Annotated in this window: 45 protein-coding genes and 1 pseudogene (1 of these 46 running past the window's edge); 27 read left to right on the top strand and 19 right to left on the bottom strand. The window is 65.9% G+C overall.

Translation table 11 applies throughout. The annotated features are described in order from the left end of the window. Both BDO18943_RS20285 and BDO18943_RS20290 read right to left on the bottom strand, forming a co-directional pair. Window positions 1-201, bottom strand: the 5' portion of a protein-coding gene (locus BDO18943_RS20285) for a GNAT family N-acetyltransferase (RefSeq protein WP_175023759.1). Its footprint begins 309 nt before the window's first position; only the first 201 of its 510 coding nucleotides appear in the window; its start codon is at window positions 199-201; its stop codon lies beyond the left edge, outside the window. A gap of 157 nt (window positions 202-358) precedes the next feature. After that, window positions 359-994 carry a helix-turn-helix domain-containing protein gene (locus tag BDO18943_RS20290; protein ID WP_175023760.1) on the bottom strand — a complete coding sequence of 212 codons (636 nt, stop codon included), beginning with the start codon at window positions 992-994 and terminating at the stop codon, window positions 359-361. Window positions 995-1,281: 287 nt separating this feature from the next. On the opposite strand from BDO18943_RS20290, the gene BDO18943_RS20295 reads away from it, so the two are divergent. From BDO18943_RS20295 to BDO18943_RS20305, 3 genes are all read left to right on the top strand, one after another. After that, window positions 1,282-1,635, top strand: coding sequence for a RidA family protein (locus tag BDO18943_RS20295; RefSeq protein ID WP_089451827.1), 354 nt, complete (start codon window positions 1,282-1,284; stop codon window positions 1,633-1,635). Between the two features lie 31 nt (window positions 1,636-1,666). Continuing rightward, the gene (locus BDO18943_RS20300; RefSeq protein WP_175023761.1) at window positions 1,667-2,917 is read left to right on the top strand and encodes an NAD(P)/FAD-dependent oxidoreductase; all 1,251 of its coding nucleotides are present in this window, start codon (window positions 1,667-1,669) and stop codon (window positions 2,915-2,917) included. Window positions 2,918-3,023: 106 nt separating this feature from the next. Continuing rightward, on the top strand, window positions 3,024-4,415 hold the full coding sequence (locus BDO18943_RS20305; RefSeq protein ID WP_011353680.1) for an amino acid permease: 1,392 nt from the start codon (window positions 3,024-3,026) through the stop codon (window positions 4,413-4,415). Between the two features lie 216 nt (window positions 4,416-4,631). Here BDO18943_RS20305 and BDO18943_RS20310 read toward each other — a convergent pair whose 3' ends face one another. Continuing rightward, window positions 4,632-5,261: an outer membrane lipoprotein gene (locus tag BDO18943_RS20310; RefSeq protein WP_175023762.1), complete on the bottom strand. Its 630-nt coding sequence runs from the start codon at window positions 5,259-5,261 to the stop codon at window positions 4,632-4,634. 464 nt (window positions 5,262-5,725) lie between these two features. On the opposite strand from BDO18943_RS20310, the gene BDO18943_RS20315 reads away from it, so the two are divergent. The 3 genes from BDO18943_RS20315 (at window position 5,726) to BDO18943_RS20325 (ending at window position 8,736) form a co-directional block, all read left to right on the top strand. Further along, window positions 5,726-6,925 (top strand): amidohydrolase family protein, encoded by a 1,200-nt coding sequence (locus BDO18943_RS20315; RefSeq protein ID WP_175023763.1) that lies wholly within the window; start codon window positions 5,726-5,728, stop codon window positions 6,923-6,925. An 85-nt stretch (window positions 6,926-7,010) separates the two neighbouring features. Next, window positions 7,011-8,195, top strand: a complete 1,185-nt coding sequence (locus BDO18943_RS20320; RefSeq protein ID WP_175023764.1) for an amidohydrolase family protein — start codon at window positions 7,011-7,013, stop codon at window positions 8,193-8,195. 67 nt (window positions 8,196-8,262) lie between these two features. Then, window positions 8,263-8,736 (top strand): nuclear transport factor 2 family protein, encoded by a 474-nt coding sequence (locus BDO18943_RS20325; RefSeq protein ID WP_175023765.1) that lies wholly within the window; start codon window positions 8,263-8,265, stop codon window positions 8,734-8,736. Window positions 8,737-8,835: 99 nt separating this feature from the next. On the opposite strand, the gene BDO18943_RS20330 is transcribed toward BDO18943_RS20325, so the two are convergent. Beyond that, entirely contained in the window at window positions 8,836-9,696 is an 861-nt protein-coding gene (locus BDO18943_RS20330) for a LysR family transcriptional regulator (protein ID WP_043186408.1), read from the bottom strand. Window positions 9,697-9,881: 185 nt separating this feature from the next. On the opposite strand from BDO18943_RS20330, the gene BDO18943_RS20335 reads away from it, so the two are divergent. Further along, on the top strand, window positions 9,882-10,556 hold the full coding sequence (locus BDO18943_RS20335; RefSeq protein ID WP_175023766.1) for an ankyrin repeat domain-containing protein: 675 nt from the start codon (window positions 9,882-9,884) through the stop codon (window positions 10,554-10,556). Window positions 10,557-10,559: 3 nt separating this feature from the next. Here BDO18943_RS20335 and BDO18943_RS20340 read toward each other — a convergent pair whose 3' ends face one another. Beyond that, on the bottom strand, window positions 10,560-11,249 hold the full coding sequence (locus BDO18943_RS20340; RefSeq protein WP_175023767.1) for a nucleotidyl transferase AbiEii/AbiGii toxin family protein: 690 nt from the start codon (window positions 11,247-11,249) through the stop codon (window positions 10,560-10,562). Then, the gene (locus tag BDO18943_RS20345; RefSeq protein WP_039340418.1) at window positions 11,246-11,725 is read right to left on the bottom strand and encodes a helix-turn-helix domain-containing protein; all 480 of its coding nucleotides are present in this window, start codon (window positions 11,723-11,725) and stop codon (window positions 11,246-11,248) included. The genes BDO18943_RS20340 and BDO18943_RS20345 overlap by 4 nt, the downstream gene beginning before the upstream one ends. A gap of 474 nt (window positions 11,726-12,199) precedes the next feature. Here BDO18943_RS20345 and BDO18943_RS20350 point away from each other — a divergent pair, with 474 nt between their 5' ends. Then, window positions 12,200-13,003 carry an ABC transporter substrate-binding protein gene (locus BDO18943_RS20350; protein WP_175023768.1) on the top strand — a complete coding sequence of 268 codons (804 nt, stop codon included), beginning with the start codon at window positions 12,200-12,202 and terminating at the stop codon, window positions 13,001-13,003. 31 nt (window positions 13,004-13,034) lie between these two features. Beyond that, entirely contained in the window at window positions 13,035-13,883 is an 849-nt protein-coding gene (locus tag BDO18943_RS20355; protein WP_011353689.1) for a phytanoyl-CoA dioxygenase family protein, read from the top strand. A gap of 79 nt (window positions 13,884-13,962) precedes the next feature. On the opposite strand, the gene hutC is transcribed toward BDO18943_RS20355, so the two are convergent. Both hutC and BDO18943_RS20365 read right to left on the bottom strand, forming a co-directional pair. Further along, window positions 13,963-14,700: a histidine utilization repressor gene (gene hutC, locus BDO18943_RS20360; RefSeq protein WP_122948313.1), complete on the bottom strand. Its 738-nt coding sequence runs from the start codon at window positions 14,698-14,700 to the stop codon at window positions 13,963-13,965. Between the two features lie 30 nt (window positions 14,701-14,730). Next, complete coding sequence (locus BDO18943_RS20365) at window positions 14,731-15,273, bottom strand: helix-turn-helix domain-containing protein (RefSeq protein WP_175023769.1); 543 nt, start codon at window positions 15,271-15,273, stop codon at window positions 14,731-14,733. A 134-nt stretch (window positions 15,274-15,407) separates the two neighbouring features. Here BDO18943_RS20365 and BDO18943_RS20370 point away from each other — a divergent pair, with 134 nt between their 5' ends. Genes BDO18943_RS20370 through BDO18943_RS20380 form a run of 3 tightly spaced genes read left to right on the top strand, consistent with a single transcriptional unit; the run spans window position 15,408 to window position 17,400 of the window. Continuing rightward, window positions 15,408-16,190, top strand: a complete 783-nt coding sequence (locus BDO18943_RS20370) for an aldolase (protein WP_175023770.1) — start codon at window positions 15,408-15,410, stop codon at window positions 16,188-16,190. A gap of 50 nt (window positions 16,191-16,240) precedes the next feature. Beyond that, the gene (locus BDO18943_RS20375; protein ID WP_175023771.1) at window positions 16,241-17,137 is read left to right on the top strand and encodes a dihydrodipicolinate synthase family protein; all 897 of its coding nucleotides are present in this window, start codon (window positions 16,241-16,243) and stop codon (window positions 17,135-17,137) included. Continuing rightward, on the top strand, window positions 17,134-17,400 hold the full coding sequence (locus BDO18943_RS20380) for a hypothetical protein (RefSeq protein WP_175023772.1): 267 nt from the start codon (window positions 17,134-17,136) through the stop codon (window positions 17,398-17,400). Before BDO18943_RS20375 ends, BDO18943_RS20380 begins: the two co-directional genes overlap by 4 nt. 21 nt (window positions 17,401-17,421) lie before the next feature. Here BDO18943_RS20380 and BDO18943_RS20385 read toward each other — a convergent pair whose 3' ends face one another. Next, window positions 17,422-18,186, bottom strand: a complete 765-nt coding sequence (locus tag BDO18943_RS20385; RefSeq protein ID WP_175023773.1) for an SDR family oxidoreductase — start codon at window positions 18,184-18,186, stop codon at window positions 17,422-17,424. Window positions 18,187-18,757: 571 nt separating this feature from the next. On the opposite strand from BDO18943_RS20385, the gene BDO18943_RS20390 reads away from it, so the two are divergent. The 3 genes from BDO18943_RS20390 (at window position 18,758) to BDO18943_RS20400 (ending at window position 21,063) form a co-directional block, all read left to right on the top strand. Then, a complete protein-coding gene (locus tag BDO18943_RS20390) occupies window positions 18,758-19,636 on the top strand; it encodes a formylglycine-generating enzyme family protein (RefSeq protein ID WP_175023774.1) in 879 nt (292 codons plus the stop codon). A 187-nt stretch (window positions 19,637-19,823) separates the two neighbouring features. Beyond that, window positions 19,824-20,420 (top strand): hypothetical protein, encoded by a 597-nt coding sequence (locus BDO18943_RS20395; protein ID WP_175023775.1) that lies wholly within the window; start codon window positions 19,824-19,826, stop codon window positions 20,418-20,420. 184 nt (window positions 20,421-20,604) lie between these two features. After that, window positions 20,605-21,063 (top strand): NTF2 fold immunity protein, encoded by a 459-nt coding sequence (locus BDO18943_RS20400; protein WP_175023776.1) that lies wholly within the window; start codon window positions 20,605-20,607, stop codon window positions 21,061-21,063. 37 nt (window positions 21,064-21,100) lie between these two features. Here the strand turns inward: BDO18943_RS20400 and BDO18943_RS20405 are convergent. Further along, a pseudogene (locus BDO18943_RS20405) lies at window positions 21,101-21,507 on the bottom strand (RNA-guided endonuclease InsQ/TnpB family protein); the annotation flags it as partial. Between the two features lie 92 nt (window positions 21,508-21,599). Between BDO18943_RS20405 and BDO18943_RS20410 the strand changes: the two are divergent. Continuing rightward, on the top strand, window positions 21,600-22,307 hold the full coding sequence (locus BDO18943_RS20410) for a YceH family protein (RefSeq protein ID WP_175023791.1): 708 nt from the start codon (window positions 21,600-21,602) through the stop codon (window positions 22,305-22,307). A 43-nt stretch (window positions 22,308-22,350) separates the two neighbouring features. On the opposite strand, the gene BDO18943_RS20415 is transcribed toward BDO18943_RS20410, so the two are convergent. Together BDO18943_RS20415 and BDO18943_RS20420 are read right to left on the bottom strand one after the other, a co-directional pair. Next, window positions 22,351-22,599, bottom strand: coding sequence for a hypothetical protein (locus tag BDO18943_RS20415; RefSeq protein ID WP_175023777.1), 249 nt, complete (start codon window positions 22,597-22,599; stop codon window positions 22,351-22,353). A gap of 28 nt (window positions 22,600-22,627) precedes the next feature. Continuing rightward, window positions 22,628-23,182, bottom strand: coding sequence for a hypothetical protein (locus BDO18943_RS20420; RefSeq protein WP_175023778.1), 555 nt, complete (start codon window positions 23,180-23,182; stop codon window positions 22,628-22,630). A 403-nt stretch (window positions 23,183-23,585) separates the two neighbouring features. Here BDO18943_RS20420 and BDO18943_RS20425 point away from each other — a divergent pair, with 403 nt between their 5' ends. The 4 genes from BDO18943_RS20425 (at window position 23,586) to BDO18943_RS20440 (ending at window position 27,823) form a co-directional block, all read left to right on the top strand. Further along, window positions 23,586-24,902: a lipase family protein gene (locus tag BDO18943_RS20425; RefSeq protein WP_175023779.1), complete on the top strand. Its 1,317-nt coding sequence runs from the start codon at window positions 23,586-23,588 to the stop codon at window positions 24,900-24,902. A 194-nt stretch (window positions 24,903-25,096) separates the two neighbouring features. Beyond that, a complete protein-coding gene (locus tag BDO18943_RS20430) occupies window positions 25,097-26,227 on the top strand; it encodes a 3-deoxy-7-phosphoheptulonate synthase (RefSeq protein ID WP_235996126.1) in 1,131 nt (376 codons plus the stop codon). 16 nt (window positions 26,228-26,243) lie between these two features. Then, window positions 26,244-27,206, top strand: a complete 963-nt coding sequence (locus BDO18943_RS20435; RefSeq protein ID WP_175023780.1) for a hypothetical protein — start codon at window positions 26,244-26,246, stop codon at window positions 27,204-27,206. 188 nt (window positions 27,207-27,394) lie between these two features. Then, window positions 27,395-27,823, top strand: a complete 429-nt coding sequence (locus tag BDO18943_RS20440) for a PRC-barrel domain-containing protein (protein WP_043186457.1) — start codon at window positions 27,395-27,397, stop codon at window positions 27,821-27,823. 91 nt (window positions 27,824-27,914) lie between these two features. Here BDO18943_RS20440 and dapF read toward each other — a convergent pair whose 3' ends face one another. Further along, window positions 27,915-28,739 (bottom strand): diaminopimelate epimerase, encoded by an 825-nt coding sequence (dapF, locus tag BDO18943_RS20445; RefSeq protein ID WP_175023793.1) that lies wholly within the window; start codon window positions 28,737-28,739, stop codon window positions 27,915-27,917. 318 nt (window positions 28,740-29,057) lie between these two features. Between dapF and BDO18943_RS20450 the strand changes: the two genes are divergently transcribed. Next, a complete protein-coding gene (locus BDO18943_RS20450; RefSeq protein WP_175023781.1) occupies window positions 29,058-30,548 on the top strand; it encodes an alanine/glycine:cation symporter family protein in 1,491 nt (496 codons plus the stop codon). Window positions 30,549-30,695: 147 nt separating this feature from the next. Here the strand turns inward: BDO18943_RS20450 and BDO18943_RS20455 are convergent, their stop codons facing one another. Beyond that, window positions 30,696-31,430, bottom strand: coding sequence for a lysozyme inhibitor LprI family protein (locus tag BDO18943_RS20455; RefSeq protein ID WP_175023782.1), 735 nt, complete (start codon window positions 31,428-31,430; stop codon window positions 30,696-30,698). A 441-nt stretch (window positions 31,431-31,871) separates the two neighbouring features. Between BDO18943_RS20455 and BDO18943_RS20460 the strand changes: the two genes are divergently transcribed. The 3 genes from BDO18943_RS20460 (at window position 31,872) to trhA (ending at window position 34,984) form a co-directional block, all read left to right on the top strand. Next, window positions 31,872-33,950, top strand: coding sequence for a carbon starvation CstA family protein (locus BDO18943_RS20460; protein WP_175023783.1), 2,079 nt, complete (start codon window positions 31,872-31,874; stop codon window positions 33,948-33,950). 12 nt (window positions 33,951-33,962) lie between these two features. Next, the gene (locus BDO18943_RS20465; protein WP_011353713.1) at window positions 33,963-34,169 is read left to right on the top strand and encodes a YbdD/YjiX family protein; all 207 of its coding nucleotides are present in this window, start codon (window positions 33,963-33,965) and stop codon (window positions 34,167-34,169) included. Window positions 34,170-34,363: 194 nt separating this feature from the next. Continuing rightward, entirely contained in the window at window positions 34,364-34,984 is a 621-nt protein-coding gene (gene trhA / locus BDO18943_RS20470) for a PAQR family membrane homeostasis protein TrhA (protein WP_043181237.1), read from the top strand. A 64-nt stretch (window positions 34,985-35,048) separates the two neighbouring features. On the opposite strand, the gene BDO18943_RS20475 is transcribed toward trhA, so the two are convergent. The 3 genes from BDO18943_RS20475 to BDO18943_RS20485 all read right to left on the bottom strand — a co-directional run bounded on the left by BDO18943_RS20475 (window position 35,049) and on the right by BDO18943_RS20485 (window position 37,358). Continuing rightward, a complete protein-coding gene (locus BDO18943_RS20475; protein WP_175023784.1) occupies window positions 35,049-36,458 on the bottom strand; it encodes an MFS transporter in 1,410 nt (469 codons plus the stop codon). Beyond that, window positions 36,455-36,886 carry a nuclear transport factor 2 family protein gene (locus tag BDO18943_RS20480; RefSeq protein ID WP_175023785.1) on the bottom strand — a complete coding sequence of 144 codons (432 nt, stop codon included), beginning with the start codon at window positions 36,884-36,886 and terminating at the stop codon, window positions 36,455-36,457. Before BDO18943_RS20480 ends, BDO18943_RS20475 begins: the two co-directional genes overlap by 4 nt. Before the next feature lie 118 nt (window positions 36,887-37,004). Continuing rightward, entirely contained in the window at window positions 37,005-37,358 is a 354-nt protein-coding gene (locus tag BDO18943_RS20485) for a DOPA 4,5-dioxygenase family protein (RefSeq protein WP_175023786.1), read from the bottom strand. 491 nt (window positions 37,359-37,849) lie between these two features. Between BDO18943_RS20485 and BDO18943_RS20490 the strand changes: the two genes are divergently transcribed. From BDO18943_RS20490 to BDO18943_RS20500, 3 genes are read left to right on the top strand one after another with little or no spacing between them, the layout of a single operon-like run. Further along, window positions 37,850-38,227, top strand: coding sequence for a hypothetical protein (locus tag BDO18943_RS20490; RefSeq protein ID WP_175023787.1), 378 nt, complete (start codon window positions 37,850-37,852; stop codon window positions 38,225-38,227). 14 nt (window positions 38,228-38,241) lie between these two features. Continuing rightward, window positions 38,242-38,454 (top strand): hypothetical protein, encoded by a 213-nt coding sequence (locus tag BDO18943_RS20495; protein WP_175023788.1) that lies wholly within the window; start codon window positions 38,242-38,244, stop codon window positions 38,452-38,454. After that, window positions 38,451-38,939 (top strand): hypothetical protein, encoded by a 489-nt coding sequence (locus tag BDO18943_RS20500; protein ID WP_175023789.1) that lies wholly within the window; start codon window positions 38,451-38,453, stop codon window positions 38,937-38,939. Before BDO18943_RS20495 ends, BDO18943_RS20500 begins: the two co-directional genes overlap by 4 nt. A gap of 228 nt (window positions 38,940-39,167) precedes the next feature. Here the strand turns inward: BDO18943_RS20500 and hpnH are convergent, their stop codons facing one another. Together hpnH and ispH are read right to left on the bottom strand one after the other, a co-directional pair. Then, window positions 39,168-40,328 (bottom strand): adenosyl-hopene transferase HpnH, encoded by a 1,161-nt coding sequence (hpnH, locus tag BDO18943_RS20505; RefSeq protein WP_175023790.1) that lies wholly within the window; start codon window positions 40,326-40,328, stop codon window positions 39,168-39,170. A gap of 12 nt (window positions 40,329-40,340) precedes the next feature. Then, the gene (gene ispH / locus BDO18943_RS20510; protein WP_039349543.1) at window positions 40,341-41,282 is read right to left on the bottom strand and encodes a 4-hydroxy-3-methylbut-2-enyl diphosphate reductase; all 942 of its coding nucleotides are present in this window, start codon (window positions 41,280-41,282) and stop codon (window positions 40,341-40,343) included. Window positions 41,283-41,791 lie beyond the last annotated feature (509 nt).

Raw genomic sequence — 41,791 nt, forward strand, 5'->3', positions numbered from 1 at the left:
GAGCATATCGCCGTCGAACGCGCCGAACACGGCGCGTTCATGGGTCGGGGTGATACGCGTCGCGAATTCGTCGACGGGCACCTGCGATTCTTCGTCGAGCGTCGGCAGGAAAGAGGTGGGCGCGGTGTCGACTGCACGCAGGCGAACGGTCTGGAAACGGGCGGCGTCGGCCGCGTCGAGCAGGCGGGTTGTGATCGTCATCGGGGCGTTCCGGTTGAGGGTCGTGCATGCCGGCGCGGGCCGCTGCGGCCGCGGGATGCATCGTCCTTATCGTAATGGGAATCCGGATGCCGCGTCGCGGCGTTCGACGCATGGGGCATCCCGATCGCATCGGGTGCCGGGCGCCGCGCGGCAGTCTTCAGATCGCGTCGCGCGGCCGCGTTGCATCGCCGTCCACGCAGCACGCGAGCACCTCGGCATCGGTGTCGCCGAGGCTCAGGTACACGTGCCCGACCGCGCTGTCGAAATACAGGCTGTCGCCGGCGCTCAGCCGGTACGCATGGCCGTTCTCGAAGCGCAGCTCCAGCTCGCCGCTCAGCACGAACACGAATTCCTCGCCGCTGTGCCGGATGTAGTCGGCGAAGTCCGACAGCTTGCGCGCATGGATCCGCCCGCGCACGGGCACCATTCGCTTGCCGGTCAGGTCGTTCGCGAGCATCCCGTACGCATAGTTCGGCGTGTCGTAGACCATCTGCTGGCCGGCCGGCGTGAACGACGGCGTCATCGCGCCGGCGGCCGCGGGGCGGCCGAACATCGTGTCGAAGTCGAGCGCGAGCGCATGCGTGAGCGCCGCGAACTTGTCGTAGGTGAGCGCGATGTCGCCGCGTTCGGCCTTCGAAATCGTCGACACCGCGATACCGGAGCGCTCGGACAGTTGAGCAAGCGTCAGGCCGCGCGACTTGCGCGCGTCGCGCAGCCGCGCGCCGACCGTCTGGTGGTCGAGCTGCGGCGCGGCGTCGGTGGGCGGCGGAACGGGAACGGTGGATTTGGGCATGCGGATACAGGGCGCGACGCGCGCGGCGTGAATACGGGTTTTGTCGTATACGAGAATAAATTTTCTCGTATATGATAATTTTCGTCGAAATCGCCGATGGTGGGCGTGACGGCCACTCTAGCATCGGACGACGCGAAACTCGCGGGGCCGGTGCGGCCGGCGTGAACGACACGTGTGCGAATCGGCGCAGCTCGTCCGTGCGGCGGCTGCCCGATCCGGCGCACGGCAGCGGTCTTTCCCAGTCATTTCTCCGGCCGCTCGCGGCCGGGCCCGCGAAGGTGCAATCCATGTCCACTGAAATCAAACGTTTGCAGACCGGCGCACGCATGAGCCAGGTCGTGATCGCGAACGGCTTCGTCCACCTGGCCGGCCAGGTGCCCGATACGGCCGGCGCGCCGATCGCCGTGCAGGCGACCGAAATCCTCACGCGCATCGACGCGCTGCTCGCATCGGCCGGCGTCGACAAGACGCGCGTGCTGACGGCCAACGTGTGGCTCAGCGACGCCGCGCACTTCGACGCGTTCAATGCGGTGTGGGACGCATGGGTGCCGGCCGGCCACGCGCCGACCCGCGCGTGCGTGCAGGCGTTGCTGATGAAGCCCGGTCTCGACGTCGAGATCGCCGTGACCGCGCTCGCCTGACGCCCGCGCCGCCCGCCCCGAGGAGTTCCCGATGACATTCGACACGCTCGTCCTGGGCGGCGGCATGATCGGCGTATCCGTCGCCGTTCATCTGCAACAGCGCGGCCTGTCGGTCGCGCTCGTCGACCGCAAGGCGCCCGGCAACGAGACGTCGCTCGGCAATGCCGGGCTGATCCAGCGCGAAGGCGTGTACCCGTATGCGTTTCCGCGCGGCTTCGGCACGCTGCTGAAATACGCGTGCAACCGCTCGCCCGACGTCCGCTATCACGTCGGCGCGCTGCCGAAGCTGATCCCGTTCCTGTACCGCTACTGGCGCAATTCGCATCCGGCGCGCCATGCCGAGATCGCGCGCGCCTATGCGCCGCTGATCGAACACTGCGTGACCGAGCATCGCGCGATGATCGACGCGGCCGGCGCCGGCGCGCTGCTGCGCGAAGGCGGCTGGCTGAAGGTGTTTCGCACGGCCGCGACGCGCGATGCCGAAACGCGCGACGCCGAGCGCTGGCGCGCCGAATACGGCGTGACCTTCGACGCGCTCGATGCGGCCGCGCTGCGCGACGCGGAGCCGAACCTGAGCCGTGCGCTGGTCGGCGCGCTGCGCTATACGGGCTCCGATTCGATCAGCGATCCGAATGCGCTCGTGACCGCCTATGCGCGTCACTTCGAGCAGCTCGGCGGCCGCATCCTGACCGGCGACGCACTGACGCTGTCGGCCGCGAACGGCTGGCGCGTCGACACCGCGCAAGGCCCGGTCGACGCGCGCGCGGCGGTCGTCGCGCTCGGGCCCTGGTCGGACCTGCTGTGCGAGCGGCTCGGCTACACGCTGCCGCTCGCGGTCAAGCGCGGCTATCACATGCACTACGCCGCGCAGCCGGGCGCGCGGCTGAACCGGCCCGTGCTCGATGCCGACAGCGGCTTCCTGATCACGCCGATGACGCGCGGCATCCGCCTGACGACCGGCGTCGAGCTCGGCTATCGCGATACGCCGCCGACGCCGACCCAGCTCGCCGCCGTCGAACCGGTCGCGCGCGAGCTGTTTCCGCTCGGCGCGCGCGTCGACGGCGCACCGTGGCTCGGCCGCCGGCCGTGCACGCCCGACATGCTGCCCGTGATCGGCGCGGCGCCGCGCCACCGCGATCTGTGGTTCGCGTTCGGGCATGCGCATCACGGCTTCACGCTCGGCCCCGTGACCGGCCGGCTGGTCGCCGACCTGATGACCGGCACGCAGCCGTTCGTCGACCCGGCGCCGTTTCGCGTCGAACGCTTTCTGCACGGCCGCTGAACCGGCGACCGTGCGCTGCAGCAGGGCGGCCGGCGCACGACGCCGATCGCTCCGTCCAGCGGCTGGCCGATCCGGCTTGCCGCGACGATCAACGACTGGAGACAACATGCAACAGCACACGATGCGGCGCGAACTCGGCGCGCGCCAGATTTCGTTCATGGCCCTCGGCATGGCCATCGGCGTCGGCCTGTTCCTCGGCTCGGCGTCTGCGATCAAGGCGGCCGGGCCCGGCGCGCTCGTCGCCTACCTGATCGGCGGCGCGATGATCTTCCTGATCATGCGCGCGCTCGGCGAGATGGCCGTACACCGGCCGGTGTCCGGCTCGTTCGGTGCGTATGCGTTCGAATACGTCGGGCCGTTCGCCGGCTACGTGGTCGGCTGGAGCTACTGGCTGCTGATGGTCGGCGTCGGCGTCGCGGAGACGACCGCCATCGGCATCTACATGGGCTTCTGGTTTCCGGACGTGCCGCAGTGGCTGTGGGTCGTGTCGGCGATCGCCGCGATCTCGGCATTCAACCTGCTCAACGTGAAGGTGTACGGCGAGCTGGAGTTCTGGTTCGCGATCGTGAAGGTCGTGACGATCGTGCTGATGATCGCGGGCGGCGCGCTGATCGTGTTCACGGGGATCGGCCACGGTGGCGTGCCCGTCGGCCTGTCGAATCTGTGGCGTCACGGCGGCGTGTTCCCGCACGGCGTGCTCGGGGTCGTGAGCGCGCTGCCGATCGTCGCGTATTCGTTCGCGGGCGTCGAGATGATCGGCCTCACGGCCGGCGAGGCGCGCGAGCCGCAGAAGATGATCCCGCGCGCGATCAACTCGGTGCTGTGGCGCATCCTGATCTTCTACGTCGGCGCGCTGTTCATCATCATGGCGCTGTATCCGTGGCACGAGCTCGGCGAGCATGGCAGCCCGTTCGTGACGACGTTCGAATCGCTCGGGCTGCGGCAGGCGGCCGGCATCGTCAACTTCGTGGTCGTGACGGCTGCGCTGTCGAGCTTCAACTGCATCGTGTTCAGCGGCGCGCGGATGCTGTCGAGCATGGCCGGCAACGGCCTCGCGCCCGCGTCGTTCGCGGCGCTGAGCGCGAGCGGGTCGCCGTCGCGCGCGGTGCGGGCGACCGTGCTGTTCATGTCGGTCGGCGTGGTGCTGAACTACGTGATTCCGGCGCGCGTGTTCGGCTGGCTGATGTCGTTCCTGTCGTTCGACGTGGCCGTGATCTGGGCGATGATCGTGCTGACGCACATGCGGTTCCGGCGCGCGCTGGCCGCACGCGGCGAGACGGTGGCGTTCCGCATGCCGTATGCGTCGGTCACGTCGTGGATCTGTCTCGTGTTCGTCGCGTTCGTGTTCGTGATGCTCGGCGTCGATCCGACCACACGTGGGTCGCTGTATGCCGGCGCGGCGGTGATGGCGCTGATGGCGATCATCTACCGGCGTTCACGGCACCTGCAGGCGGCTGCACGGTCGACGCGTGTCGGGCTTGGCGTCGAGCGCGTGTGACGGCCAGGTGTGTTGGTGTGGGGGGAGCGGTCGTGCGACGGGGGCGCGCTGAAGGCGGGGGCGAGGTGTCGTGGCCGTACCGGCGGCGCGTCATGCGCGCCGCGCCACCACGAACGATAAGGATGGCGTGAAGCAGGCGCGCGGTCGCGCCGGACCCGCGCCCGGCGTCAACCGCGCAACGATGCGCCCGATCAGGTCAGGCGCTCCGGATCGGAATCAATACCGGGCGAGCTGATTGCCGTTGATCTGCACGCGATCGCCCGGCCGCAGGTTGCCCGGCGACTGCACGTCGAACGAGCGCATCGTGCCGTCGCTGACCTGCACGTCGATCCGGTAGCTGCTCGGGCCTTGCGCGGCACCCATTTGCTGGCCGATCTGGTTGCCGGCCACCGCACCGCCGAGCGCACCGATCACGGTCGCCGCATCGCGGCCGTGGCCGCGGCCGAACTGGTTGCCCACCAGGCCGCCGACCAGCGCACCGACGACGGTGCCGGCAACGCCCGACGGGCCGACCGAACCGTTGACCGGCTGGATGTTCGAGACCGTGCCGTACTGCGTGCCGTAGCCGTTGCCGTACTGCTGCTGATTGCCGTACTGGTCATACGGCTGCGACCCGTATTGCTGCTGGTTGCCGTACTGATCGTACGGCTGCGGCGCCTGGTTCGGATACGGCTGTTGCTGCTGCACGTAGCCCGGCTGCGAATACGCGGGCGTCGCGTATTGCTGCTGCGGATACCCCGGCTGCGCGCCGTAGTAACCGGGCGCGACGCAGGCGGTCAGCGGAAGCGCCGCGACGGCGACGAGCGAGGCGAACAGAACGGTCTTCGTGGAAGGCATGCGCATCATGATGTTTCCTGCATCGGCAACGGGTTCGCCGACGAATTCCGGGACGGGTGGCGAACTCGGCGTGAGTATAAGGAATGGCCGGAGGCGCGTCCGGTGCGGCCGGGTAACAACGTGTAAAGTCTGTTGCCGCGTAAATCGCCGCCCGGGCGGCGCGCTGAAACGACGGCCGGCGAGGGTGCGAGACGGCCTCCGGACACCCGCTTTCCGGTGATGCCGACACTGCGCGGCCAGCGGTTTTTGGGTCGCTTTCACCGCGATCCCGCCCCATCGCCGTGCCGGGGCCGGCGGCCGCGCGCGCCGCGCATCGCGAAATCGAATGCGCGGCATCGCGACATTTAATTGGCCTCGGGCGGTGGCGTCCGATATCGTGGCCGGATTCCCTGCCAACGGTCGCGCCGTGCCGGCTGCGGTGCCTTCCCCTGTCCGCGCCGGCGTCGCGCCGCGACCGCCCCACATTCCGAGCCATGACCGAACGTCTCTTCATCAACGCCGTCGACACCGGCGGCCAGCCCATCAACCTCGTCGTCCGTGACGGCCGCTTTACCGCGATCGGCGCCGATTGCACCGCCGCGCCCGGCGCGGAAACGATCGACCTCGATGGCCGCGTCGTGCTGCCCGGCTTCGTCGACGGCCACATCCACCTCGACAAGAGCTTCGTCGGCGATCGCTGGGTGCCGCACGAATCCGTCGGCTCGCTGCGCGAGCGGCTCGCGGTCGAAAAGCGCCAGCTCGCGGCGGCGCCGCCGATCGTCGAGCGTGCGAATGCGCTGATCGCGCAGGCCGCCGCATTCGGCACGGTCGCGATGCGCAGCCACGTCGACGTCGATGCGACGACGGGCCTGTCGAACCTGCAGGCCGTGATGGCCGCGCGCGAGCAATGGCGCGGGATCGTCGATATCGAACTCGTCGCGTTTCCGCAGGCCGGCGTCGTCACGTGCCCGGGCACCGCCGAGATCCTCGACGCAGCCGTGCGCGAAGGCGCGGACGTGGTCGGCGGGATCGACCCGACGACGCTCGATGGCGATGCGGACGGCCAGCTCGACATCGTGTTCGGCATCGCGGAGAAGCGCGGCGCGAAGATCGACATCCACCTGCACGAGCCGGGCGAAACGGGTATCGCGCAGCTGCTGCGGATCGCGGCGCGCACGCGCGCGGCGGGGCTCCGCGGCCGCGTGAACGTGAGCCACGCGTATGCGCTTGGCCAGGTGAGCGATGACGACGTGCAGCGCACCGCGACGGCGCTGGCCGAAGCCGGCGTGTCGATCCTGACGAACGCGCCGGGCGATTGCGCGTTTCCGCCGGTGCAGGCGCTGCGCGATGCAGGCGTGCACGTGTTCGCAGGCAACGACAACATCCGTGACGCATGGTGGCCGTACGGCAACGGCGACATGCTGCAGCGCGCGATGATGGTCGGCTATCGGTCGGGCTTCTACACCGACGCAGCGCTCGGCATCGCGCTCGACATGGCGACGCACGCCGGCGCGCGCGTGATCGGCAAGGATAACTATGGAATCGCGGTCGGCTGCGATGCGACGTTCGTCGCGGTGCGTGCGCCGAACGCGGCGGCGGCCGTCGCGGGCGTGCCGGCCGAGCGCTGGGTGTTCCGCCGTGGCGAAAGCGACACGGGCGCACCGTTCGCCCCCGCGCTGCGCTTCACGCGCTGACCGACCTGAGCGGCGGCACGGCCCGCGCCGTGCCCCGTTCGCATTGACTGCACTGATTGCACTGACCGACCACACCGGAACCGACATGACGAACCTGCTGATCCGCAACGTCCGCCCGAGCGCCGACGCCGCGCTCGACATCCTGATCGAAGGCGACCGCATCGCGCGTATCGGCCCGTCGCTCGACGCGCCTGCCGGCTGCGCGATCGAGGACGGCGCGGGCGCGCTTGCGCTGCCGGGCCTCGTCGAAGGCCACACGCACCTCGACAAGACGCACTGGGGGATGCCGTGGTACCGCAACCAGGTCGGGCCGCGTCTCGTCGATCGGATCGAGAACGAACGCCACTATCGCGCGACGAGCGGCCATGACGCGGGCGTCGCGTCGCTCGCGCTGGCGCGCGCGTTTCTCGCGGCCGGCACGACGCGCATCCGTACCCACGTCGATATCGATACCGAAGCCGGGTTGCGGCATCTGCACGGTGTGCTTGCGACGCGCGAGACGCTGCGCGGGCAGGTCGAGATCCAGATCGTCGCGTTTCCGCAATCCGGCGTGCTCAAGCGGCCGGGCACCGATGCGCTGCTGTCCGAAGCCCTTGCCGCCGGTGCTGATCTGCTCGGCGGGCTCGACCCGTGCGCGATCGAGGGCGATCCGGTCGAGGCGGTGGACGTGCTGTTCGCGATCGCAGAACGCCACGGCCGCGGGCTCGACCTCCATCTGCATGAGCGCGGATCGATGGGCGCGTACTCGCTCGACCTGATCCTGCAGCGCACGGCCGCGCACGGCATGCAGGGCAAGGTGACGATCAGCCACGGGTTCTGTCTCGGCGATATCGCCGAACGCGAGCGCGATGCGCTGCTGGCGCGGATGGCCGAGCTCGGCGTCGGGCTCATCACGACCGCGCCCGCGGCGGTGCCCGTGCCGCCGGTGGCCGCGTGCCGCGCGGCGGGCGTGACGGTCATCGGCGGCAACGACGGCGTGCGCGATACGTGGACGCCGTACGGGTCGCCCGACATGCTCGAACGCGCGATGCTGATCGGCATGCGCAACGATTTCCGCCGCGACGATGCGCTCGAAGTCGCGCTCGACTGCGTGACGCACAGCGCGGCGCGCGGTTGCGGCTTCGACGGTTACGGGCTGCAGCCGGGCAGCCGCGCGGACGTCGTGCTGGTCAACGCGCTGACGTTCGCCGAGGCCGTCGTCGCGCGGCCGGTGCGTCGGCTCGTCGTGTCGTCAGGGAAGATCGTTGCGCGCAACGGCGCGCTGGTCTGAGTGACGCCTCGGCGCGGCGTCGCCCCGGTATGATCCGGTTTTTAGCCGGATCTCCCGGGAGACGACGATGAGACGCACGACAGCGGCACGGGCCGCACGATGGATGGCGGCGGCCCTGTTCGCCGTGACGGCCGCGCATGCGGCGGCGGCCGGCCCGACCGACGCGCAGCAGGAAGCCAACCGGCGGACGGTGCTCGCGTTCTACGAAAAAGGCCTGAACGAGAAAGATGCGGACGCCGCGCTCGCGTACGTCGGCGATCGGTACGTGCAGCACAACCCGAACGCGGCTGACGGCCGCGACGGTTTCCGCAAGTTCGTCGCATTCCTGCGCGACAAATATCCGCAGTCGCACAGCGAGATCAAGCGCTCGTTCGTCGATGGCGACTACGTGATCCTGCACGTGCACGCGGTGCGCGAACCGGGCACGCGCGGCAGCGCGATCATGGACATCTTCCGGCTCGAGAACGGCAAGATCGTCGAGCACTGGGACGTCAATCAACCCGTACCCGAGCAGGCCGCGAACGGGAACACGATGTTCTGACGGGCCCGGGCGTGTCGACGCGCCCCGGGATCTCATTGCATAGGCCGTGCCGGCGCGGCGGCGGCGTCCTTCACATTGCCGCCGCATCCGGCTTTCTTGCTACTCCTCGAGTTCCAGCATCGTCGCGAGCGACTTCGTCAGTTCGCTGACCATCGGGTCGGCCGTGGGCCGATGCAGGATCGCGATGTCCATGTGCTCGATCGGTGCGAAACCCTGCTTCGCGGTCAGCACGACGTGCTCGTCCGTCACCACGCGCGCCGGCAGCACGCTGATGCCGAGCCCGTCCGCGACGGCGGCCTGGATGCCGCTCAGGCTCGACGTCGTGAAGCTGATCCGCCAACGGCGGCCGCGCTCCTCGATCGCCTTGATCATGTCGTCGCGATAGAGCCCGCGCGGCGGGAACACGACGATCGGCACCGGGTCGAGATCGATCGACGGATGCTTCGCGCTGTCGATCCAGCGCAGCTTCTCGGGCCAGCGCACGACGGCCTCGCGGCTGTCGCGCCGCTGCTTGATCAGCACGAGGTCGAGTTCACCCCGGTCGTATGCCGCGCTGATGTCGCGGCTCAGCCCGCACATCACTTCGAGCTTGACCTGCGGATGCTCGCGGTTGAACGCGGCGAGCGCATGCGTCGTGCGGCCTGCCGCGAAATCGTCGGGCACGCCGAGCCGGATCGTCAGCGCGACCGTGGTGCCCGACAGCGCCTCCAGCATTTCGTCGTTCAGCGCGATCATGCGCCGCGCGTAGCTGAGCACCGTCACGCCCGCATCGGTCGGCCGCACGTCGCGCGTGCCGCGGTCGAGCAGGCGGTGCCCGGCGATTTCCTCGAGCCGGCGCACCTTCTGGCTGACCGTCGACTGCGTCGAATGCAGGCGCGCGGACGCCGTCGTGAAGCTGCCGCAGTCGGCGACCATCACGAGCGCGCGCAGCAGGTCGAGGTCGAACAGGGGTCTATTCATTTCTGCACTTCTGTGGATTCGAACATTTCATTTCCAAATGCGTGCGACGACTTTTAACATGGCTGGACGCCGCGGGCAATCGCGGTTTCGCCGGACTTGGTGCGGCGTCGCGCGGCGCCACCGGGGCGCCTGACGCATGGCATCGGCCGCGCATCGGCGTGCGCGGCACGCTAGGAGGAAACGGGATGTTTTTCAAACGGCTCGCGATCGTCGGCTCGTTCGCGTTGACCACGCTCACGTCGGCGGTGGCCGCCGCGGACGGCGGCGCGCTGGAGGGCCGGCTGCGCAGCGCGGCCGATCGCGGCGATGCGGGTGACGTGCGCACGCTGCTGGAGCGCGGCGCGCAGATCGATTCACGCGACGGGCAGGGCCGCACGGCGCTGCTGATCGCGACGCACGGCAATCACGTCGATGCGGCGCGCGTGCTGGTCGATGCGGGCGCGGACGTCAACGCGAAGGATGCGATCCAGGACAGCCCGTACCTGTATGCCGGTGCGCGCGGCCATCTCGACATCCTGAGAATGACGCTCGCGCATGGCGCCGATTTGCGCAGCACGAACCGCTATCGCGGCACCGCGCTGATTCCGGCGGCGGAGCGCGGCCATGTCGATACGGTGCGCACGCTGATCGATGCGGGCGTGAACGTCGACCATGTGAACCGGCTCGGCTGGAGCGCGCTGCTGGAGGCGATCATGCTCGGCGACGGCAGCGAGCGGTATGTGCGGATCGTGCAACTGCTCGTGGACGGGCGCGCGAACGTCGATCTGGCCGATTCCAACGGCGAGACGCCGCTGCAGCATGCGCGGCGGCGCGGGTATGGGGCGATCGAGCGGGTGTTGGTGACGGCGGGGGCGCGGTAGGGGTCACCTACGGCGCGATTTTGGTTCGGGCGTGCCACCGGGAAGTTTCCGCAGGAATGCTTCGGCCAGTTCGACGCAATAGTCGAACGACGGCGTGTAGCCGAGTGTCCGGATGTCGTCGAAGCGTGGCTGTACGAACGCACGATGCTCCTTGAGCAGGCGCAGAAACGTATCGCGATGCCGGACAAGGAATGCACCGGCTGCGATCAGGCTCTCCGGTTCACGCTCGATGACCAGGCACAGATCGAACAGGTCCCGCGCGGTTGGTCGATCGCCACGGTGCCACATTTTCTTGGCGACGATCTCCGCGGAAGTCTCGACCTTGACGACGTGATCCATCAGCATCCATTCGTCATAGCCGGGAGACGTCAGATTCCGGGAGACCACGAAGTCGATTTCGCCGTCGGGCAGCACGAGCTTCACGAACCCGGCGTGTTCCTCGTAGTTCGTCGCGATGTCGGCTGCAGCGTCGCTGATGCGTGGATTCACGTATCCGAGATACTGTGGATCGGGTACGAAGATGTCGACATCCTTGCTGACACGATGGCCGTGACGAAGCATCAGGACCGTGCCACCGCCAAACGTCCAGAACGGATTTGACGTGCCGTGCTTCCGTATCTCTTCGACCAGCGCCAGCGCGTGACGGAAAAGACCTTGCCATGGGCCGTCGGGCAAGGTGGATAGTGTCGTCATGCCCATACCTCCCGGTACAGATGAAGATCCTTCGACCATGCGGCGAGGTTTTTCCAGATGGTCCGAAGGGGCGTGCCTGAGCGCTCGGCGGCTTCCTCGGCGGCTTTCACCACCACCGGCAGCGGCACTTCGTCGAGGATGACGGAAAACTGCGATTCATATCCCGTCGGAATCCGTCCGGTAGCCAACGCGTCGGCCAGCAGCCGTTCGGTCAATTCACCCTTGTAACTGACGTTTGAGCTCACAACGGCCTTGTAGAGACCGTTCTGCGGCTGCCGCGGTAGCGCCAGGAGTTCGATGCCGAGCACGCTGAGCAGCGGAATCAGCTTGTTGACGCCGAGATCCTTGACCTTGCCCGATTCGAGCTGGTTCACGGTGAGGCGAGACAAGCCGGCGAGCTTTGCAAGTTGAGCCTGTGTGAGGTCGAGTTCTGCCCGCCGTTTCGCAACAGCCTGACCAATTTCATAGAGCTGCATGGCGACCTCCCGACGTGGGTACAGCGATCTCGAATGTAAGTTATATCTTACATCCTTGGATGGTTTTCGTTCTCGGAGAATTCCATCGTGGTATAGGGCGCATCGCCCACAACGCCGGACAAGCTTGGTCGAGGCCGTGCCGAGATCATCGGTATAGACATCGTCATCCCACAGATATCCGGAAAAACACGCGCTGTGGCGGGGGTGCATCGTGCAGGGTAAACACCTCGGAATGTGATGAAAGCCACGCGTGGCAGTCATGTTTCAAGCCCGTCGCCTTCTTCCTTCCCGATTCAATCCTCCCTCCACCCCGCCCCCGTTTCCCCCGCTTGCGCTCAAAAATTGAGCGGTCTAGACTGCGTCACAGTTTCATCGAAGTCCCTGTCTTTCGCGCACCGCGCCGGGCGTTCCGGCGCAACGCTCCCACCGGACGCCGGCGCTTGCCCGCCGCGTCGAGACTTTCTAGGACACGCCATGAACCGCACTGCAAAGCTCCTCGTTACCGCGCTGGCGTTCGCGCCGCTCGTGTCGTTCGCACAGGACACGTCGACGATCCGCTGGGGCATCGACCCCACGTATCCGCCGTTCGAGGCGAAGCAGGCCGACGGCTCGCTCGCCGGCTTCGACATCGACCTGCGCAATGCGATCTGCGAGCAACTGCATGCGAAGTGCGTGTGGGTCGAGCAGGGCTTCGACGGGATGATTCCGGCGCTGCGCGCGCGCAAGTTCGACGTGATCATGTCCGCGATGACGGCCACCGACGAGCGGCTCAAGCAGATCGACTTCTCGAACAAGCTGTATGCGTCGCCGGGCGCGCTCGTCGCGCCGGTCGGCTCGAAGCTGCTGCCGACCGCCGCGTCGCTCGCGGGCAAGCGCATCGGGATCGACCAGGGCACGACGCAGGAGACGTACGCGAAGGCCGAATGGGCGACCAAGGGCGTGACGATCGTCTCGTACCAGAATCAGGACCAGGTGTACCAGGATCTCGTCAACGGCCGCCTCGACGCGACCTTCCAGGACAAGACGCAGGCCGGCTACTCGTTCCTGAAGACGCCGCGCGGCAAGGGCTACGCGTTCGCGGGCCCCGACGTGACCGACGTGCGGATCACCGGCTACGGCGTCGCGATGGGCGTGCGCAAGGGCGACGACGCGATGAAGAAGCGGCTGAACGACGCGATCGTCGCGATCCGCGCGAACGGCACGTACCAGAAGATCGCCGCGAAATACTTCGACTTCGACATCTACGGTGTGAAGCAGCAGCTGACTTCGGCACCGTGATTCCGTGATTCATTCAATCGACAGGCACACCATGACGAGCATCCAGGACCGCGTCGCGCAAGCCGTGACGCCCGAACTGATCGCCGCGTTCCGCGAGGAAGGGGCGGTCTGCATCAAGGGCATCTTCTCGCCCGACGAAGTCGCCGCGCTGCGCGCCGGCATCGACACGAATCTCGCACAGCCGAGCGAGCGCGCGAAAGTCGCGAGCCGGCCTGACGATCCGGGCTGGTTCTTCGAGGATTTCTGCAACTGGCAGCACAACGACGCATATCGCGACTTCATCGTGCGCTCGCCGGCGCCGTCAGTGGCCGCCGCGCTGATGGGCACCGACAACGTGCGGCTGCATCACGACCACCTGCTCGTGAAGGAACCCGGCACGCGGCAGCGCACGCCGTGGCACCAGGACCAGCCGTACTACAACATCGAAGGCGACGACAACGTCAGCATGTGGATTCCGGTCGATCCGGTGCCGCTCGAATCGACGCTGGAATTCGTCGCAGGCTCGCATCTCGGGCCGTGGCTGATGCCGCGCACGTTCATGGACAAGGAAGCGAAGTGGTTCCCGGAAGGCAGCCTGGCCGACTTGCCCGACATCGAAGGCGACCGTGCGGCGTTTCCGATCCGCCACTGGGCGCTGGAGCCCGGCGACATGGTGTGCTTCCGGATGCTCACGCTGCATGCGTCGGGCGGTACGCAGAACCGCCGCCGCGCGTTCTCGATCCGCTTCGTCGGCGACGATATCCGTCACGCGCCGCGCCGCTGGAAGACGTCGCCCGATTTCCCCGGGCTCGCGGAGCAGCTGCCCGACGGCGCGCCGCTCGATCACCCGCTGTTTCCGGTCGTGTGGTCGCGTGGCGCGGGGCAGGCAGGCGCGATCTGACGTTGCTGGGCGTGGATGACGGACGCGGCGGCCGTTTCCTGACGAAACGGCCGCCGCGCTTGTGTGCATGAACGAAGGATCAGGTCGGGTGGCGTCCGGCGCCTGGCTTGAAGCGCGAACCGAGCCGGTAGCGGTTGCCCGGATGCAGGAAGTGCACGAACGTGACGGGCAGCCCGTTCGTCCAGGTGCGGCGCGTGAGCGTGAGGCACGGCTCGTCGGCGCGCATGTCGAGCAGCTGTGCCTGTTCGCCGGTCGGCAGCGACGCATCGACCACGTGCTCGATTTCCAGTTCGTAGTGCGACACATTGTTGTACAGGTACTCGGACGGCGGCTCGACCTGGAAATCCTGGTCGATGAAACCGGGTGCGGCGGCCGGGTTCACGTAGCGGTCCTCGAGCTGGATCGGGCGGCCGTTTTCCTCGTGCACGCACACCACATGAAAGACCGGCGTGTTGACCGGCAGGCCGAACGCGGCCGCGACGTCGAACGACGCGGGTTCGCTCGACCGGCTCAGCACGCGGCAGCGATATTCGTGGCCGCGCGCGCGGATTTCGTCGCGGATGTGCGCGATCATCAGCAGGTTCGACTGCGGCTTCACTTCGGCGACGAAGGTGCCGACGCCCGCGATGCGCTTCAGCACGCCTTCCTCGGTCAGCTCGCGCAGCGCGCGGTTGACCGTCATGCGCGCGACGCCGAACTGCGCGGCGAGATCGAGCTCGGACGGAATGCGGTCGCCGGGGCGCCAGTCGCCCGATTCGACGTTCTGGCGAACGAGCGTCTTGATCTGCTGGAACGGTGCGGTGGCCTTCGTGACCATCGGGGATCCTTGCGCGAAGAGGTGACGATGCTAGTCGTCGTGACTGACGACGACCAGGATCTCCGCCTGCGCGGTGCCGAGGCTGCGCGTGCGGTGCGGGATGAGTGCGTTGAAATAGACTGAATCGCCGGCCTTGAGTTGCACCGTCTCGTTCGGAAACTCGATTTCGACGCGCCCCTTGTGCACGAACAGGAATTCCTCGCCTTCGTGCTCGCGGAGCGTCGATGCAACGAATTCTTGCGGCGGATGCACGATGAACGGCAGCATCTTCTTCGGCGCGACGCCGGCCGCGATGCTCTCGAAGCGGTGCGCGTGGCTGTCGGCCGCCGCGCCCATCGCCGTGCGCTCGCCGGCGCGCGTGACCGTGATCAGCTCGCGGTTGTGGCTTTCCGAGAACAACTGCTCGACATCGACATTCAGTGCCTTCGACAGCTTCAGCGCGACCGCGATCGACGGCACGCTCAGGCCGCGCTCGACTTTCGACAGGTAGCTCTTGGTGAGGCCCGTCTCGTCGGCCAGCACGTCGAGCGTCCAGCCCTTCTGTTTTCTGAGCAGCTTCAGGCGAATCGTCATGGGGCGCCAGGTGTCCTTCGAAAAACCGATTGTAACGCATGACACAAAGTGTCCTGTGGTGTATCGTGTGTCACGTAATGCCGGGGAAACGGCCGCGGACGGCGCGGCAAACCCGATCCATTCAGGAGGCAAACATGGCGGAAACGCTGAATTTGACGAAGGACGCGCTGGTCGCGCTGGCGGAGCGGCGGCTGGAGAACGCGGTGGGCGACAGCGGCTGGTCCGCGCAGCAGAAGCTCGCGCTTACGTGCCGGATTTTGTTCGACGCCGGTCACGATTCGGGCCTGGCCGGGCAGATCACCTGCCGCGCGGGCGACGCCGGCACGTACTACACGCAGCGGCTCGGGCTCGGCTTCGACGAGATCTCGGCCGCGAACCTGCTGCGCGTCAACGAGGATCTCGACGTCGTCGACGGCGCAGGCATCCCGAATCCGGCCAACCGGTTCCATACGTGGATCTACCGCGAGCGCCCGGACGTCAACTGCATCATCCATACGCATCCGGCGCACGTCGCGGCGCTGTCGATGCTCGAGCAGCCGCTCGTCGTGTCGCACATGGATACCTGCCCGCTGTACGACGATTGCGCGTTCCTGAAAGACTGGCCCGGCGTGCCGGTCGGCAACGAGGAGGGCGAGATCATTTCGAAGGCGCTGGGCAGCAAGCGCGCGATCCTGCTGTCGCATCACGGCCAGCTCGTGGTCGGCAAGACGATCGAGGAGGCCTGCATCCTCGCGCTGCTGATCGAGCGGGCTGCGAAGCTGCAACTGCTCGCGATGTCGGCCGGCGAGATCAAGCCGGTGCCGCCGGCGCTGGCGCGCGAAGCGCACGACTGGATTTCGAAGCCGAAGCGCGATGCGGTGACGTTCGACTACTACGCGCGCCGGGCATTGCGCACGCATCAAGACTGCGTCGCATGAGCGGGCGATTCGTCGCCGTCGTGTCAGACCATCACTGAGGAATACAAATCGTGTCCATCTTGTTGAAAGGCATCATTGCCTACCCGGTTACGCCGTTCGCCACGGACGGCGATGTCGACCTGAAAGCGCTCGATGCGCTGATCGACCGCCTGATTGCCGACGGCGTCCACGCGGTCGCGCCGTTGGGCAGTACCGGCGAAAGCGCGTACCTGTCCGACGCCGAATGGGAGGCGGTCGCCACCGCGTCGATTCGCGCGGTGCGCCGGCGCGTGCCGACCGTCGTCGGCATTTCCGATCTCACCACGGCGGGCGCGGTGCGCCGCGCGCGCTTCGCCGAACAGGCCGGCGCCGATGCGGTGATGGTGCTGCCGGTGTCGTACTGGAAGCTCGGCAACGACGAGATCGTTGCGCACTATCGCGCGATCGGTGCTGCCATCGGCATCCCGATCATGCTGTACAACAACCCGGCGACGAGCGGCGTCGACATGTCGCCCGACCTGATCGCGACGATCTGCCGAACCGTCGACAACGTGACAATGGTGAAGGAGAGTACGGGCGACATCGGGCGGATGCACCGGCTTGCTCAACTGAGCGACGGCGCGATCCCGTTCTATAACGGCAGCAATCCGATGGCGCTTGCCGCGCTCGCGGCGGGCGCGGCCGGATGGTGCACGGCCGCGCCGAACCTGAATGCGGCGTTGCCGCTGGCGCTGTTCGACGCGATGCGCGCGGGCGACCTGGCGCGCGCCAGGGCGGTTTTTCATGCGCAGTTGCCGCTGCTGCAGTTCATCGTCAACGGCGGGTTGCCGGTGACCGTGAAGGCCGGGTTGCGCTTGCGCGGCTTCGATGCGGGCGAACCGAGGAAGCCGCTGATGCCGCTCGGCGACGCGCGCACGCGCGAGCTCGAACGCCTGCTCGCGGCACTGCCGGACGGCGTGACGACATGAGCGATGCAGCACGGCCGGCGATCTCGGCCGCCATCGGCGCGGTGCGGGTCGGTACGAGCCGGCCGCTGGCCGGCACGCCGCACGCCAGCGCGATCGACAAGCACGCGGTCGGCTCGCGCCTGTGGCTGGGCACGCTCGACATGGCCGCACTCGACGCGTTGTGCGACGTGCCGAACCTGCCGCCCGGCTGGCGCAAGATGCTCGACAAGCGCCGGACGGAGCGGCAGGTCGAAGACTGGACGAAGCGGCTCGAAGGACGTTGACGGGCCGCGTGGCCGCGTAACTTAGTGGCTCGGCAGTTCCCGCACGTCGGCGGTCGGCACCGAGCCGAACGCATCGCTCAGCGCATAGCCGATCAACTGTCGCGCGGCTGCCTCGGGCGTCGCGAGCGCGCCGCTCGATTTCAGTTGGTCGAATTTCTCGCGCATCGGGAAGTTGTCTTCGCTGGTCGAGCGGATCGTCGCCTGCATGCCCGTATCGACGACGCCCGGCGCGACGCTGCAGATCCGCACTGCGCGGTTCGCGTCGAGGGCGACCGCACGCGCATGGTGATCGAGCGCGGCCTTGGTCGCGCAGTAGATGCTCCAGCCCGCGTACGCGTTGCGCGCCGCGCCGCTCGACACGTGCAGGATCCGGCATTCGGTCGTGGCCGATGCCGCCTGCGCGAGCGCGGCCGACAGCATCAGCGGCGCCGCGACGTTCACGCCGACCGCGCGCGCGACGATCGCCGGATCCTGCGCGGCGAGCGGGCCGATCGGATCGACGATGCCCGCGTTGTTGAACAGCAGCACGATCGACGCGCCGTCGACGAAGCGGCGCAGCGTGTCGCCGGCCAGCCAGGCCGCGACGGCCGACGTGTCCGACAGGTCGAGTTCGATTTCGGTGAAACGGTCGCCGGCTTGCGACGCGAGCGACGGATGACGGCTGCGCGACACGCCGAGCACGGCGACGCCTTCCAGCAGCAGTTGTTCGGCGAGCGACGCGCCGAGGCCGCGTGTGTGTCCGGTGACGATGGCGCGCACGTGCGGGGCGGAAGAGGAGGCGGTCATGGCGGTGAGCGGTTCGAAGGGGTGAACGGATAGCGGCGTCGACGCGCGGTGCGCATGCGCGGCGGCATGGCGGGCGGGACGGGCGATGCGTGGTGTGGCGTGCGAAGGCGGTCGGGTGGCGCCGCGGACGCCAGGGTGACGCATATCGTAGCGCCCGCCTGCGCGTCGTGCAAACGCGGCCGGGGGCAAGGGCGTCGATCGTGGGATGGGGGGCAATGTCAGCGTGCGGGAGAAGCGCGGCGGCAAGCCGGGAGATCGGGAGATTGATTCATAAGCCTCTCCTTCAATGTCATGCCGACCGTTCCGGTATCGCCGTCGTCTGACGAAATCGCCTCGAATCTGACTGGCGGCATACGAGAATTCGTCTTGTCACGATCCTGTCTAACGGGAGCCTGGATGATCGGGAGCGGGCGAGCATCGATGGCGCCAGCGTTTCCAGCCTGGGCGGCGATAATTTGTATCAGTATGCAGACAATCCAGTTAGCTCGACCGCCGCCTTAATCTGGCTCGGATATCGGGACATTTCCTCGAATATGAGAACAAGGCTGCAGGTAAGGTACAGGGTTATCACGTGAAAGATCGAATTGAAATTTTAGGTCGGAATTTTGAATTTGCAGGATATGCTGCGAATGGGTGTCCTAGGTTTGTACACGTAGATAGTGGTATCCCGTTTCAGTATGTCTCGGGCGGTAGTTTCATGATGGGTTTTTCCGAGGCAGAGGAGCATGCAGCCTTGGCAATATCTAACGTCCCCCAACTTACTGTCGAAGAAATGCGACCGGTGCGGCACCGCGTTGTCCATCCGATGCTCGTTTCCGTAGCCCCTGTTCTCAACTTCCAGTGTTCCGACGAAAAAAGTGAATTTCCCTGTGGTCCCGCATATTTGAGGCGGGAAGATGCAGAGAAATTTGCAAGTGAAATCGGGTGCAGGATGCCTGATGAGGCAGAGTGGGAATATCTGTGCCGCGCTGGAACCCGGACGCTGTTTCCGTTCGGCAATAACTTGCCACCAGAGGACGAGCTGGAGAAATGGTTGTCGTCGGATTTCACGTCGTTGATAGAGTATTTTGAGTCGCGCCCGAAGTTTGAGCCCGCCCCAGATTTACAATGCAATGCGTTTGGTCTTTACGGCATGACTAATCCTGAGTGGTGTTCGAATCGCATCACGACAAGTCTGGCACCCGATGCACCGCAATTAGACGGGAGCTACGTTATCCGAGGCGGCGGGGCCTACTTCTGGCCTTGGCAGGACGAGGAATGGGCGTGGTGTATATCGGCCATGCGTTCACCTTCATCGGGGCTCGAGGAAGGGGCGGCCTGTCTTCGGCTAGTGCTCAACGTGCGTGCAAGCCAGTTGCGTGCTGAGATTTGGGGTGCTGGATTAGACTTGCCCGCTGATAGTCGCGAGGACGATAGTAGCCTTAGCGAATTGAATGACGAGTCGAATTGATGTCTCGTGCATTTAGGTTCAGTTGGTGACGTATGATATGAGATGAGATGCGCAAACATCTGGAATGCGGCGTCAAGCATTGGGATGTGATTCTCGATGCTGCGAGAGTGGTTGATGCAAAATGCAGTGCGTAATTAACCGGGTCTGTATGGAATGACATCGTCAACAGCAGATTTCAGGTATGCCCATGAAAAATGAGACATTCTATCTTTTAGGCTATTCTGGAATGGATAGATGTGATTTCGATCCTTCGTGGTATGAAGAAAACGAGAGCTACTTTTGTAAAACTTGCCATCGCCAGAAATATTTCGAATCGGCGCTAGATGTGGTTGTTGACGGGGTGGTTCGGGAGCGCTCGGATATGATTTTTACAGGCCTGATTCCCGGATCAATGTCGTATCGCATGCGAGACGCCTTGGGCGGGGATTTGGACCGATATTTAAATATTGGAACGATTTTTTCTCAGGTCGGAGGAGAAAGAAAGGTGCAGCCCTATGTTGCCTTCACTGGGGTCCTTCCCTATGTAACATTAAGAGGGCGAAATCCATCCATATTTAATGGGCGCTCCTTTCCAGAGGGTGAGAGAATTTATACCTGTCCGGAATGCAAGTTTACGTCGCGGCGAGAAAGAAGGCCATTCTTTTTAATGGAATCTGAGTGCCCGGAGGCTCCAATTTCCTGCGTTGAACTTGGATTATTGGTTCGTGAATCTGTTTATGAAAAAATCAAGCAGATCAAGTGGAAGAAAGTCGGGATTGATAAGGTCGAGGTTGTTGACGGATAGTAAATTGATGGTGGATTGGATTGAATGAATTTTCAGCCTAATAGGCCATTGAAGTACCGCTCAACCTGATATTCTGAATGGCTCCGCCTCTGGATAATTGGGCGATTGTATAGCTGCTCAACGGTAGCGGTGTCGCTTTCCCGGCACGAATGGTCTGCGGCATATTCCGAAATTATTGGCAATCTTGGGTGATATTTTGGATAATTTTGAGTTTGAGGCGATAGATGATGTCGCGCAGGCGCGAAGTGCATTAGTGTCATTTATGTCGATAATGAAGGAGTGGGAGAGTCGCTTCTATCGTCAGAAGCGCAGTGCGCTGGAAGAGGGGCGTGATGTGGTGAGCATCAATGACCGTGAACGGAAAAATCTTTCGGAAATTCTTGAAAGATGGTCGTTTCCAGATAAAACAAACCAAGGCAGGTTAATTGATCTTGGTTGCTCGGATCCGCCGACATACGATCCTGAGATTGACGTTGAAGATAGTGTGGAGTCGAAGGGCGGTGAGGTGATTTTTACCATCCGGCAAACGGTGGGGTTGCTGACAAAATCTCGATTTACAATGAAAAAGAAGGGTGGTGAGTGGATGGTTAAGAAGAAGGAATTCTTTAATTACAAGGACAGGTGGCAGCGTTCAGTGCTGTAAGTCGTGCTGCGCGATCTCTTTGTCACGGATCCGTTTTGGTCCCGTCCTTGATCTTGCCTTCGGGAAGCAGCCGGCTGTTAAACACGCGGAAGGTGTCCCGGCAAAGCGGAACGCGTCGCCTTCGCGCTTCAGGTCGCGGCCCTTCAGCGGCACCCAGCCCAGCGATTTCCTGCCGCGATAGCGCAGGTAGGGCCGACGATGCTGGCTGAGCGACTTCGCGTACTGCTCACACGTTGCGTTGACCGTGCCGGAGTGGATGCCAAGTTCCTTGCTGCTGCCAGTGGTCAGCACGTTCAGATCAAAACCCGTCGGCCACTTCTTGTTCCACTTGAGGGCATGCTTCTGCGTGTCGTTGCAGAAGTTCCAGACGTAGTTCACCGCACGGCTCTGCTTGTTGAGCAGGCCGTTGAGCGACTTTACCCGGTAGCGGTAGACGAGGATCATGCTGGTGATCCTAACTCGTTGAAGAAGCTGCCTGTCAACCGCACTCCTTTCCTTCCCGCCTTCAATGGCGGGGTTTCTCGGAGCAAATTTTGATGAACACCACGCCGGACATGCCCACGCCACGCGCCCTGCGCGAACTCACGCCCCTCGAGGCCCGTATTCTCGGGGTGCTCGTCGAGAAGCAGCACACGGTGCCGGACACCTATCCGCTGTCGCTGAATGCGCTGACCGCGGGCTGCAACCAGAAAACCGCGCGTGCGCCGGTGATGAGCGTCAGCGAAGACGAAGTCACGACCGCGCTCGACGGGCTGAAGCACCTGAGCCTCGTGATGGAGGGCAGCAGCAGCCGCGTGCCGCGTTTCGAGCACAACGTGAACCGCGTGCTCGGCATCCCGAGCCAGGCGATCGCGCTGCTGACGATCCTGCTGCTGCGCGGCCCGCAGACGGCCGCCGAGCTGCGCCTGAACAGCGCGCGCCTGCACGGCTTCGCGGATATCTCGTCGGTCGAGGCGTTCCTCGACGAACTCGCGGCGCGCGCACAGGCACTCGTCGTCCGGCTGCCGCGTGCGCCGGGCGCACGCGAGAACCGCTGGATGCATCTGATGTGCGGCGAAGTGAACCTGGCCGACTTCGCCAGCGCGGATGCCGGCGGCGCGGATTCGGTGCCGCCTTCCGAATTCGAGGCACTGAAGGCCGAACAGAAACGCCTTGCGGATGACGTGGCGCGGCTGAATGCGCTGGTTCAGCGGATGGCGAGCGAACTCGGCATCGACGTCGACGTGCCGGGCGACGCGTCCTGATCGCCTCCCGATGCGATGACGGCGGTGCCTGGGCATCGCCACGTTACTTCAGCTTGACGCCCGGGACGAGGTAGCGCGCACCGCCCGATTCGATTACCAGAGGGCGCGCCGTTTTCGAGTTCGCGACTCGGACCACGCCGCCCGACCATTTGACCGCATCCTCGTAGTAGGTGGGCATCCCGAAGCGCGGGGGCTTTTCGCCTTCCGATTTGCGGCGGAACACGTCGGTGCAAACCTTGGCGAGTGCAGGTAATGAAATGCGCAGCAGCAGGGCGGCGAGCGCTTTCTTCATGACGGTGCGTGACAGATGATGCGCCGTCTCACCCGACACTGATCCGCGTGGCGCCCGCATCGACGAGCTGGAACAGCAGATCCTCGACGGCCGCTCCGGGCGCGGAGCCGAGATCCGCATTGACGCGCCACCCGTGTTCCGTGCGAACGGGTTCCGACAGATAGTGAACGATGGCATGCAGCCCGTCTTCGCCCGGCGTGTTCTCGTCGTCGACATCGAACCACGCGAAGAACCACGTCTTGAACGCCTCGGCCGCCGCGCTTTCGTCGAGACCGTCGGCCTCGATCGTGGCCCAGTCCCACACGAACGGGCGGATCGACACGGCCGCCGTTTCGAGGGTGAACGTGAACGGCTCGAAATCCAGCTGCGTAGTCGAATCGACCATTGCCGGCTGGCCGGCCGATTCGCCGTCGGTCGCGATGATGTCGGACCGGCACGGCAACGCGAGCGGCCCTTCGGTGGCGAGCGTGCCGTCGGCCCGCCGGTAGGCCGGCTCGACGAATACGGCCGGTTGCGCAGCCGCTTTCGCGAGCCGGTCGGCATACGGTTGGCGGATGGCGCGGAGCAGTTCGGAGACGGTCATCGTGGCGTGTCGGTTGGGCTGGGAACGATCGGTCACAGGCAGGCGGTGCGCCGCGCGGCCGGCATCGCACGATGCGGCCGTCGGTACCGGACAGCCGTGATCGTACGGCACTTCGGCAAAACGCGGACAGTCGTCCGAACGGCCGGAGCGCCCCGCATCGCGCGTCGACGGGTTTAGACGTTTACCTTCAAACAATGGAAAACGCCCATCGAGCGCGTGCGCGTTGTGCTTCAATGAATCCGGTTGGTACTCCTACTAAAATTACAAATTCAGAACAGCCCGGATCATTCATTCACAGGAGACAGTCGATGGCTCGGAAACGGTTTTGAAGCGGCACACACGATGGTCTGCAGCACCGCCGAACTTCCTTCGATGAAAGCAGGTTATCCCAGGGGCTCCACCCATGTCCTCCCGACGTTTCATGATGGCCGCGGCGGCCGTGTCCGCCACGCTGGCCATCGCCGCACCGCCCGCCAGCGCTGCCGCGCCGACCGTGTCCGACCCGTTCTACACGTACACCGGCACCACGCCGTTGGCATCGATTCCACCAGGCACGGTGCTCAAGACGCGAACCGTCACCTATCACGTGGCCGGCATCCCCACCGCGTTGACCGCGCAGCAGTTGCTGTATCGCACCCATAACGCGCTGAACCAGCCGGTCGTCAACGTGACGTCCGTGATCCGGAGCCAGGTCAGCAACGGCCAGGCCATCTCGTACCAGTCGGCCTATGACTCGCTGAACCCGTACGACGAGCCGTCGCAGGTGATCGCCGGCGACCGCGACGTGACCAAGGTCATCAATGTCGGCACGCTGCTCTACAGCGCGGAATCGATTCCGCTGTCGACACTGCTGCTGCTTGGCTACAACGTCATCGTGCCCGATACGGAAGGCCAGACGGCCGACTTCGCTGCCGGCCCCGAATACGGGATGACGACGCTCGATTCGATCCGCGCGGCGCTCAATACGCCGTCGACGGGCCTGAACCCGTCGAGCAAGGTCGCGATGATCGGCTATTCCGGTGGCGCGATCGCGACGAACTGGGCCGCGCAGCTCGCGCCGAGCTACGCGCCCGAGATCAACAAGCAACTCGTCGGCGCGGCGGAAGGCGGCGTACTGGTCGACCCCGCGCACAACCTGCGCTACGTCGACGGCAGCATCGTGTGGGGCGGCGTGGCCGCGGCCGCGCTGGCCGGGCTGTCGCGCGGCTACGGCTTCGACCTGACGCCCTATCTCAGCGATACCGGCGTCGCCGTGTTCAAGGACATCCAGAGCCAGTCGCTCGCCTACATCCTGCCGAAGTACACGGGGCTGCACTGGGGCACGCTGTTCAAGCCGCAATACGCGAACGACATCAACAGCATTCCCGTGTACGTGACGTATGCGAACAAGGTGAATGCGGGGCTGGCCGCATCGCCGACGATCCCGATGTTCATCGGCCAGGGCACGGCCGGCGCGCTCGATGGCACGTTCAGCAGCCAGGTGGGCGACGGCGTGATGATGGCGTACGACGTGCGTGCGCTGGCGCAGAAGTTCTGTGCCAGCGGCACGCCGGTCACGTACACCGAATATCCGCTCGAGCATGCGGGCGCGATCGTGCCGTGGGTGGCCGGCATGCTGCCGTGGCTCTATGACCGCTTCAACGGGAAAACCGCGCCGAGCAATTGCTGGCTGACGTCGCTGCTGCCGAGCAATTCGCTGGCGCCCGAGACGCTGCATTAGCCGCAACGCCGCGCGTGATGCGGCGCGTGGCCGGGCGACCCTTCGCGGGTCGCCTTTTTTCTTTTCGCCTGTTGATTTCCGTCGCGCTGCCGTCATGCAGCCGCGCCCGTTCCCCCGCCGCAACCCGCCACTGTCCCGCCCGGGTGCCATAATCGAGCCTGCCCATCATTCCAGACGTCCCCCGGAGAATCACCATGCAGAACCTCGACAATCCTTCCCACGATCGCGAGGTAGGCAGCGCCGACGCGACGCAAGACACCACGCGCATCGACGACGTTCGCATCGGCGCCGTGCGCCCGCTGATTTCGCCGGCGCTGCTGCTGGACGAACTGCCGGTGCCGGCCGTCACGCAGACGCTCGTCGAGGACACGCGCCGCGCGATCGGCGACATCCTGCACGGCCGCGACGACCGGCTGCTGCTCGTCGTCGGCCCGTGCTCGATTCACGATCACGACCAGGCACTCGATTACGCGCGCCGTCTGAAGGTGGCCGCCGATGCGCTGAAGGACGACCTGCTGATCACGATGCGCGTCTACTTCGAGAAGCCGCGCACGACGGTCGGCTGGAAGGGCTACATCAACGATCCGCGCCTCGACGGCAGCTTCCGCATCAACGAAGGGCTGCGCGCCGCGCGGCAACTGCTGCTCGACATCAACGCGCTCGGCCTGCCGGCGTCGACCGAATTCCTCGACCTGCTGAGTCCGCAATACATCGCCGACCTGATCGCGTGGGGCGCGATCGGCGCGCGCACGACCGAGAGCCAGAGCCATCGCCAGCTCGCGTCGGGCCTCAGCTGCCCGATCGGCTTCAAGAACGGCACCGACGGCGGCGTGCAGGTCGCGTCCGACGCGATCGTCGCCGCGGCTGCGAGCCATGCGTTCATGGGGATGACGAAGATGGGGATGGCCGCGATCTTCGAGACGCGCGGCAACGACGACGCGCACGTGATCCTGCGCGGCGGCAAGAACGGCCCGAACTACGACGCCGAACATGTCGAGGCGAGCTGCGCGGTGCTGCGCAAGGCCGGCTTGCGCGAGCAGGTGATGGTCGACTGCTCGCACGCGAATTCGAACAAGTCGCACGACCGGCAGATCGACGTCGCGCAGGATCTCGCGCGGCAACTGTCGCAGGGCGAGCAGCGGATCGTCGGCGTGATGGTCGAGAGCCATCTCGAAGCCGGGCGCCAGGACCTGAAGCCGGGCGTGGCGCTGAAGTACGGCGTATCGATCACGGATGCGTGCCTGAGCTGGACGCAGACGGAACCCGTGCTCGACGTGCTGGCCGACGCGGTGCGGCAACGGCGCGCGCAGTCGCGCAACGCGTGACGGGGGCGAACCCGACGTGACCGATTTCCCGTCCGACGCGCCGGTCATGCAGGGCGACCCTTCTGCTTCCGGCATGACGGCACGGGCACTGGTGCCACCCGGCAGGCTGTTCACGATGTCGGGCGTCGGGTGGGCGGCGATGCTCGGTTCGCCGCTCGCGGGCGGCATCCTGCTCGCGGCGAACGCACGGCGTCTCGGGAATCGCGCGCTCGCCCAGCGGCAGATTCTCGCAACGGCGCTCGTCACGCTCGTGTCGATCGCGCTGTATGCGGTGGTGGACATACCGGAAACCACGGTGGTGCAGCACGCGCTCGTGCATGCCGTCGTCATTGCCGGTCTCGCCGGGACGATCGTCTATGCACGACACGTGCAAGGCGCGGCCGTCGCCGCTCACCGGGCCGCCGGCGGCGCGCTGCAATCGAACTGGCGCGCGGCGGGCATCGGCCTGCTGACGCTGCTCGGCGTCTGGTTGTCGATTGCCGTGGTGGGCGTGGCGCTGGGTGTCGCGGGTGTGCTGAACTTCAACAACGACCTGCAGATCCTGCGCAGTTATCCGGCGCCTGCGGAGCTGCGTTTGCCTCCGGAATGGCGGGTCGTGAGCCAGCCGGAAGGTCACGGCGACGTGAGTTACCGGATCCGGCGTTTCAGGTTCGGGCTGATCTCGGCGGGGATCGACTTCGTCATCGGCGACAAGAGCGACGATGCCCTGACAAGCCTATGCGACGGGTGGGACGATCCGGTCGACGAAGGTGGCGGCGCGATCGGATCGTCGCACGCGGCGAACAACACGATAGCCGGCCGGCCCGCACAGAAGTGCGAGCACAAAGAGACACTCCGCGAAGTAGTCGTCCACCAGGCGGTCGTGGTGACCTCCGGCGACACGAAGACCTGCGCGCTGGTCTACACGGCGCGCGAGGAAGACTACGCGCGTTATCTGCCGGAGTTCTACCGCGTACGCGATTCGCTGCGGTGTCCGTAACGTCACCATCGCGTGGGGTGCGTGACGGGGGCTGCGTCATCGCGTCCGATGCAGCGTTGCGCGAGTGGCGCTAACATGGGCCGGTGCGATGCGTCGTGCGCAGGCCGCCGCGCTTCATGCGACGCAGGCACGGAGGCGGCTTGGCCGGCCGCCGATACCGACAACAATTCACCGGAGTACCTGACAGCATGGCTTTCTACAAGACCCTCATCGCAGCAACTGTCCTCGCATCGAGCGTCAGCGCGCACGCGCAGATCGCGGGTGCGCAACCGATCAGCGTGACCGTCGAGCAATCGCAGGCGCTGCTCGAAGGCTGGAGCGTGAAGAAGAGCGTGCTCGGCAAGGCCGTCTACAACGACGCGAACCAGAAGGTCGGCACCGTGCGCGACCTGATCGTCGCACCGGACGGCTCGGTGTCGGCGGCGATCGTATCGGCCGGCGGTTTCCTCGGCGTGGCCGCGCACGACGTCGCGGTGCCGATCGCGTCACTCGACGTGCGCAACGGCAACATCTACCTGCCGGGCGCGACGAAGGACGCACTGAAGGCGACGCCCGCGTTCCAGTACGCGAAGGTGCCGTCGCCGCCGAAGCCGAAGAAGGTCGACGACAAGCACTGAGCAACGTTGATTTACCCGGCCCGGCGCGCAATGCACCGGACTGGGTCCGGCCGACCGCGCGCCCAGGAGGCTCGCGCGTCGGTCCGGACACTCAGGCCGCGGGCACTGGCTCGTCCAGCCAGTTTCCGCTGAACCCGAACGCGACCGGCCCGCTCAGAAGCACACTGCCGGCGCCATCCCAACGCACCGTGACGTCACCGCCGTCGCATTCGACCCGCACGGTCTCGTCCAGCAGCCCGCGCCGGATGCCGTTGACGACCGCGCCGCACGAACACGATCCCGAACCGAGCGGCACGCCGCCGCCGCGCTCCCAGATGCGCAGGCGAATATGCGTGCGATCGATGACCTGAACGAAATGCACGTTGGTTTTCTGCGGAAACAGCGGGTGCGTTTCGATGGCCGGGCCGCGCGCCGCGACATCGATCGCGCGGAGATCGTCGACGAAGAACGTGCAATGCGGATTGCCCATGTTGCACGCGGCCGGCGCGCCGGGCAGCGGCAGCGCGAGGGTGTCGAGTGCCTCGGCGACCGGCACGTCCCGCCAGCCGGTGAGCGGTCGGCCCATCTCGACGGTGATCAGGCCGTTCGCCTCCGTCGAGCACACGAGATACCCGCGGCGGGTTCGCAACACGAGCGACGCCAGGCCGGTTTCGCGCATCAGTTGCCAGGCGACGCCGCGCGTCGCGCTGCCGCAGGTGTCGAGCGGCGAGCCGTCGGCGTTCCAGAAGGCGACGCGGGCCGCCGCGTCGTCGCAGTCCGACATGACCGCGAGCTGGTTGAAGCCGATGCCGCAACGCCGGTCGCCCATGCGGCGCACCAGATCGCGGTCGATGCAGTGCGCTTGATCCTGACCGCGCAGGTCGACGATGACGAAATCATCGCCGTTCGCGTGCATTTTCTGAAATCCGATCGGCATGGCGGTTCCGGTATCGAGGCAGGCGAACACTGTACGGTGCGCGCCGGCCGGGATCAATGCCGTTCGGGCGCAGGGCTCTACAGCGCCGCGCGAGTCGAGGCACCCGATGCGCTGCTCGATTGCCGATCACGTCGTTGCCACGCCGCCCGCGTGCGTCACGCACCGCTTGGGGCACACCCCGATGCGAAGCAAATCGTAAGGCATGTAATATAAATGAAAGATAAATTCGGATCTGTCCGTCGTCGTGACTCCCGCGCGCTCGCGTAACGGATCCGACCCTCCGCCACGCGTCATGCCCGACTTCAACTGAAACGCCTCATGGAACAACTCGTCGATTTGCTCAACGGTGTCATCTGGAGCCCCGCGCTCATCTTTCTCTGTCTTGCCGCGGGGCTGTACTTCTCGCTGCGCACGCGCTTCGCGCAGGTTCGCCACTTCATCGAGATGCTGCGCCTGATGCGCGGCAGCAAGGCCTCGGCGGAAGGCGTGTCGTCGTTCCAGGCGCTGGCGATGTCGCTGTCGGGGCGCGTCGGCACCGGCAACATCGCGGGCGTCGCGACGGCCATCACGTTCGGCGGCCCCGGGGCGATGTTCTGGATGTGGCTCGTCGCATTCCTCGGCGCGAGCACCGCGTTCGTCGAATCGACGCTGTCGCAGATCTACAAGGTGCGGCGCGAAGGACAGTATCGCGGCGGCCCCGCGTATTACATCGAGAAGGGGCTCGGCATCCGCTGGTATGCGGTGGCGTTCGCGATCGCCACCGTGCTCGCCTGCGGGCTGCTGCTCCCGGGCGTGCAGGCGAACGGGATCTCGTCCGCGATCGAGAATTCCTTCGGCATCGCGAAGCCCGTCACCGGCGCGGTGCTCGTGCTGCTGCTCGGGCTGATCATCTTCGGCGGCGTGAAGCGGATCGCGCGCGTCGCGGAAATCGTCGTGCCGTTCATGGCGCTCGGCTACATCCTGATCGCGTGCGTCGTGATCGCGCTCGACATCGAACGCCTGCCGGACGTCGTCAGGCTGGTGTTCGAAAGCGCGTTCGGCTTCGAGGCCAGCTTTGGCGCGGTGCTCGGCATGGCGATCCAGTGGGGCGTGAAGCGCGGCGTCTATTCGAATGAAGCGGGGCAGGGCACGGGCCCGCACGCGTCGGCCGCCGCCGAAGTGACGCACCCGGCGCAGCAAGGGCTCGTGCAGGCCTTCTCCGTCTACGTCGATACGCTGTTCGTCTGCTCGGCGACGGGCTTCATGATCCTCATCACCGGCGCCTACAACGTGGTCGCGCCGAACGGCCGCGCGCTGTTTTCGGGCGCGGCCGGCATCGAGGCCGGCCCCGGCTACACGCAGATGGCCGTCGAATCGGTGCTGCCGGGCTTCGGTGCGGCGTTCGTCGCGATGGCGCTGTTCTTCTTCGCGTTCACCACCATCCTCGCTTACTACTACATCGCGGAAACCAACGTCGCGTACCTGAGCCGCACGCGCAGCAGCGCTGCCGGCACGTTCGTGCTGCGCGCGGTGATCCTGCTCGCCACGCTGTACGGCGCGGTGAAGAGCGCGAGCGTCGCTTGGGCGCTCGGCGATATCGGCGTCGGGCTGATGGCATGGCTGAACATCGTCGCGATCCTGCTGCTGCAGAAGCCGGCGCTCAAGGCGTTGCGCGACTACGAGGCGCAGAAGCGCGCGGGACGCGAGCCGTCGTTCGATCCGGCCGCGCTCGGCATCGCGAATGCGACCTTCTGGGAGAAGCGGAGTGAGGCGAGCGGCGCGCGCGAGAGCCGGGCCGAGCCGGTTGTGACGGCCGAACGGCAGTCGTAGCGCTGCACACCGCATAGGCGTGGCCGGCCGAGACGGCGGCCGCGCGCGCCGCGGGATTGATTCGTTTCGCACCGGCGGCCGGCCCATTCGTTGCCGGCCGTTTCGCATGGCGACGTGCGTGGAAGCCGGTGCGTGACGGCGAGATGGCTAGTTGCCGTTGCCTTGGAGAATCATGTCCACACGATCTTCAGTCGCCAGCCAGCGGCAGCGCTCGGGCTCGCCCGAATCGCGACACTCGTCCTCCTTGTGGTCGACCCAAATGCGCTCCTCGACGCGCAAACTCCGAGCCTGAGCCTCATCGTTGTTTTTTGCGTAGCGGGAAAGAATGCGTCGGTAGTTGTCGTTGAGCGCCCGATCGGCGCGCTGATAGAGCCAGTTGTAGGGGCGCGCAGGATCGAACGACGGGAAATTGCCGAACGGGAACGCTTCTTCCGGATTATTGGAATACCAGCCGTTGGCCACGCCCACGATCATTTGGACCGATCGCTGCGAACGTGGAACCGCGAATTCGGAATTCCACGTCAAGACCATCCAGTTATGATCGCCATGCGTATCCAGAACGCGCACGTTGACCGTCTTGACCGGGCGTCCGTTCTCGCGGACATGAACCGCAGCACATGGCCCCACCCGGTTCTTTTCGTCACCGTCGAACCGTGCAATGCAAGTGCCTGGCGGGGGGAGCGACGTCCCGGTCACCTGGCCGAAGTTGTCCTTGCTCGCGTCGGTGTCCGTGACCTTCACAAGCAGGGACACGTGCGGCGAATTCTCGTCGACACGGGCTGCTTCGACGTCAAGATGCAGTGTGGTCTCCGCCAGCGCATTCGCAGAGAACAGGGCGCAGAAACCGGCGAGCGTCGAAACGGCAAGTCGAGTGAAGTACATGACGGATGGTCAAAGGTTGATCAAGAGGTGAAAGGGCGTGGCATCGAGCGCCAAACGATCTTAATTCGCGCGAGCGGAACTTTCAAAGTATCGTGACCCACGGCTCCCGCCTTTGCCCGGGATCGCCGCCCGCCCGACACGCGCCGGGACGAGCCGGGACGCGCCGGTCGTTTCGACGGAAACATGCGCGGCGTGGACATGGCAGGCAAGGAACGCAGTCATGCAAACCGACGCTTCCGCCCGAACGTTGCACACGCATCTACGTAATTCTACGTAGCTCCGCATACGTAGTTATCCGCTTGTAAGTCGCCCCCGTCGCACGGAATACTACGGCCCATCGTCGCGGCCGTTGCGTGGCCGTGGCACGACGCATCGACGTCACGTGTGTGCGGCACCCTCGCCGCATGCCATCTAAAACCACATTGGAGACCAGGAGACGCCATGAATCGGGCTTCCAGTACCCTGCTCTGGATTGCGGTCGCGCTGCTCGGCGCGTTCGCGTTCGGCACGATTGCACTCGCACACGGCGAGCGCGTCAGTGCCCTCTGGATCGTGATCGCCGCAGTCTGCGTGTATCTGATCGCGTATCGCTTCTACAGCCGTTTCATCGCCAGCAAGGTGATGCAGCTCGACGGGCTGCGCATGACGCCGGCCGTCAAGTACAACGACGGCCTCGACTACGTGCCGACCAACAAGTACGTGCTGTTCGGCCATCACTTTGCCGCGATCGCCGGCGCCGGCCCGCTCGTCGGGCCCGTGCTCGCCGCGCAGATGGGCTACATGCCCGGCATGCTGTGGATCCTGGCCGGCGTCGTGTTCGCCGGCGCGGTGCAGGACTTCATCGTGCTGTTCATCTCGACGCGCCGCGACGGCCGCTCGCTCGGCGATCTCGTCAAGATGGAGCTCGGCACGGTACCCGGCGTGATCGCGCTGTTCGGCGCGTTCCTGATCATGGTGATCATCCTCGCGGTGCTCGCGCTGATCGTCGTGAAGGCGCTGACCAATTCGCCGTGGGGCACGTTCACCGTCGCCGCGACGATTCCGATCGCGCTGTTCATGGGCGTCTATACGCGCTACATCCGTCCGGGCCGCATCGGCGAAGTGTCGATCATCGGCTTCGTGCTGCTGATGGCGTCGATCGCGTTCGGCCAGCACGTGCACGATTCGCCGACGCTCGCCGCATGGTTCACATTCACGGGCACGCAGCTCACATGGATCCTGATCGGCTACGGCTTCGTCGCATCGGTGCTGCCGGTGTGGCTGCTGCTCGCGCCGCGCGACTACCTGTCGACCTTCCTGAAGATCGGCACGATCCTCGGCCTCGCGATCGGCATCCTGGTCGTCGCACCGGAACTGAAGATGCCCGCGCTGACGAAGTTCGTCGACGGCACGGGCCCGGTGTGGTCGGGCGGCCTGTTCCCGTTCCTGTTCATCACGATCGCGTGCGGCGCGGTGTCGGGTTTCCACGCGCTGATCTCGTCGGGCACGACGCCGAAGCTGATCGACAACGAAACCAACGCGCGCTTCATCGGTTACGGCGCGATGCTGATGGAATCGTTCGTCGCGATCATGGCGCTGGTCGCCGCGAGCGTGATCGAACCGGGCATCTACTTCGCGATGAACGCGCCGGCCGCCGTGCTCGGCTCGACGCCGGAAGCGGTGGCGAACACGGTCACGCAATGGGGCTTCGTGCTGACGCCCGACATGCTGACGCAGACCGCGAAGGCCGTCGGCGAAACGACGATCATTGCGCGCGCGGGCGGCGCACCGACGCTGGCCGTCGGCATGGCGCACATCCTGCACCAGGTGATCGGCGGCGAAGCGATGATGGCGTTCTGGTATCACTTCGCGATCCTGTTCGAAGCGCTGTTCATCCTGACGGCCGTCGACGCCGGCACGCGCGCGGGCCGCTTCATGCTGCAGGACCTGCTCGGCACGTTCCACCCGGCGCTCAAGCGTACCGAGTCGCTGCCCGCGAACCTGGTCGCCACCGCGCTGTGCGTGGCCGCGTGGGGCTACTTCCTGTATCAGGGCGTGGTCGATCCGCTCGGCGGCATCAACACGCTGTGGCCGCTGTTCGGCATCTCGAACCAGATGCTCGCCGCGATCGCGCTGGTGCTCGGCACCGTCGTGCTGTTCAAGATGAAGCGCGAGCGCTATGCGTGGGTGACGATCGTGCCGACCGTATGGCTGCTGATCTGCACGCTGACCGCCGGCTGGCAGAAGATTTTCGACGCGAACCCGAAGGTCAGCTTCCTCGCGCACGCCGCGAAGCTGCAGGCCGCGGTGGACGAAGGCAAGGTGCTCGCGCCGGCGAAGTCGATCGCGCAGATGCAGCGGATCATCTTCAACGACTACATCGATGCGGCGCTGGCCGGGCTGTTCATCTTCGTCGTCGTGGCGATCGCGGTGTACGGCGTGATTGCCGTGCTGCGCGCGCGCCGCGAGTCGAAGCCGACCGTGCGCGAGACGCCGTACGAAGCGATGCCGGCCGCGCAGGCGCTCGGCAGCGGACGTTAAGGAGAGGCCGCGATGTTCAGCGATCTGGGCAGCGACCTGCGCAGCGCGGGGCGTTACCTCGGGCAGGCGTTGCGGCTGATGGTCGGCCTGCCCGACTACGACACCTACGTCGCGCACATGCGTGCGACCCATCCGGACCGCGAGCCGATGACGTACGAGGAATTCTTCCGCGAGCGTCAGAATGCGCGGTACGGGTCGGGGGCGGGGAAGTGCTGTTGAACCGCACCGCCGCAGCGGTTCGGTGATCGACAGGGAAGCGCCGCGAGGGATTTCGCGGCGCTTTTTCTTTGGCGGGCCGGCGGCGCGCATGCAGCGGGATTCGCCGCACCGTTTGCCGGCGCGCAGCACGGCACGGACCGGCGGCCGGTATCATAGGGTGTATCTTTCCCGATGGACCCGCAGGAGAACACGTCGTGCATGTCGGTGAGCGTTTCAACAGCATTTCCCATCTCGTCGGCGCGGTGCTGTCGGTGGCTGGCCTTGTGGCGCTCGTGACGATGGGCGCGCTCGAAGGCGATCCGTACAAGGTCGTGAGCTTCAGCGTGTACGGCGCGATGCTGATCCTGCTCTATGCGATCTCGACGCTGTACCACAGCGTGCGCAATCCGCGCCTGAAAGCCATTCTGCAGAAGTGCGACCACTCGGCGATCTACCTGCTGATCGCCGGCAGCTATACGCCGTTCACGCTGGTGACGTTGCGCGGCCCGTGGGGCTGGTCGCTGTTCGGCGTGAGCTGGGGGCTGGCCGTGTTCGGGATCGTGCAGGAACTGACGCTCGGCCGGCGCACGCGCATGTTGTCGATGATCCTGTACGTGGCGATGGGCTGGCTCGCGCTTGTCGCGGTGCGTCCGCTGATCCATGCGCTGCCGCCAGTCGGTACCGCGTGGCTCGTGGCGGGCGGCTTGATCTACAGCGCGGGGATCTACTTCTTCATCAACGACGAACGCATCCGCCACGGGCACGGTATCTGGCATCTGTTCGTGCTGGCAGGGAGCCTGTGCCAGTTCGTCAGTGTCGCGATGTATGTCGCGTGAGCGGAAGGCGGCGTTGAGCCGATGACGGCGCGCTGTATCGCTGGAGCGCCTGCCGGAGCATGCGTTACCGGCGCGTCGCGGTCCGCAGCTGCGCGGCCGGTTCGCCGGGTGCCGGTGTCGGCCGCGCCGTGATCCACCATGTCGCGGCGGCGAGTGCCGACAATCCGGTCGCGATGCCGAGCGCTACCCGCATCGCCGCCGGAAACGGCTGCAGTGTCGCGATGCACGCACCGAAAATTGCCACACCAAGCGCCGATCCACTCTGCCGCGCCGCGTTCAGCGCGGCCGCCGCCACGCCGGCGCGGCGCCGGTCGACCGTCCCGAGCGCAGGCGACGTCGCAGCCGGCGAGATGAATCCCGATGCGAAGCCGATCGCGAGCATCGGCGCGATAGCGAGCCACGCGGGTGTCGTTGCACCGATGCCCGTCATGCCGAGCGCGCCGGCCGCATAGAGCCCAAACGCCGCGCACATCGTGCCACGCGAGCCGAAGCGCGCAACGAGCCCGCCCGAGCACAGCCCGCCGAGCGCGACCATCGCGGTCATCGGCAGAAACGCGAGCCCCGTATCGAGCGGGCTCGCGCCGCGGATCTGCCGATAGAACAGGCTGAGCACGAACAGCAGGCCGTAGAACACGAACGCCGACGCCATCGACACGAATGTCGAGCCGGCGAACAGCCGGTTGCGGAAGAACGCGAGCGGCAGCATCGGCTCGCGGCGGCGCGCTTCGATCGCGACGAACGCGATCCACGCGACGACGCTCGTCACCGCGCCGCCGACGATCGGCGCCGAGCGCCAGCCGAGCGACGGGCCTTCGATCAGCGTGCCGATCAGCGCCGCGATCGCGATGATGGCCGCGGCCTGGCCGCCCCAGTCGAAATGCCGCGAGGCGTCGACGACGGCGGCGCGCGTGACCGTGCGGCCGAGCCAGATGCCGGCAAGCCCGAGCGGCAGGTTCACGAAGAAGAGGCTGCGCCACCCGAACAGATGGATCAGCAGGCCGCCGATCAACGGGCCCGACGCCATCGCGATGCCGCCGCAGCCCATCCACAGGCTGATCGCCGATGCGCGCGCGGCCGGTTCGGGGAAGGCGCGATTGAGCAGCGCGAGCGAGCAGGGCACCAGCATCGCGCTGCCGATACCTTGCAACGCGCGGGCGATCGCGAGCGCCGGAAGGTTCGGCGCGACGCCGCACAGTGCTGACGCGGCAACGAATACCGCGAGCCCCGCGATATAGACGGTGCGATCGCCGAGCCGGTCGCCGAGCGTGCCGCCCGTCATCAGCAGGCTCGCGAACGCGAGCGTGTACGCGTTCACGATCCACTGCAGGCCGGCCACGTGACTGCCGAAGGTGTGCGCGATGTCGGTGAGCGCGACGTTGACGATCGACGCGTCGAGCAGCACGAGCGTGTAGCTCACGCAGGTCGCGGCGAGCACACGGCGGGCGGCGGCGCGGTTCGGCGCGGCGGCGGTCATGCGCGGTCGGTCGCCGGCGTGGCAGCTTGCAGCGCGAGAAACCCGACCCATCCCCAGTACACGCGATGATGCGCGATCAGCCCGTCGCGCAGATCCATCACCTCGACAAGATCGACCTGGTCGCCGTTCGGCGTAGCGCGCGGATATTCCCACGTGAGCTGGCGGCCGTTCGAGAAGAACAGCCCGGTGCGGTACCAGCGCCCTAACTTGTTGCCCGGATTGCGCAGGCCCGCCGCAAAGAACGCACCGATCGCGGCCTTGCCGCGCAGCACGCCCGAACCGTGATCGGGCAGCGTAACGACGATCAGCGGTGTCTCGAGCACCGCGTCGTCGGCATACAGCGCCATCAGCGCATCGACGTCGCGCGCAACGACGGCTGCGTGCCAGCCTTCATAAATGTGCCGGGCGTCGGTGTTGGCGTGTGACATGGCGGGTTCCTGGAAGCATCGATAACGGAACCCACTGTAGGGGCGCGTCGCCGCGGGACGTTTCACGTCAACCCGAAACGTGGATGTCACCGTGGCGCACGCGGTCGCGTGCCGGCTGTTATCCCGCCAGCGCGTCGAGATTCAGCACATACGATTTCCCGATCCACACCGCGCAATCGCGATGGTCGCGCAGTTCGTCGTTCGTATTCGGATGCAGGAAGATATCGAGCGCGCCGTGGTTCAGCACGAGCCACGGCACGATGTCGTCGAAGCGCGTGGCGTCGAATGCGATCTGGTACGACCAGGCCGGGTGCGGGCCGACGAGGCGCTCGTGAAAGCGGCCGAGTTCGATGACCGCGCCGAACCGTTCGTCGACGACCTGGCGAAACGCCCAGGCCGCGTCGCGGCTGGCGGCAGCGAAATAGACGTGCGCGTGCCAACTGTCGATGGCGGTGGTGTCGAGGGCAGCCATGAAAGGACTCGATAAAAATGGGAATGCATGAGGTGCCGTGCGAAACGGCCGATGCGTGATTATCGCGCGTCCTTGCCGGGCGCGTCGTGTCGCTATCCGGTCGTTCGGGCGCGATGATTTGTCCTGAATCACAAAAACGGTTCGATTCGAAAAAGCCCGAGATCGAGGTATCCGCACGCGCGATATCACGCCGGAAGCCTTGTCGCAGGTACGCCGGCCACGATCGCACCGGCAACACGTCATTTCAGAAATTGAAAAAGCGCGGTGTGCGCCGCTTCGGATCGTCTGAACAATGGCGATCAGGGCGTTGAATGAATTAAAGAAATTCCGATTTGGCGGGATTCGCGCATGACGCGGTTTGCGCACCGAATTCCGAAGCCGAAAATATCAATTGCAGATTCGGCTATTCAAGCGGAATGCAGCGCGACATACGATGGTTTCAACGCATCGTCGAACACGATCGATGCGGGGACAACCAACTGGAGGCCACTATGCGATCCCTCGTTCCCGTTGCGGGACTTTCCTGCGCACTCGTTGCGCTGCCCGCCGTCAGTTTTGCTCAGAGTGCCGTCACCGATGGCGCACCGAATGCCTCACTGTCGAGCTGGTGGGCGGCGCGTGCCGAGACCGACGCACAACTGATGCAGATGACGCGCACCGGCTATCGCGCGACGTCGGCCGGTAACCAGAACTATCCGCTTGCGATGCAGCGTGCGCTCGAACGTGTCCGCAATCCGGTGCCGGACCGGTCGCGCGAAGAGCGGGCCGAGATGGAAGCACGCGCCGCGCGCGACGTGCAGGGCGGCCATCCGGTCAAGGCGTTCTTCGTGAAGACCGCGTACTACCTGAAGGGCGAGAACACGTTCTGATGCAGGAGACGAGCATGGCTTGCACGATCCGATTTGCCGGCGTCGTGCGCGCGTCGGCGCCGCGCCGGCTGCCGGACGCGCGAGCGACGCAGCGGCGCAACGATGGGCACGGCGCGTGGCGTCGTGCGAAGCACCTGCGCCATGCGCGCCGTGACGCCGTTGCGTGCCGCAGCGCATGGCCGGCCGTCGCGGCGGGCGACGTGCCCGCAAGCGGGGGCCAATCATGAAGAGCTCCCGGAAGCACCGTCGCCACGTGCCGCTGACCCGCGAGTGGCTGCTGCCGCTGCCGCCCGTGCATGCGCGCGACATCTCGCTGAAATGCCACATGGCGCTCGTCGCGCTGCGTGGCGGGCATGGCAGCGAGGCGCTGCTGTTGCGCTTGCGCACGAGTGTCTACCTGGTGTTCCTGGCGCTCGACGACGCGGTGTGCGCTGACGCGGACATCGACCTGTGCGTCGATGCGGAGCGTGCGCTCGACGCAGGCGTGGCGCGCGCGGCGCAAAGCGGCACATGGACGTTGCGCGACGACGAATGCGCGGTGCTCGAGCATGTGCTCGCGGCGAACGACGCGTGCGTCACGACGCTCACGCGGCATCGGCTGGCCGAGCTGTGGGAGCACGTCTGCACCTTCGCGTCGAGCGGTCAGCCGGCGCTCGTCGCGAGCGCGGCGGAGAAGATGCGCATGCACGCGGCCGAATCGCTGGCCGCGTAGCGGCGCACCGGTTTCGCAGGGAGAGGGTGGAGGAGACAGGGCCAGCCGCACCGGCGTGGCCGCCGCAATTGCGCTACGTCGACGATTGCGCGGCTGCGGCATCGATACGGTGACGGCGGAACGCGACCCAAAGCCGCGGCCCAAAACAAAAGCGCCACGGAGCGGACTCCGTGGCGCTTCCTTTTTCCCGCCGGCGCGGAGGCTCGGCCCCCGCGTGGCGAAACGCGCTTAGGCTGCTGCGGCCGGCTTCGCCTGCTTTTGCAGCTTGCCCTTGCCGGCGCGCTGGATTTCCTCGAGCTTGATCTCGACGTGACGCGAGAACACGTACTCGGCCGGGCGCTGCTTGTCGATCGGAATGTCCGGTGCGAACGGGCCGTCGGTCTTGATGCCCTTGCGGCTCACGGCGAACGCCTTCAGCGGATGCGCCATCGTGTCCATCACGGCGGTCGCTTCGAAGCCGCAGTGGACCATGCAGTCCGCGCACTTCTCGTAGTTGCCGACGCCGTAGTTGTCCCAGTTCGTGTCTTCCATCAGTTCCTTGAAGGTCTTCACGTAACCTTCGCCGACCAGATAGCACGGCTTTTGCCAGCCGAACACGGTACGCGCCGGGTTGCCCCACGGCGTGCACTTGTAGGTCTGGTTGCCGGCCAGGAAGTCGAGGAACAGCGACGACTGGCTGAACGACCAGCGCTTGCCGCCGTCGCCGCGCTTCAGGATCTCGCGGAACAGGTTCTTCGTCTTGTCGCGGTTCAGGAAGTGCTGCTGATCCGGTGCGCGCTCGTACGCGTAGCCCGGCGACACGGTGATGCCGTCGACGCCGATCGGGCCCAGCGTATCGAAGAACTTCGCGACGCGTTCCGGCACGGCATCGTTGAACAGCGTGCAGTTGATGTTCACGCGGAAGCCGCGGCGCTTCGCTTCCTTGATCGCCGCGACCGCCTTGTCGTACACGCCTTCCTGCGACACCGAGTGGTCGTGCGCCTGCTGGTCGCCGTCGAGGTGGACCGACCACACGAAGTACGGGCTCGGCTTGTAGTCGTCCATCTTCTTTTCCATCAGCAGCGCGTTCGTGCAGAGGTAGACGAACTTCTTGCGCTTCATGATGCCGCGGACGATTTCCGGCATTTCCTTGTGCAGCAGCGGCTCGCCGCCTGCGATCGACACGATCGGTGCGCCGCACTCGTCGACCGCTTCCAGGCATTCCTGGACGGACAGACGCTGGTTCAGGATGGGATCCGGGTAATCGATCTTGCCGCAGCCGTTGCACGCGAGGTTGCAGCGGAACAGCGGCTCGAGCATCAGCGCGAGCGGATAGCGTTTGTTGCCGGACAGGTGTTGGCGCGTGATGTACGCGCCGACGCGGACTTGCTGGAGCAGCGGAATAGACAAGAGATGTCCTCCTTAAACTTCGCGGGCGACAGCTTGCGTGAGCTTCGCCGGCAGCTTGAATTCGACTTTTTCCTCACGGCCCGCCATCGTCGTGACGTCGACGGGACCCAGCGCGCGCAACGCGCCAATTACATCTTCGACCATCTCCTCGGGCGCGGACGCCCCGGCGGTCAGCCCAACGGTCTTCGCATTCGCGAACCATTCGGCCTTTACTTCTGAACCGTCGGCGACGAGGTAGCTCGGCACACCACTTTCGGTGCCGATCTCGCGCAGGCGGTTCGAGTTCGAGCTGTTCGTCGCACCGACGACGAGCAGTACGTCAACCTGTTCGCTCAGCTCGCGCACGGCGGCCTGGCGATTTTGCGTCGCGTAGCAGATGTCGCGCGTGTCCGGGCCGACGAGGTCGGTGAACCGGCGCTGCAGCGCTTCGATGATGCCGCGCGTATCGTCGACCGACAGCGTGGTCTGCGTGATGTACGCGACCGGCGTGTCGACGGGCAGCGTCAGCGTATCGACTTCTGCTTCGCTCTGCACGAGGATCACCTCGGCCGGAATCTGGCCGATCGTACCCTCGACTTCCGGGTGGCCCGCATGGCCGATCAGGATCAGCCGGCGGCCCGCCGCGACATACTGGCGGCCCTGCACGTGCACTTTCGTGACGAGCGGGCAGGTGGCGTCGAGCACGTCGAGCCCGCGCGTTTCCGCGTCGCGCTCGACCGTCTGGGCGACACCGTGCGCGCTGAAGATCGCGACAGCACCGTGGGGCACCTCGTCGAGTTCCTCAACGAATCGCGCCCCTTTATTACGCAGGTTTTCGACGACATGCCGGTTATGCACGATCTCATGACGCACATAGACCGGCGCACCGTGCTGTTGCAGCGCGCGGTCGACGATCTCGATCGCACGGACAACCCCCGCACAAAAGCCGCGGGGCTGGGCAAGGATGACTCGCATAAGTGAGCGAACTCCGACGACAGACGCCGGGGTTCGAGGAGCTGGCACTCGCTCGCTCGCCCCGGCTTGATGTTATGAAGGCAGGAACGAACCGGCCGGCCAGGCCCCGGAACCCCGAATTAATCGCGCATTTTAACTCTATCGGGAAGTCCTTGCTTTGGTGCTGTGAATGGCGTGTTGCATTTGCGGGAGAGCCGCGTCGGCGCTGGCGCGCGCGGAACCCAGTAAACTATGCGGTTTCGCGGGCAGCCGCTCCGGCTGCCCGGCGTCGCGCTCATTTCAAGGCCATTCGATGACCGTCGATTCTTACGCGTTTTGCCCGGCCGCCCGTGCGGTTTCGGGCGTTTTGTTCCTGACCCCTATTGAATTTGCCCATGCCGGCGCCCGGCAGGAGGCGTGCCGATGATGCTGGTCCTCGCTTTCCTGGTGTCCGGCCTGTCGCTGATGATCTGGATCGTGCTGCTCGTCGCGCGTGGCGGCTTCTGGCGCGCGGTGCCCGCGCGGCCGCT

Origin of the sequence: Burkholderia aenigmatica (genome assembly GCF_902499175.1) — a bacterium.
GTDB classification, from domain to species: domain Bacteria; phylum Pseudomonadota; class Gammaproteobacteria; order Burkholderiales; family Burkholderiaceae; genus Burkholderia; species Burkholderia aenigmatica.

What these genes read in the sequence shown, in the direction of transcription:
- BDO18943_RS20290 (WP_175023760.1), bottom strand. Translation starts at nt 994, where the DNA reads ATGCCCAAATCCACCGTTCCCGTTCCGCCGCCCACCGACGCCGCGCCG.
- BDO18943_RS20295 (WP_089451827.1), top strand. Translation starts at nt 1,282, where the DNA reads ATGTCCACTGAAATCAAACGTTTGCAGACCGGCGCACGCATGAGCCAG.
- BDO18943_RS20300 (WP_175023761.1), top strand. Translation starts at nt 1,667, where the DNA reads ATGACATTCGACACGCTCGTCCTGGGCGGCGGCATGATCGGCGTATCC.
- BDO18943_RS20305 (WP_011353680.1), top strand. Translation starts at nt 3,024, where the DNA reads ATGCAACAGCACACGATGCGGCGCGAACTCGGCGCGCGCCAGATTTCG.
- BDO18943_RS20310 (WP_175023762.1), bottom strand. Translation starts at nt 5,261, where the DNA reads ATGATGCGCATGCCTTCCACGAAGACCGTTCTGTTCGCCTCGCTCGTC.
- BDO18943_RS20315 (WP_175023763.1), top strand. Translation starts at nt 5,726, where the DNA reads ATGACCGAACGTCTCTTCATCAACGCCGTCGACACCGGCGGCCAGCCC.
- BDO18943_RS20320 (WP_175023764.1), top strand. Translation starts at nt 7,011, where the DNA reads ATGACGAACCTGCTGATCCGCAACGTCCGCCCGAGCGCCGACGCCGCG.
- BDO18943_RS20325 (WP_175023765.1), top strand. Translation starts at nt 8,263, where the DNA reads ATGAGACGCACGACAGCGGCACGGGCCGCACGATGGATGGCGGCGGCC.
- BDO18943_RS20330 (WP_043186408.1), bottom strand. Translation starts at nt 9,696, where the DNA reads ATGAATAGACCCCTGTTCGACCTCGACCTGCTGCGCGCGCTCGTGATG.
- BDO18943_RS20335 (WP_175023766.1), top strand. Translation starts at nt 9,882, where the DNA reads ATGTTTTTCAAACGGCTCGCGATCGTCGGCTCGTTCGCGTTGACCACG.
- BDO18943_RS20340 (WP_175023767.1), bottom strand. Translation starts at nt 11,249, where the DNA reads ATGACGACACTATCCACCTTGCCCGACGGCCCATGGCAAGGTCTTTTC.
- BDO18943_RS20345 (WP_039340418.1), bottom strand. Translation starts at nt 11,725, where the DNA reads ATGCAGCTCTATGAAATTGGTCAGGCTGTTGCGAAACGGCGGGCAGAA.
- BDO18943_RS20350 (WP_175023768.1), top strand. Translation starts at nt 12,200, where the DNA reads ATGAACCGCACTGCAAAGCTCCTCGTTACCGCGCTGGCGTTCGCGCCG.
- BDO18943_RS20355 (WP_011353689.1), top strand. Translation starts at nt 13,035, where the DNA reads ATGACGAGCATCCAGGACCGCGTCGCGCAAGCCGTGACGCCCGAACTG.
- hutC (WP_122948313.1), bottom strand. Translation starts at nt 14,700, where the DNA reads ATGGTCACGAAGGCCACCGCACCGTTCCAGCAGATCAAGACGCTCGTT.
- BDO18943_RS20365 (WP_175023769.1), bottom strand. Translation starts at nt 15,273, where the DNA reads ATGACGATTCGCCTGAAGCTGCTCAGAAAACAGAAGGGCTGGACGCTC.
- BDO18943_RS20370 (WP_175023770.1), top strand. Translation starts at nt 15,408, where the DNA reads ATGGCGGAAACGCTGAATTTGACGAAGGACGCGCTGGTCGCGCTGGCG.
- BDO18943_RS20380 (WP_175023772.1), top strand. Translation starts at nt 17,134, where the DNA reads ATGAGCGATGCAGCACGGCCGGCGATCTCGGCCGCCATCGGCGCGGTG.
- BDO18943_RS20385 (WP_175023773.1), bottom strand. Translation starts at nt 18,186, where the DNA reads ATGACCGCCTCCTCTTCCGCCCCGCACGTGCGCGCCATCGTCACCGGA.
- BDO18943_RS20395 (WP_175023775.1), top strand. Translation starts at nt 19,824, where the DNA reads ATGAAAAATGAGACATTCTATCTTTTAGGCTATTCTGGAATGGATAGA.
- BDO18943_RS20410 (WP_175023791.1), top strand. Translation starts at nt 21,600, where the DNA reads ATGAACACCACGCCGGACATGCCCACGCCACGCGCCCTGCGCGAACTC.
- BDO18943_RS20415 (WP_175023777.1), bottom strand. Translation starts at nt 22,599, where the DNA reads ATGAAGAAAGCGCTCGCCGCCCTGCTGCTGCGCATTTCATTACCTGCA.
- BDO18943_RS20420 (WP_175023778.1), bottom strand. Translation starts at nt 23,182, where the DNA reads ATGACCGTCTCCGAACTGCTCCGCGCCATCCGCCAACCGTATGCCGAC.
- BDO18943_RS20425 (WP_175023779.1), top strand. Translation starts at nt 23,586, where the DNA reads ATGTCCTCCCGACGTTTCATGATGGCCGCGGCGGCCGTGTCCGCCACG.
- BDO18943_RS20430 (WP_235996126.1), top strand. Translation starts at nt 25,097, where the DNA reads ATGCAGAACCTCGACAATCCTTCCCACGATCGCGAGGTAGGCAGCGCC.
- BDO18943_RS20440 (WP_043186457.1), top strand. Translation starts at nt 27,395, where the DNA reads ATGGCTTTCTACAAGACCCTCATCGCAGCAACTGTCCTCGCATCGAGC.
- dapF (WP_175023793.1), bottom strand. Translation starts at nt 28,739, where the DNA reads ATGCCGATCGGATTTCAGAAAATGCACGCGAACGGCGATGATTTCGTC.
- BDO18943_RS20450 (WP_175023781.1), top strand. Translation starts at nt 29,058, where the DNA reads ATGGAACAACTCGTCGATTTGCTCAACGGTGTCATCTGGAGCCCCGCG.
- BDO18943_RS20455 (WP_175023782.1), bottom strand. Translation starts at nt 31,430, where the DNA reads ATGTACTTCACTCGACTTGCCGTTTCGACGCTCGCCGGTTTCTGCGCC.
- BDO18943_RS20460 (WP_175023783.1), top strand. Translation starts at nt 31,872, where the DNA reads ATGAATCGGGCTTCCAGTACCCTGCTCTGGATTGCGGTCGCGCTGCTC.
- BDO18943_RS20465 (WP_011353713.1), top strand. Translation starts at nt 33,963, where the DNA reads ATGTTCAGCGATCTGGGCAGCGACCTGCGCAGCGCGGGGCGTTACCTC.
- BDO18943_RS20475 (WP_175023784.1), bottom strand. Translation starts at nt 36,458, where the DNA reads ATGACCGCCGCCGCGCCGAACCGCGCCGCCGCCCGCCGTGTGCTCGCC.
- BDO18943_RS20480 (WP_175023785.1), bottom strand. Translation starts at nt 36,886, where the DNA reads ATGTCACACGCCAACACCGACGCCCGGCACATTTATGAAGGCTGGCAC.
- BDO18943_RS20485 (WP_175023786.1), bottom strand. Translation starts at nt 37,358, where the DNA reads ATGGCTGCCCTCGACACCACCGCCATCGACAGTTGGCACGCGCACGTC.
- BDO18943_RS20490 (WP_175023787.1), top strand. Translation starts at nt 37,850, where the DNA reads ATGCGATCCCTCGTTCCCGTTGCGGGACTTTCCTGCGCACTCGTTGCG.
- BDO18943_RS20495 (WP_175023788.1), top strand. Translation starts at nt 38,242, where the DNA reads ATGGCTTGCACGATCCGATTTGCCGGCGTCGTGCGCGCGTCGGCGCCG.
- BDO18943_RS20500 (WP_175023789.1), top strand. Translation starts at nt 38,451, where the DNA reads ATGAAGAGCTCCCGGAAGCACCGTCGCCACGTGCCGCTGACCCGCGAG.
- ispH (WP_039349543.1), bottom strand. Translation starts at nt 41,282, where the DNA reads ATGCGAGTCATCCTTGCCCAGCCCCGCGGCTTTTGTGCGGGGGTTGTC.